The sequence below is a fragment of the Micromonospora sp. NPDC023869 genome (genome assembly GCF_055559695.1).
Genome location: NZ_JBVHKD010000010.1, coordinates 172288 through 227945 on the forward strand (window position 1 = coordinate 172288; position 55658 = coordinate 227945).

General features: G+C 72.6%; 47 protein-coding genes, 1 tRNA gene, 1 rRNA gene, 1 pseudogene and 1 riboswitch (1 of these 51 running past the window's edge). Of the genes and pseudogenes, 10 read left to right on the forward strand and 40 right to left on the reverse strand.

Going from position 1 to position 55658, the window contains the following annotated elements; translation table 11 throughout:
- The 7 genes in view from ACZ31C_RS25055 to ACZ31C_RS25085 are tightly spaced (each overlapping or abutting the next) and all read right to left on the reverse strand, a layout consistent with a single transcriptional unit that may run on beyond the window.
- On the reverse strand, nt 1-1065 hold the 5' portion of the coding sequence (locus tag ACZ31C_RS25055) for an O-antigen ligase family protein (RefSeq protein ID WP_465797343.1). 237 nt of this gene lie to the left of the window's left edge; only the first 1065 of its 1302 coding nucleotides appear in the window; the start codon lies at nt 1063-1065; its stop codon lies beyond the left edge, outside the window.
- Complete coding sequence (locus ACZ31C_RS25060) at nt 1062-2222, reverse strand: glycosyltransferase (RefSeq protein WP_465797344.1); 1161 nt, start codon at nt 2220-2222, stop codon at nt 1062-1064. The genes ACZ31C_RS25055 and ACZ31C_RS25060 overlap by 4 nt, the downstream gene beginning before the upstream one ends.
- Entirely contained in the window at nt 2215-3552 is a 1338-nt protein-coding gene (locus ACZ31C_RS25065) for a glycosyltransferase family 2 protein (protein WP_465797345.1), read from the reverse strand. Before ACZ31C_RS25065 ends, ACZ31C_RS25060 begins: the two co-directional genes overlap by 8 nt.
- Nucleotides 3549-4403: a class I SAM-dependent methyltransferase gene (locus ACZ31C_RS25070; RefSeq protein ID WP_396749977.1), complete on the reverse strand. Its 855-nt coding sequence runs from the start codon at nt 4401-4403 to the stop codon at nt 3549-3551. Before ACZ31C_RS25070 ends, ACZ31C_RS25065 begins: the two co-directional genes overlap by 4 nt.
- Complete coding sequence (locus tag ACZ31C_RS25075) at nt 4403-5251, reverse strand: class I SAM-dependent methyltransferase (RefSeq protein ID WP_465797346.1); 849 nt, start codon at nt 5249-5251, stop codon at nt 4403-4405. Before ACZ31C_RS25075 ends, ACZ31C_RS25070 begins: the two co-directional genes overlap by 1 nt.
- Nucleotides 5248-6807 (reverse strand): lipopolysaccharide biosynthesis protein, encoded by a 1560-nt coding sequence (locus ACZ31C_RS25080; RefSeq protein WP_465797347.1) that lies wholly within the window; start codon nt 6805-6807, stop codon nt 5248-5250. Before ACZ31C_RS25080 ends, ACZ31C_RS25075 begins: the two co-directional genes overlap by 4 nt.
- Nucleotides 6800-7837, reverse strand: a complete 1038-nt coding sequence (locus tag ACZ31C_RS25085) for a sugar transferase (protein WP_465797348.1) — start codon at nt 7835-7837, stop codon at nt 6800-6802. Before ACZ31C_RS25085 ends, ACZ31C_RS25080 begins: the two co-directional genes overlap by 8 nt.
- 300 nt (nt 7838-8137) lie before the next feature.
- Between ACZ31C_RS25085 and ACZ31C_RS25090 the strand changes: the two genes are divergently transcribed.
- The 7 genes from ACZ31C_RS25090 (at nt 8138) to ACZ31C_RS25120 (ending at nt 17553) form a co-directional block, all read left to right on the forward strand.
- Nucleotides 8138-9130, forward strand: a complete 993-nt coding sequence (locus ACZ31C_RS25090) for a GDP-mannose 4,6-dehydratase (RefSeq protein WP_465797349.1) — start codon at nt 8138-8140, stop codon at nt 9128-9130.
- A 428-nt stretch (nt 9131-9558) separates the two neighbouring features.
- On the forward strand, nt 9559-10113 hold the full coding sequence (locus ACZ31C_RS25095; RefSeq protein ID WP_396749967.1) for a hypothetical protein: 555 nt from the start codon (nt 9559-9561) through the stop codon (nt 10111-10113).
- Complete coding sequence (locus tag ACZ31C_RS25100) at nt 10103-11740, forward strand: glycosyltransferase (protein ID WP_465797350.1); 1638 nt, start codon at nt 10103-10105, stop codon at nt 11738-11740. Before ACZ31C_RS25095 ends, ACZ31C_RS25100 begins: the two co-directional genes overlap by 11 nt.
- A complete protein-coding gene (locus ACZ31C_RS25105; RefSeq protein WP_465797351.1) occupies nt 11728-12585 on the forward strand; it encodes a choice-of-anchor P family protein in 858 nt (285 codons plus the stop codon). The genes ACZ31C_RS25100 and ACZ31C_RS25105 overlap by 13 nt, the downstream gene beginning before the upstream one ends.
- Nucleotides 12586-12588: 3 nt before the next feature.
- A complete protein-coding gene (wecB, locus tag ACZ31C_RS25110; RefSeq protein ID WP_465797352.1) occupies nt 12589-13761 on the forward strand; it encodes a non-hydrolyzing UDP-N-acetylglucosamine 2-epimerase in 1173 nt (390 codons plus the stop codon).
- Nucleotides 13762-13926: 165 nt separating this feature from the next.
- Nucleotides 13927-15351: a type I glutamate--ammonia ligase gene (gene glnA, locus ACZ31C_RS25115; RefSeq protein WP_465797353.1), complete on the forward strand. Its 1425-nt coding sequence runs from the start codon at nt 13927-13929 to the stop codon at nt 15349-15351.
- A 417-nt stretch (nt 15352-15768) separates the two neighbouring features.
- Complete coding sequence (locus ACZ31C_RS25120) at nt 15769-17553, forward strand: N-acetylglutaminylglutamine amidotransferase (protein WP_465797354.1); 1785 nt, start codon at nt 15769-15771, stop codon at nt 17551-17553.
- Nucleotides 17554-17571: 18 nt separating this feature from the next.
- Here ACZ31C_RS25120 and ACZ31C_RS25125 read toward each other — a convergent pair whose 3' ends face one another.
- The 8 genes from ACZ31C_RS25125 to ACZ31C_RS25160 all read right to left on the reverse strand — a co-directional run bounded on the left by ACZ31C_RS25125 (nt 17572) and on the right by ACZ31C_RS25160 (nt 25412).
- Nucleotides 17572-18708: a carboxylate-amine ligase gene (locus ACZ31C_RS25125; RefSeq protein ID WP_465797355.1), complete on the reverse strand. Its 1137-nt coding sequence runs from the start codon at nt 18706-18708 to the stop codon at nt 17572-17574.
- 137 nt (nt 18709-18845) lie between these two features.
- Complete coding sequence (locus ACZ31C_RS25130; protein WP_465797356.1) at nt 18846-19868, reverse strand: lysostaphin resistance A-like protein; 1023 nt, start codon at nt 19866-19868, stop codon at nt 18846-18848.
- Between the two features lie 167 nt (nt 19869-20035).
- Nucleotides 20036-21136, reverse strand: a complete 1101-nt coding sequence (locus ACZ31C_RS25135; RefSeq protein WP_465797357.1) for a Gfo/Idh/MocA family protein — start codon at nt 21134-21136, stop codon at nt 20036-20038.
- Nucleotides 21076-21816, reverse strand: a complete 741-nt coding sequence (locus tag ACZ31C_RS25140; protein WP_465797358.1) for a ThuA domain-containing protein — start codon at nt 21814-21816, stop codon at nt 21076-21078. The genes ACZ31C_RS25135 and ACZ31C_RS25140 overlap by 61 nt, the downstream gene beginning before the upstream one ends.
- A gap of 95 nt (nt 21817-21911) precedes the next feature.
- The gene (locus tag ACZ31C_RS25145) at nt 21912-22610 is read right to left on the reverse strand and encodes a (2Fe-2S) ferredoxin domain-containing protein (RefSeq protein WP_465797359.1); all 699 of its coding nucleotides are present in this window, start codon (nt 22608-22610) and stop codon (nt 21912-21914) included.
- Nucleotides 22607-23368 (reverse strand): ABC transporter ATP-binding protein, encoded by a 762-nt coding sequence (locus tag ACZ31C_RS25150; protein ID WP_465797360.1) that lies wholly within the window; start codon nt 23366-23368, stop codon nt 22607-22609. Before ACZ31C_RS25150 ends, ACZ31C_RS25145 begins: the two co-directional genes overlap by 4 nt.
- Nucleotides 23368-24360, reverse strand: coding sequence for an iron chelate uptake ABC transporter family permease subunit (locus ACZ31C_RS25155; protein WP_465797361.1), 993 nt, complete (start codon nt 24358-24360; stop codon nt 23368-23370). Before ACZ31C_RS25155 ends, ACZ31C_RS25150 begins: the two co-directional genes overlap by 1 nt.
- Before the next feature lie 68 nt (nt 24361-24428).
- Nucleotides 24429-25412, reverse strand: coding sequence for an ABC transporter substrate-binding protein (locus ACZ31C_RS25160; RefSeq protein WP_465797362.1), 984 nt, complete (start codon nt 25410-25412; stop codon nt 24429-24431).
- Nucleotides 25413-25443: 31 nt separating this feature from the next.
- Nucleotides 25444-25616, reverse strand: a riboswitch (cobalamin riboswitch).
- Nucleotides 25617-26113: 497 nt separating this feature from the next.
- Between ACZ31C_RS25160 and ACZ31C_RS25165 the strand changes: the two genes are divergently transcribed.
- Entirely contained in the window at nt 26114-26401 is a 288-nt protein-coding gene (locus ACZ31C_RS25165; RefSeq protein ID WP_465797363.1) for a tyrosine-type recombinase/integrase, read from the forward strand.
- A 128-nt stretch (nt 26402-26529) separates the two neighbouring features.
- Here the strand turns inward: ACZ31C_RS25165 and ACZ31C_RS25170 are convergent.
- The 9 genes from ACZ31C_RS25170 to ald all read right to left on the reverse strand — a co-directional run bounded on the left by ACZ31C_RS25170 (nt 26530) and on the right by ald (nt 35100).
- Nucleotides 26530-26603: transfer RNA gene (locus ACZ31C_RS25170), tRNA-Pro, on the reverse strand.
- 134 nt (nt 26604-26737) lie between these two features.
- Complete coding sequence (gene der / locus ACZ31C_RS25175) at nt 26738-28141, reverse strand: ribosome biogenesis GTPase Der (RefSeq protein ID WP_465797364.1); 1404 nt, start codon at nt 28139-28141, stop codon at nt 26738-26740.
- 97 nt (nt 28142-28238) lie between these two features.
- Nucleotides 28239-28919: a (d)CMP kinase gene (gene cmk, locus ACZ31C_RS25180; RefSeq protein ID WP_465797365.1), complete on the reverse strand. Its 681-nt coding sequence runs from the start codon at nt 28917-28919 to the stop codon at nt 28239-28241.
- Between the two features lie 157 nt (nt 28920-29076).
- Nucleotides 29077-29847 carry a pseudouridine synthase gene (locus ACZ31C_RS25185; protein ID WP_465797366.1) on the reverse strand — a complete coding sequence of 257 codons (771 nt, stop codon included), beginning with the start codon at nt 29845-29847 and terminating at the stop codon, nt 29077-29079.
- Nucleotides 29834-30682 carry an SMC-Scp complex subunit ScpB gene (gene scpB, locus ACZ31C_RS25190; protein ID WP_465797367.1) on the reverse strand — a complete coding sequence of 283 codons (849 nt, stop codon included), beginning with the start codon at nt 30680-30682 and terminating at the stop codon, nt 29834-29836. The genes ACZ31C_RS25185 and scpB overlap by 14 nt, the downstream gene beginning before the upstream one ends.
- Nucleotides 30679-31770 carry a segregation and condensation protein A gene (locus ACZ31C_RS25195; RefSeq protein ID WP_465797368.1) on the reverse strand — a complete coding sequence of 364 codons (1092 nt, stop codon included), beginning with the start codon at nt 31768-31770 and terminating at the stop codon, nt 30679-30681. The genes scpB and ACZ31C_RS25195 overlap by 4 nt, the downstream gene beginning before the upstream one ends.
- Nucleotides 31771-31814: 44 nt before the next feature.
- Nucleotides 31815-32738 carry a ParA family protein gene (locus tag ACZ31C_RS25200; RefSeq protein WP_117230487.1) on the reverse strand — a complete coding sequence of 308 codons (924 nt, stop codon included), beginning with the start codon at nt 32736-32738 and terminating at the stop codon, nt 31815-31817.
- 251 nt (nt 32739-32989) lie between these two features.
- Nucleotides 32990-33979, reverse strand: a complete 990-nt coding sequence (locus ACZ31C_RS25205; protein WP_465797387.1) for a tyrosine recombinase — start codon at nt 33977-33979, stop codon at nt 32990-32992.
- Nucleotides 33980-33981: 2 nt separating this feature from the next.
- Entirely contained in the window at nt 33982-35100 is a 1119-nt protein-coding gene (ald, locus tag ACZ31C_RS25210) for an alanine dehydrogenase (RefSeq protein WP_465797369.1), read from the reverse strand.
- Between the two features lie 218 nt (nt 35101-35318).
- Here ald and ACZ31C_RS25215 point away from each other — a divergent pair, with 218 nt between their 5' ends.
- A complete protein-coding gene (locus ACZ31C_RS25215) occupies nt 35319-35648 on the forward strand; it encodes an NINE protein (protein ID WP_465797370.1) in 330 nt (109 codons plus the stop codon).
- A gap of 60 nt (nt 35649-35708) precedes the next feature.
- Here the strand turns inward: ACZ31C_RS25215 and ACZ31C_RS25220 are convergent, their stop codons facing one another.
- The 13 genes from ACZ31C_RS25220 to ACZ31C_RS25280 all read right to left on the reverse strand — a co-directional run bounded on the left by ACZ31C_RS25220 (nt 35709) and on the right by ACZ31C_RS25280 (nt 51165).
- The gene (locus tag ACZ31C_RS25220; RefSeq protein ID WP_449954893.1) at nt 35709-36326 is read right to left on the reverse strand and encodes an NUDIX domain-containing protein; all 618 of its coding nucleotides are present in this window, start codon (nt 36324-36326) and stop codon (nt 35709-35711) included.
- Nucleotides 36323-38056 (reverse strand): CTP synthase, encoded by a 1734-nt coding sequence (locus ACZ31C_RS25225; protein ID WP_465797371.1) that lies wholly within the window; start codon nt 38054-38056, stop codon nt 36323-36325. Before ACZ31C_RS25225 ends, ACZ31C_RS25220 begins: the two co-directional genes overlap by 4 nt.
- Nucleotides 38057-38194: 138 nt before the next feature.
- Nucleotides 38195-40504, reverse strand: coding sequence for a hypothetical protein (locus ACZ31C_RS25230; protein ID WP_465797372.1), 2310 nt, complete (start codon nt 40502-40504; stop codon nt 38195-38197).
- Nucleotides 40504-41667: a glycosyltransferase family 4 protein gene (locus ACZ31C_RS25235; protein WP_465797373.1), complete on the reverse strand. Its 1164-nt coding sequence runs from the start codon at nt 41665-41667 to the stop codon at nt 40504-40506. Before ACZ31C_RS25235 ends, ACZ31C_RS25230 begins: the two co-directional genes overlap by 1 nt.
- The gene (murJ, locus tag ACZ31C_RS25240; RefSeq protein WP_465797374.1) at nt 41664-43316 is read right to left on the reverse strand and encodes a murein biosynthesis integral membrane protein MurJ; all 1653 of its coding nucleotides are present in this window, start codon (nt 43314-43316) and stop codon (nt 41664-41666) included. The genes ACZ31C_RS25235 and murJ overlap by 4 nt, the downstream gene beginning before the upstream one ends.
- Before the next feature lies 1 nt (nt 43317).
- On the reverse strand, nt 43318-44184 hold the full coding sequence (locus ACZ31C_RS25245; RefSeq protein WP_465797388.1) for a hypothetical protein: 867 nt from the start codon (nt 44182-44184) through the stop codon (nt 43318-43320).
- Nucleotides 44185-44274: 90 nt separating this feature from the next.
- Nucleotides 44275-45216 (reverse strand): copper transporter, encoded by a 942-nt coding sequence (locus ACZ31C_RS25250; protein ID WP_396752516.1) that lies wholly within the window; start codon nt 45214-45216, stop codon nt 44275-44277.
- A 27-nt stretch (nt 45217-45243) separates the two neighbouring features.
- Nucleotides 45244-46422 carry a putative cytokinetic ring protein SteA gene (gene steA, locus ACZ31C_RS25255; protein ID WP_131054654.1) on the reverse strand — a complete coding sequence of 393 codons (1179 nt, stop codon included), beginning with the start codon at nt 46420-46422 and terminating at the stop codon, nt 45244-45246.
- 119 nt (nt 46423-46541) lie between these two features.
- Nucleotides 46542-48299, reverse strand: a complete 1758-nt coding sequence (recN, locus tag ACZ31C_RS25260; RefSeq protein WP_350700386.1) for a DNA repair protein RecN — start codon at nt 48297-48299, stop codon at nt 46542-46544.
- Nucleotides 48300-48356: 57 nt separating this feature from the next.
- Nucleotides 48357-49241 carry an NAD kinase gene (locus ACZ31C_RS25265; protein WP_350700385.1) on the reverse strand — a complete coding sequence of 295 codons (885 nt, stop codon included), beginning with the start codon at nt 49239-49241 and terminating at the stop codon, nt 48357-48359.
- A gap of 82 nt (nt 49242-49323) precedes the next feature.
- On the reverse strand, nt 49324-50184 hold the full coding sequence (locus tag ACZ31C_RS25270; protein ID WP_465797375.1) for a TlyA family RNA methyltransferase: 861 nt from the start codon (nt 50182-50184) through the stop codon (nt 49324-49326).
- 14 nt (nt 50185-50198) lie between these two features.
- Complete coding sequence (locus ACZ31C_RS25275; protein ID WP_465797376.1) at nt 50199-50423, reverse strand: hypothetical protein; 225 nt, start codon at nt 50421-50423, stop codon at nt 50199-50201.
- Between the two features lie 103 nt (nt 50424-50526).
- Nucleotides 50527-51165 (reverse strand): hypothetical protein, encoded by a 639-nt coding sequence (locus ACZ31C_RS25280; protein WP_465797377.1) that lies wholly within the window; start codon nt 51163-51165, stop codon nt 50527-50529.
- 113 nt (nt 51166-51278) lie between these two features.
- On the opposite strand from ACZ31C_RS25280, the gene ACZ31C_RS25285 reads away from it, so the two are divergent.
- Nucleotides 51279-51617 (forward strand): SCP2 sterol-binding domain-containing protein, encoded by a 339-nt coding sequence (locus tag ACZ31C_RS25285; protein ID WP_465797378.1) that lies wholly within the window; start codon nt 51279-51281, stop codon nt 51615-51617.
- A 54-nt stretch (nt 51618-51671) separates the two neighbouring features.
- Here ACZ31C_RS25285 and ACZ31C_RS25290 read toward each other — a convergent pair whose 3' ends face one another.
- From ACZ31C_RS25290 to rrf, 3 genes and pseudogenes are all read right to left on the reverse strand, one after another.
- Nucleotides 51672-52691, reverse strand: a complete 1020-nt coding sequence (locus ACZ31C_RS25290) for an HAD-IIA family hydrolase (protein ID WP_465797379.1) — start codon at nt 52689-52691, stop codon at nt 51672-51674.
- 185 nt (nt 52692-52876) lie between these two features.
- Nucleotides 52877-53782: pseudogene (locus ACZ31C_RS25295) on the reverse strand (tetratricopeptide repeat protein); the annotation flags it as partial.
- A gap of 1779 nt (nt 53783-55561) precedes the next feature.
- Nucleotides 55562-55658 (reverse strand): 5S ribosomal RNA (gene rrf, locus ACZ31C_RS25300); the annotation flags it as partial.

Genomic DNA, 55658 nt, shown 5'->3' on the forward strand with positions numbered 1-55658 from the left:
CACCAGGGCCAGCCCGAGCAGGCCGACGTTGGCCAGCAACGTGACATAGAAGGCGTGGTAGACCGGGCCGACGTCGGTGAGGGCGAAGTCGGCCAGGTAGACGTCGGTGGTGGACTGCCCGAGGCCGGCGCCGAGGACCGGCCGCTGGGCGAAGACGTCCAACCCGACGACGGACTCCGAGGCGCGGTAGCCGGCGGACTGTTCGAGCCCCGTGGCGATCTCCTGCGCGCGCTCGCGTACGCCGGGATCGAGGGCCAGCAGGGTGGCGACGACGCAGCCGGTGGCGGCGGTCGCGGCCAGTCCGGTGCGAACCGCCCGGCCGCCGAAGACCAGCATGATCAGCAGGGTCACCGCGGCGGCGAGCCAGATCCCCCGGTACGACGCGAGCACCACGTCGATGGCGAAGAAGCCGGCGAGCAGCACCGAGGCCACCCGACGCCAGCCCCGGGCCCGTCCGGCGTACCAGATCAGGGGCGGGACGGCGAGCAGGGTGAGCAGCCCGCCGTGCCGGCCGGGGACGGTCATCGAGATGGCGGCCAGGACCGCCACGACGCCGACGTAGAGCAGCCCGGCGGCGATCAGCCGGCGATCCGTGGTGAGGGTGTGCGTGGCCAGGAAGAAATAGAGCGGGAGGATGGCGATCTGGTATCCGGCGACGACGACCTCGGTGGGCAGGTTGCCGATGGCGAGGCCGTAGCAGGCGGCGGCGACGGTCAGCCCGATCACCACCAGCATCCCGGTGTCGGCGGGGGTCCGTCGGCCGCCCCGGCCGACGCCGAGGGCGTAGCGGATCAGCAGGGCGGTCGCGCCGACGGCCAGCAGCAGCAGGTGCGCGGCCACGTACGTGCGGACGTCTCCCCCGCCGACCAGTCCGCCAGCCACCGCACCGCCGACGATCCCGACCGGCAGCACGGTCCACGGCCAGAGCAGGAAGACGGCGAGGAACACCAGCGCGCCGGTGGCGGCCACCGCCATGATCCCGGGCAGCATGGTGGCCATCGAGACGGCGGTGCCGAGCGCGGCACCGGCGGTGGCGACGCCCGCCCCGACCACGACCCGGTTCACCGGGCCAGCCCCGCGAGCAGTCGGTGCAGGTGCTCTCCCCGGGCGGTCCAGCTGTTCGCGGTGGCCGCCGCGCGGCGGCGGGCGACCTGGTCCGGGACGGTTGCCTCGGTCAACGCGGCGGCGATCGCGGCGGCGAAGGCGTCGGGCCCGGCGGCGAGGCGGACCACCTCGGTCAGCGTGGTCAGCGCCGGCAGTGGTGTCGCGACCACCGGCTTGCCGAGCGCCAGGTACTCGTAGCACTTCTTCGGGTGCACGTAGTCCACCAGGCCGCCGATCCGGTACGGGATCACCGTCACGTCGCAGGTGCGCAGCGTCGCCGGCAGGTCGGCGTACGGGATGGGACCGGTGAGCAGCACGTTGGCCAGCTCGGCCAGGGGCGCCCTGCCAGCGGGGGTGCTCGGGCCGATCAGCAGGAACGTCCAGTCGGGGTGGGCCCGGGCGACGGTGGCGACCAGGTCGGCGTCGAAGGCCCGGGTGTCGACGGCTCCGCAGTACCCGATCAACGGTCGGGACGACGCGACCGGGCGGGGCACGGTCGGTCCCTGTGGGGCGAAGTGCTCCGGGTCGCAGGCGTTGGGCAGCACCACCGGCGCGTGCCGGCCGGTCGGCATCCGGGTCGGCAGCGCGGACGAGGAGGCCAGCACCAGGTCGGCGGCGGCGACCGCACGGTCGAGGCTGCGGCGCAGGTGGCGTCGGTTCCACCGGCGGGTGAAGGTCCAGTCCAGGTCGGTCGCGTCGTAGACCACGGCGTCGGCGTCGAGCCGGTCGGCGCAGGGCGCGGCCAGGTCCTCGTCCAGCCAGACCAGCCGTACGCCCGCCGGGTCGTGGCGCAGCCAGCGCCGCAGCGCGGCCACCGCCACCCGCCGGTTGACCGCGTTGGCCGCCGGCAGGTGCCGGCCGAACGGGGCCGGGGTGGGCGCCACGGCGTGCCAGACGGCGGGCTCGACCCGGCGCACGGTGGTGCCGGTGCGGACCCGGAGTCCCGGCGGGTCGACGAACAGCACCCGGTATCCGGTGGCGAGCTGCCGGGCCAGGGCGTGTTGCCGGTGTGCGCCGCCGTGCCAGGGGGTGGCGCTGAAGTAGACCACCCAGTCCGCCGCGGTCCCCGCCGCGTCGGGCGGGGCGGTCCGGGATTCCCGGCTGCCCAGGTCAGTCATGGCCGGCCCGCTGTCTGACCGGCACCCGGCGGACGGCCGGCAGCACCTCGTCCTCGCCGACGCGGCCGAGCACCGGTCGGGCGGTGTCGTCGTCGAGCCGGAGCAGCCGGGCACCGGCCTGGCGGTCCAGCCAGCGCCGGACGGCAGCGGCGGCGAAGCGCCGGTTGACCGTGTCGGCGGTCCGCAGCCGCGCGCCGAAGGGCAGCGGGGTGGGCGGGGTGAGGTGCCAGGCGGTGTCGTCGATGGGGGTGATCCGGCTGCGCCAGCGTGGGCGGGGTGCCGGCGGATCGACCAGCAGCAGGCGCCGGTCCGGGTCGTCGAGCAGCGACTCGGTGATCACCGCCTGGTCGGCCTCCGGCGTGGAGGGGGTCCGGGTGAACACGATCAGCCAGTCCCGGATGTCGCCGTCGGGTAGCGGGCCGACGTCGCCCCGCAGGGCGGCCCGCAGGTCGGCGAGGGTGAGCTGGACGTGGCGTCCGCAGATCCGCTTGACCGCGTGGTCGATCAGGACGACCAGCCGGAACAGCGCGATCCGGTGGCCGGGTTGGGTCAGCCGCAGGTAGCCGACCATGCTGCCGAGCAGGTGACGGAAGCGGATGGCCGGGCCGAGCAGCCGGCAGGAGGCGCCGCGGACGTGGGTCACCACGGCGTCCGGGATCATCCAGAGCTGCTGACCGGCCCGATCGAGTTGCCGGGCGAGGATGGCGTCGTTCCAGTAGACCGGGAACCGTTCGTCGAAGATGTGGTGCGCGGGCAGCGCCGCGCGGCGCAGCAGCATACAACTGCCCGAGGCCAGCCGTCGGGGCAGGCTGAAGTCCTGGCCGCGCATCTGGAAGGTGTGCAGCGCCTGCCGGAACCCGGGGACCCGACGCAGCGCGGTGACCAGGGCCAGTGCCGCGGCGAAGCTGGGCTGCTGCACGTAGTGCTGCTGGAAGGTGCCGTCGGGGTTGAGATAGAGCGGGCTGACGCCGGCCGCCTCGGGCCGGTCCCGCAGGAACGTCACCATTGTCGACAGTGCGCCGGGGTGGAAGGCGACGTCGCTGTTGAGCAGCAGGATCAGCTCACCGCGCGCCTCCCGGTACGCCTGGTTGACGGCGGCGGCGAAGCCGACGTTGCGGGCGTTGCGGATCAGGCGTACGCGAGGCGAGCGGGCGAGCAGGTCGGCCGAACCGTCACGGGAGGCGTTGTCCACCGCCACCACCTCGTAGTCGAGGTCGGGTGGCACGGTCGCGGCCAGCGACTCCAGACACTGCCGGGTCTGCTCCCGGGTGTTCCAACTGATCAACAGAATGGACAGCGACGGCGGCGCATCCTGGTGCTCGGGGCTCATCGGGTCACCCCCGTGGCGTCGCGGCGGGCGAAGACGCGCAGCAGGTCACCGAGGAGCGGGTGGCGCATCCGGGGTGAGCGGCTGGCGGCGACGTCGGCGACGAGCAGGTCCCGGGCCTGCCGCAGGCGCGCCATCGGTCGCCAGTAGAACCGGGAGAAGATGGTGTCGTACGAGACGACCTCGAAGCCGGTCTGGCGGAGCATCCGGGTCAGCGTGGCCGGGGTGAAGTGCCAACGGTGGTACTCGGGCGCCACCGCCGGCCACTGGTGACCGAGGCGGTTGGCGGCCGCCGAGGCGATGTTCGGCACCTCCAGCGCCAGCCACCCACCCGGCGTCAACACGTCCCGCGCCGCCCGCAGGAACCGACGCGGATCGTCCACGTGCTCCAACACATGCCACGCACACACCACATCCGCCCGCAACGACGGCGCGACCTGCTCGAAATACCCCTGCCGCACCGGCACACCCAGGTGATCCACGGCAAACGCCGCCGCCACCCGCGACACCTCCACCCCGGTCACCGTGAAACCGGCACCCCGCGCCGCCTCCAGGAAATAACCCCCCGCACACCCCGCCTCCACCAACACCGACGGCCGCACCACCGACGACAACCACCGCAACCGCCGCCCCGCCTCGAACCGGCGCTGCCGGCTGGATGCGAAGTAGTCCTGGTAGCCGTCGGTCAGGTAGTACGCCTCGTCGTACAGCTCGTCGGGGGGCACGGCGGGGCCGGCGGTCCACAGGAAGCCGCAGTCGGTGCAGCGGCGCAGGACGCCGTCCAGCGCCGGGGCGGCCCGGCCGTCCCGGCCGCACAGCGCGCAGGTGGTCAGTTCGTCGTCTCTGAGCTTCATCAGCCGTTCCGTCCGTCTCGCGGTCTGCGGGCGATCACCCGCAGGAGGTCTCCCCGCCACCGATGGGTCAGGCGGGGCGAGCGCAGGGTGATCAGGTCCGGCGGCAGCAGCCGCCGCGCGTGTCGCATCCGGTATGCGACGGGCATGTAGAACCGGAAGACCGTGGTGTCCTGCCGGACCACCTCGAAGCCGGTGGCGGTCAGCAGTCGGGTCAACGAGGTCGGGGTGAAGTGCCAGGGGTGGTACTCCGGTTGCAGGCCGGGCCAGCGGTGGCCGAGACGGGTCGCGGCGGGTGAGGCGATGTTCGGCACCTCCAGCGCCAGCCACCCACCCGGCGTCAACACGTCCCGCGCCGCCCGCAGGAACCGACGCGGATCGTCCACGTGCTCCAACACATGCCACGCACACACCACATCCGCCCGCAACGACGGCGCGACCTGCTCGAAATACCCCTGCCGCACCGGCACACCCAGGTGATCCACGGCAAACGCCGCCGCCACCCGCGACACCTCCACCCCGGTCACCGTGAAACCGGCACCCCGCGCCGCCTCCAGGAAATAACCCCCCGCACACCCCGCCTCCACCAACACCGACGGCCGCACCACCGACGACAACCACCGCAACCGCCGCCCCGCCTCGAACCGGCGGGGCGTGGCCAGGAAGTAGTCCTCGTAACCACCGCCGGTGAAGTAGTCCAGGTCGTAGCGGGCCGGGGCGGCGTGCGGGTCGGGCACGGTCCAGCCGAGCCCGCAGCCGGTGCAGCGGCGCAGGATGCCGCCGAGGTGGTCCCGGTGCGGTTGGCCGTCGCCGCAGTTGAGGCAGGTGGTGGGGCGGACGTCGAGGCTCATCGGCGTACTCCCGGGGTCAGCGTGCGGGCCCGCCGGGCCAGCGACCGCAGCCGGGCCCGCTCGTCGGCGCTGAGGTATCCGCAGCCGACGAGCAGCGTGGCGGCGAGCGTCAGCGTCAGCCCCGCGCGGGTGCTCACGGCGAGCGCCGCCCCGAGCCGTCCCGGGCCGTCCGGCAGGGGTCCGACCAGGGCGGCCGTGACGAGGCCCGCCACGACGGCGGCGGCGATCGGCGGCCAGAGCGTGCGCAGCACCGGCCGGATCGGACGCCCCGTGGCCCGGTGGAAGTGCGCCAGGAAGTACCCGGTGGCGAGCACCACCGCGAGCGCCGTCGCGGTCGGCACGCCGAGCGGGCCGGCGAGCATCAGCAGCGGTACGGTCAGCGCCACGTTGAGGGCGACCGACAGCAGCACGTAGCGGGTCTCGAGACCGGGCCGACCCTCGACCCGGGCGACGATGGTGGCCGCACCCATGATCAGGTTGAGGGCGTACGCCGGAGCCAGGATGGCGATGGTCGCCCCGGCCCAGGAGACCGGGTGTCCCAGCCAGAGCCGCACCAGCGGCTCGGCGCTGACCATCAGCGCCGCCGCCGCCGGGGCGAGGAACACGGCCAGGTGCCGCACGGTGGTCAGGTAGAAGGCGTCGAGCCAGGCCCGCCCGCCGGTGACCGAACGCCGCACCGCGGCGGGGAAGAGCACCAGCAACGCGAAGCCGGGCGGCAGGCGCAGCAGGTTGAGCAGGCGGGTGCCGAGGTCGGCGTCACCGGCGACCGCCGGGCCGAAGAACCCGCCGAGCACCAGCCGGTCGAGTTCCACGTTGACCGCAGCGGCACCGCTGGAGACCTGGACCCGCAGGCCGTACCCGCCGACCCGGCGCAGGTCGGGTCCGGGCAGGCGGCCCCAGCGGGGCGTCAGGTCGCGGTGCCGGTGGTACGCCGCGGCGGCGAGCAGGATCGTGCGGATCGCGCCGGTGGAGGCGGCGGCTGCGGCGAGCGCGACCAGTCCGCCGCCGAGCCGGACCACCGCGATCGTGAGCACCGCGCCGAGGACCGCTGTCACCGCGTTCACCAGGGCGAGTGCGCCGTACCGCTGGACTCCTTCGAGGACCGCCCGCCAGGGCAGTTCCACCCCGCCGGCCACCACGCCGAGCAGCAGCCACCCGGTGGCGTGCCACGCGTCGCGGGTCAGCTCGCCGAGTCGCAGCAGGTGGGCTATCCAGGGCCAGCCGGCGGCGAGGGCGGCGAAGGTGAGCCCGCCCAGGACGAGCCCCCAGGTCAGACCGAGACCGAGCAGTCGACGCAGGACATCGGCGCCACCGGCCTCGGTCTCCGCCGCCGCCACCTCCCGTACCAGCGCGGAGCCGAGCCCGAGGTCGAACAGGGCGGCGATGGCGAGCAGCCCGGTCAGCAGCACCCAGACGCCGAACGCCTCCGGCCCGAGGTGCTGATAGACGACGGGCAACGAGACCAGGCCGGCCAGCGCCATGACGATCCGGGCGCCCAGCATGCTCAGCGTGTTGCGGGTCAGGCGTGCGCCGACCGTGCCGGCCGCGCTAGCCACGAGGGAATCCCCGGACCAACTCCAGGGCGGTCAGCGCCAGCAGGGTCAGGTCCACCCGCAGCGATCGACAGTTGAGATAGAGCAGGTCGCAGCGCAGCTTCTCCTCGACCGTGGCGGCGTAGCCACCGGTGAGCTGGGCGAGCCCGGTGAGTCCGGGCCGGACCAGGTGGCGCAGGTCGTAGTGCGGCAACTGCCGGAACTCGGCGATGAACTCGGGCCGCTCCGGACGGGGACCGACCAGGCTCATGTCCCCGCGTACGACGTTCCACAGTTGCGGCAGTTCGTCCAGGCGGGTACGCCGCAGCAGGCGGCCGACGCGGGTGATCCGGGGGTCGTCCGGCTGGGCGAGCACCGGCCCGGTCTCGCGTTCCGCCCCGGGTCGCATGGTGCGGAACTTGACCATGGAGAAGAGTCGCCCGCCCGCACCGACGCGTTGCTGGCGATAGAACGGTGGCCCGGTGAACGAGACGACGACGGTGATGGCGAGGATCAGCGGGAGCACCAGGATCGCGCTGAGCGCGATGACGCCGAGGTCGAGGTAGCGCTTGACCCGTTCACCGGTGCGGCGGTGCGGTCTCGACCGGAGTCGGATCCAGGGCAGCCCGCCGAAACGCCGGAGGCTGGGCGTGGGCAGCAGTCCGTAGACCGGCCGCGCCAGCACCAGGATCTCCACGTCCAGTTGCTGGCAGGCGGCCACGATCGGCTCGTCGATGCTGTCCAGCGAGTTCTTGAGCAGCAACAGCTTGGGCCGCAGGCGTCGGAGCACCGCGGTGAGCTGATCGACGTCGGCGGGTACGGGTAGCCGGAGGACGATGTCGAACTCGTCGTTGAGTCGGTCCGGTCGCGCGGGGGTCTCCACCGGTTCGATCACCAACGCACGGACGCGACCGCGTGCCGGTACCGCCGTCTGCTGTCCCGAGCCGCGCCGGTGACCGTTGAGCAGGAACTCACGGCCGTGTCGGCGTACCGGCTCCGGGGCCACCGTTCGCAGATTCTCGTCGAACGGTACGGCGACCGACGGTTTCTCCATGTGGCTTGCCTCCTCGCCACGCGGCAGAGCGCTCCCCTGAATGCCCTCGACAGCACTATGAACGATTCAGCGGCATAAACAGTTCATTTGCCGCAAAACAAAGCTTTTTCGTTTATGGTATTCAGCATCCCTTTGAGGCTGATATGCCAGAATGTTCCTACTCGCCGCAGGGAATTGGCTGGTCACACCGCCGATGCCCGCAGAACTGACCACCCCGCCGCCAAGGAGTTCACGATGGAAGTTCCGCCGAACGGAGCCGAGCCATCCGCGCAAGGCAGCTCGGTTCCCAATCGCGTACTGGTGACCGGTGGAGCCGGATTCATCGGAAGTCACGTCGTCGCACGCCTGATGCTGATGGGCATCCACGTCAAAGTGCTCGACGACTTCTCGACCGGTCGGGTCGAGAACCTCGCCGACGCCGCATACGGCGGGCTGTCGCAGTCGGATGTCCTGCGGGGTGACATCCGCACCGCCGAGGCAGTCGACGTGATCCACGAATGGAAGCCCGAGGTGGTGGTGCACCTCGCCGGCCAGGGCAGCCTCCAGGCCGCCCGGGAGTCGCCACTGTTCGACGCCGACGTGAACACCTTCGGCACGATCAACGTGCTGGACGCCTGCGCCCAGAGCGGAGTCCGGCTGTTCGTGCACGCGGCGAGCAGCGCGATCTACGGCACCGTCTCCTCGGACGCGCTGCCGATCCGGGAGGACCGTCCGCTGGCGGCCACCAGCCCGTACGGCATCAGCAAGGCGGTCGGGGTCTGCTACCTGGACTGGTACCGGCGCGAGCACGGGATGGCGTACACCGCGCTGGCCTTCGGCAACGTCTACGGCCCACGCCCGTCCGGTGGCGGCACCAGCGTGGTGGCCCTGATGACCGAAGCGCTGCTGGACGGCCATCCGCCCACCATCTACGGCGACGGCGAGCAGACCCGCGACTACGTGCACATCGCGGACGTGGCCGACGCGGTGGCCCGCGCCTGCCACTATCCGGGCGCCGGGTTGCTGAACATCGCCACCGGCCGGGAGACCAGCGTCAATGACCTCTTCGAGCTGGTGTGTTCGGTGGTCGGGGTGGATTGCGACCCGCACTACGCGCCGCACCCGCACCCCCAGGAGGTACGCCGGATGGCGCTGGACAGCAGCAAGGCCCTCGCCCAACTGGGCTGGCGTCCGACCATCGGGCTGACCGAGGGGGTGCAGTTGACCGTGCGGGAGGCCCGACGGCGGCGCACCGGCGGCGCCCAGCGCACCTACCAGCCGCGTCAGGGCCAGCCGGTGGGCGTCGGCCACTGACCCACCGCACCACCCCACCGATCTCCGTCACCTCGTAGCGCCCGGCACCCGGCCGGGCCGGTCGGCTCGCGTTCGCGCAGCCCGACCGGCAGGCCGGTGGCCGGGCGCTTCGCGCTGCCTCGACGCAGCCGCCCCACACCGCGCGACGGGCCGCTTCGCGCACCCCGCCGGCCCGGCCCTGTCGCGAACTTCCGTCACGTTGGAGGAAAATCCGCTCCGTGGGCCTGTGTCCGATATGTTCGCTTTGGCCCGCTTAGGGGCAGCTTTCCAACGGAGAGGTGAGGGCGGATGTACCCGACGAAAGGTCCGGCGATCGGCGGAGGGCTCGCGACGACCGGAGTGGCGATTCAGTCCTGGCTGCTCGTGGGGATCGGACTGATCCTTCTCGGTGCCGCCCTGTGGCTCGCCACCTTCGTGAGCCGGCCCAGATGAGCGAGAAGCCGACCACCCGGTCCACCGTGGCGAGTTGGTTGCAGGCATCGCTCGGCGCGGTCTGCGGCGTGGCCCTGGGCGCCCTGCTGCTGAAGCGGTGGCACGACGTGGCGGTGGTCGAGGCGTGGCTGAACGCGCGGCTCGTCGCCGCGATCGGGCTGGCCGACACCGACTCCATCGGCGCGGCCGTCATCTTCCCGCTGGACCAGCGCTGGGTCGGCTTCCTGGTCTCCACCGGGTGCTCGGTGGCGCTGTTGTTGATCCCGCCGTTCGTGCTGGCCGCGTTGCTGGTCGGCTTCCGGCGGGTGACCCTGGTCCGGGGTCTGGTCGCGGTGGCGCTGGCCGTCGGGCTGCTCGTGGTGGTCAACCAGATGCGCCTCGCCGCCGTCGTCGCGTCGATGCGGCTGTGGGGATTCGAGGTCGGCTACCAGCGCAGCCACGTCCTGATCGGCTCGGCGATCAGCACCGTCGGGCTGATCGCCGTCGCCATCGTCTTCCTCTTCCTGGTGGGGCGCGGCGGCCGGGTACGGAGGTCCGCAGGTGCCCGTTGAGATCCAGTCCCTGGCCGTCCTGAACACGGCGGCGTTCCTGCTCTGCGTCTACTTCTGCGCGTACGTGCTGAGCATCCTGGTGCTGCACCTGCGGACCCAGCGCTCGCACGGCGGCGACCACACCGGCTTCGACTGGCACATCGTCATCCCGTGCCGCAACGAGGCCAGCGTCATCGCCGACACGCTGCACCGGTTGCTGCGTGACCTGCCGGACGTCACCGTCTGGTGCGTCGACGACGCGTCCGACGACGGCACCGACGCGGTCCTGCACACCTTCGCCGCCGATCCCCGGATCCGGGTCGTCTCCCGCCGGCTGCCCGACGCCGTCCAGGGCAAGGGAGCCGCACTGAACGCCGCCTGGCAGACGATCGAACGGCACCTGCCGCCGGACGCCGACCCGGAGCGGATCATCCTCGGGGTCCTCGACGCCGACAGCTACCTGGACCCCCGCTGTCGTTCCGCGCTCGCCGGCCCGCGCTACTTCGGCACCACCAGCGTCGCCGCCGTGCAGGTCGAGGTCCGCATGATCCAGTGCGCCCGGCCGACCACCGGACTGGGCCGGCTGGCCCGGCTGCTGGTCCGCCTGCAGGACATGGAGTTCCGGGCGCCGATCGCCGCGATGCAGTCGCTGCGCCGCTACACCGCGAGCGTGGCGATGGGCGGCAACGGCCAGTTCACCCGGGTGTCGCTGCTCAAGCAGCTCGCCGCCGAACACGGCACGCCCTGGCACGGTGCCCTGCTGGAGGACTTCGAACTCGGCCTGCACATCCTGCTCCAGGGCAGCCGCACCGAGTACTGCGCGGAGAGCTGGGTCGCCCAGGAGGCGCTGACCAGGATCCGGCCCCTGATCCGCCAACGGACCCGGTGGGCCCAGGGCTCGATGCAGTGCGGTCGCTATCTCGCCGCCATCCTCCAGTCCCGGCGGATCAGCAACTCGGCCACGCTGGAGATCGCCCACTTCCTCGCGGCACCGTGGTTCCAACTCCTCGGCACCCCGGTCTATCTCGGCTGCCTCGCCGTCCTCGGCTGGTACGTGTCGCACACGCCGGGCGGACTGACGGGCTGGTGGACGGCGGGTGGTTGGGGCGTACTGCCGCTGATCGTGGTCTTCGGGGTCCTGCCCTTCGCGATCTGGGGTCTGGTCTACCGCAACCGCTCCGAACCACACCTGTCCATCTCCGCCGCGATCGGCCTCGGGGTCAGCCACTGGGTCTACAGCTACGTCCAGTCGGTGGCCGTCTGGTTCGCCTTCGCCCGCATGCTCACCTCCCGCTCGGAGTGGCAGAAGACCGCCCGGAACGCCGATCGGACTCCGGCCCCCGACGACGTGCCCGCCCCACCGGCACCCGTCACCACCACCGGCACCGCCACGGCCACCGCCACCGCCACGGCCACCGGCAGGGCCACGGCCACCGGCAGGGCCACCGTGACGGGCAGGGCCACCGTGCCCGGCACCGCCACTGTTCCCGACACCGCCACTGTGAGCGGCATCGCCACCGTTGCGCGCCCGCACTACCGCCCGCGCGGCACGGTCTCCGTGCCGCAACCCCCGGTGCAGCCCACCCCGCTCGACCGCCCCGATGTCACCGTCAGGTACAGAAAGAGAGATCTCACATGCACAAGGTAAGGTCCGGCGTCGCCCGGGCTGCGACGGCGATCGCCGGCGGTCTGGTGATGGCCCTGGCCGTCGCCTCGCCAGCGATGGCCGACACCTCGCAGTCCAGCGCCTCCGCACTGCAGATCAGCCTCGTCGGAGGTGGTCTGGCGAGCTCCGGCACCGCGAGCGCCACCAACGACGGCACCACCGAGTCGATCTCGGGCAACACGAACCCGCCGCTGGCGGTGCTCGGCGGTCAGACGGTCATCACCGCCGGTGTGCTCGGACAGTCCGTGCGTGCCTACAACGACGGCACCTCCGCCGCCTGTGCCGGCGTGCTCGGCGCCGGTGGCGCCATCACCATCGGAGCCGGCGGCTCGTGCATCGTGACCCCCGGCTCCGAGGTGACCCTCAACCTGGGTGCCAACGGGCTCGCCACGATCAGCCTCGTAGCGGACGCCATCTACTCCGAGTGCACCGCGACCAGCAGCCCGTCGGCGACCGGCTCGGCGACCCTGGTCAACGCGCGCATCGTCTCGACCCTGCTGGGCATCCCGACGACGCTGCTCAGCCTGCCCGCCAACCCGGCGCCCAACACCGGGTTGAGCGTTCCGGGGCTGCTGAACCTGACCCTGAACGGGCAGACCAGCTCGGCGACCGGGCAACTGACGGTCACCGCCCTGGACCTGTCCGCCCTGGGCGGCGCGCTCGCCTCGGTGGTCATCGGCTCCTCCAGCTGCGGCGTCAACGCCGTGGCGCCGCCCATCCCGGTGATCCCGCTGGCCGGCGCTCCGGTCGCCCTCGGTCTCGGCGCGGTCGTCGCCGGCACCGGCGGCTTCTTCCTGCACCGCCGTCGCGCCGCGCGGCGGAGCTGACCGATGGGTCGTGACAGAGTGGGGCCCCGCCAGATCATGGTCCTGGCCGGTACCCGTCCCGAGGGTGTCAAGATCGCGCCAGTGGTGCGCCTGCTCTGTCACGACCCACGCCTGGCGGTGACGGTGGTCGACACCGGCCAGCAACCCGGCCGGGTGGACGAGGCGTTGGCGCCGTTCCGGCTCCACGCCGCCACCACCCTGAGCGTCGCCCGGGACACCGGCACGCTCGCCGAACTCGCTGCCGGGTTGAGCACCGCCGTGGAGGGCCTGTTCTCCCTCCACCGACCGGACGCGGTGGTGGTGCACGGGGACACCACCACCGCGCTGGTCGGCGGGCTCGTGGCCTTCTGGAACCGGATACCGGTGATCCATCTGGAAGCCGGCCTGCGCAGCCACGACCTCGCGCAGCCCTTCCCCGAGGAGGTCAACCGGGCCATGCTCGCCCGGTTCGCCGCGCTGCACCTGGCCCCGACCACCACCGCACGGGACAACCTGCTGGCCGAGGGCGTACCCGCCGACCGCGTCGTGGTCACCGGCAACACCGTGGTGGACGCGGTGCACACGCTGCTGCGGGAAGGCCTGGCCCGCGTACCGTCCTGGGTGGACCCGCGTCGCCGACTGATCGTGGCGACCGCGCACCGACGGGAGAACTGGGGCACCGGGATCAGCCGGGTGCTGCGCGCGCTAACCCGGGTCACCGCGACACACTCCGACGTCGAGCTGGCGCTCATCACGCATCCGAACCCACGCCTGGCCGCCCAGGTCCGGGCCGGGGTCGAGGGTGCGTCGAACGTCCGCCTGCTGCACCCGCTCCCCTACCCCGACATGATCGGTCTGCTCCGCGCCGCCCGGGTGGTCGTCACCGACTCCGGCGGCCTGCAGGAGGAGGCCGCCAGCCTCGGCGTACCCGTCGTGGTGACCCGGGCCGCGACCGAACGGCCGGAGATCGTCGCGCAGCGCCTGGGCGACCTGGTCGGCACCGACCCCGACCGGATCGTCCGCGCGGTGCGGGACCGGCTCGACCACCCGACGCCGAGTACGGAGAGCCTGGCCTTCGGCGACGGCCACGCGGCCCGGCGCTGCGGGCGGGCGATCACCGCCCTGCTGGGTCTGCCGGACGCCCCGTACCCACGCCGCCGGCCCCCGGCCGCCGTGCCGCGCGTGACCCCGGTCTGAGTCGTCCCGCCCGGACGACGGGCTCGGCGACGTCGTGATCGGCCGGAGCGAAGCCGGGCGGATGGCCGACGCGAAGCCGCGCGTCGTCGTACCGTCAGGTCATGGCTCGCCGACCGTGCAGGTCAGGCCGCCGCGCTGGCCGATGTCCGGACGAGGGAGGGCTCCGTGTTCACCGATCCTCAGGAGCTTCCGCGCTATCTGGCGACCGAGGATGTGACGTTCGTCGACGTACGTTTCTGTGACCTGCCCGGTGTGATGCAGCATTTCAATCTGCCGGTGGAGTCTGTCGACGACAACTTCTTCACTGATGGTCTCGCGTTCGACGGGTCGTCGATCCGGGGCTTCCAGGCGATCCACGAGTCGGACATGCTCCTGCTCCCGGACGTCGCCACCGCCTTCATCGACCCGTTCCGGGCCCAGAAGACCCTCGCGTTGAACTTCTTCATCCACGACCCGTTCACCCGCGAGGCCTACTCCCGCGACCCCCGCAACGTCGCGAAGAAGGCCGAGGCGTACCTCGCCGCGTCCGGGATCGCCGACACCGCCTACTTCGGCGCCGAGGCCGAGTTCTACATCTTCGACTCGATCCGTCACGAGACGTCCGCGCACCAGTCGTTCTACTACATCGACTCGATCGAGGGCGCCTGGAACACCGGCCGTGAGGAAGAGGGCGGCAACCGGGGTTACAAGACCCCCTACAAGGGCGGCTACTTCCCCGTCCCCCCGGTCGACCACTACGCCGACCTGCGCGACAGCATCGTCCGCCGGCTGATCGACACCGGCTTCACCGTGGAACGCTCCCACCACGAGGTCGGCACCGCCGGCCAAGCCGAGATCAACTACAAGTTCTCCACCCTGCTGCACGCCGGCGACCAGCTGCAACTGTTCAAGTACATCGTGAAGAACGAGGCCTGGGCCAACGGCAAAACCGCCACGTTCATGCCCAAGCCGCTGTTCGGCGACAACGGCTCCGGCATGCACACCCACCAGAGCCTCTGGCTCGGCGGCGAACCGCTGTTCTACGACGAGACCGGCTACGCCGGCCTGTCCGACACCGCCCGCTGGTACATCGGCGGTCTGCTGCACCACGCGCCGTCGCTGCTGGCGTTCACCAACCCCACCGTCAACTCCTACCGCCGCCTCGTGCCCGGCTACGAGGCGCCGGTGAACCTGGTCTACTCCCAGCGCAACCGCTCCGCCTGCACCCGCATCCCGGTCACCGGCAGCAACCCGAAGGCCAAGCGGGTGGAGTTCCGGGTGCCGGACCCGTCGGCGAACGTCTACCTCGCCTTCTCGGCGATGATGATGGCCGGCCTGGACGGCATCAAGAGCAAGATGGAACCCCCGGCGCCGATCGACAAGGACCTCTACGACCTCCCGCCCGAGGAGTGGGGCGACGTCAAGCAGGTCCCCGGTTCGCTGCCCGCCGTGCTCGACTCGCTTGAGGCCGACCACGACTACCTCCTCGAAGGCGGCGTCTTCACCCCCGACCTCATCTCCACCTGGATCGACTGGAAGCGCGCCAACGAAGTCGACCCGGTCCGCCTGCGGCCGACCCCACACGAATTCGCCATGTACTTCGACTGCTGACACCCACCAACACCACTCGGGCCGGCACCGCTACCGCGGAGCCGGCCCGAACGCGCACTGCGGGTCGATGCGTCGCCCAACGGGTGGGGGTGGGGAGATTTGTTGTCGCTCGAGCGACAACAAATCTCCCCACCTTCCCCAGCAAGCCGCAACGCTTCGCCGAGGCTCGGCAGCAGGTTACGTTGGCACGACTCCCGGTGGCGGGCACAGCCACACGACGCGGCCCCGGCCGCACACAACAGGCACGGCAGCACGTGGTGGCGGTGTCGCCTGGTGGCGGTTTCGGCCGCTGACCAGCGGGTATGCGGGCCGCCCACCCGACTCGGTGGTACCTCGCGGCGTACCGCCACGACCTGCCACCGAAGACAGGAGTCGTCCCGGTGCCGACCTCTCCCGCAGGAACCAGGACCCACTGACGTGTGCGGCATCGGCGGAGAGGCACGGTTCGACGGCGCGCCGCCGGACTCCGACGCGGTGGCCCGGATGAGTGCGGCGATGCGGTCCCGGGGGCCGGACGGCGACGGGCTGTGGAGCGACGACTGGGTGGCCCTCGGGCACCGACGGCTCACCATCATCGACCTCTCCGACGCCGGCGCCCAACCGATGGTCCGCGAGGACCTCGGGCTGGCCCTGGTCTTCAACGGCTGCATCTACAACTACCCCGAGCTGCGCGAGAAGCTCCGCGCCGCCGGGCACCACTTCCGCTCCACAAGCGACACCGAGGTCATCCTCGTCGCGTACGCGCACTGGGGTGAGGCGTTCGTCGACCACCTGGTCGGCATGTTCGCCATCGGGCTGGTCGACCGGACGCGGCGGAGGCTGGTCCTGGCCCGCGACCGCCTCGGCATCAAACCGCTCTATCTCAGCGAGACGCCGGGACGGCTACGGTTCGCCTCGACCCTGCCCGCGCTGCTGCGCGGCGGCGACGTCGACACCGCCATCGACCCGGTGGCCCTGCACCACTACCTCTCCTGGCACTCCATCGTCCCGGCACCCCGCACGGTGCTGCGCGGCGTCCGCAAACTGCCACCGGCGACACTGCGGGTCATCGAGGCGGACGGGCGCAGCCGCGAACGCGTCTACTGGCAGCCCGAGTACGCCCGCGACCCCGCCCACGTCGGCATGGACGCCCGGGACTGGCAGGCGGCCCTCGGCGGGGCGCTGCGCACCGCCGTACGTCGACGGCTGGTGGCCGACGTACCGGTCGGGGTGCTGCTCTCCGGCGGACTGGACTCCAGCCTCATCGTGGCGCTGCTCGCCGAGGCCGGGCAGGAGCAGTTGCGGACCTTCAGCATCGGGTTCGACAGCCGTGGCGGCGAGTCCGGCGACGAGTTCGGCTTCTCCGACCTGGTCGCCCGCACCTTCGACACCGACCACCAGCGGATCCGGCTCGCCGACGACGACCTGGTGCCGGCGGTACGCGCCACCGTCGCCGCGATGACCGAGCCGATGGGCAGCCACGACGTCGTCGCCTTCCACCTGCTGTCCGAGCAGGTGGCCCGGCATGTCAAGGTGGCCCAGTCGGGGCAGGGCGCCGACGAGGTGTTCGCCGGGTACGGCTACCACCAGCCGCTCGCCGAGGTGCCGCGCGACGGGGCCGTGGAGACGTTCGCGTCGGCGTTCTTCGACCGCGACCACGCCGAACTGTGTCGGGTGGTCTCCCCCGCGTACGCCTGCGACCACGACGCCAGTCGGGAGCTGCTCCTCGCCGAGCTGGCCGCGCCCGGTGCGCAGACCGCGCTGGACGCCGTCCTGCGGTTGGACACCCACCGGATGCTGCCCGACGACCCGGTCAAGCGGGTCGACAGCATGAGCATGGCGTGGGGACTGGAGGTCCGCACCCCGTTCCTGGACCAGGACCTGGTGGCGCTGGCGTCGGCGTGCCCGCCGGAGCACAAGGTGGCCCAGGGCGGCAAGGGGGTGCTCAAGGAGGTCGCCCGGGAGGTGCTGCCCGCCGACGTGATCGACCGGCCCAAGGGCTACTTCCCGGTCCCCGCGCTGCGCAACGTGGACGGCGCGGTGCGGGACATGGTCGTCGACGCCCTGCGGGACCCGGCCGCCCGGCAGCGGGGCCTGTTCCGTCCGGAGTACGTCGCGCACCTGCTCGACGACCCCGACGCGGCGCAGGCGGCGGCCGGCAGCAACAAACTCTGGCAGCTCGGTCTGCTCGAACTCTGGCTACAGACCCACGAACTCCGCTGACCTGCGCCCGGGAGCCCGTCAGCCGGTGGTGGTCTGGGCGGCGAGGTGGTGCAGCAGCGCGGGGATGTCGCCGTCGGTGTCGTCGAGCAGGTGTCGCTGCCGGGCGGCGCCCGTGCCGGTACGACGCAGACGGTCGAGCTGTCGGCGCACGTAGTCGAGGTCACCGTGGGCGGCCAACGCCGGGCTGACCGTGGTCAGCAGGTCGCCGACCAGGTCCCAGGCGGGCCGGGGCCGGGTGGTGCGCAGGTCGATGAGGTCACCGTCGAGACCGTGGTGGGCGGCCCGCCAGTGGGCGGCGGCGACCAGGCAGCTACGCAGGCGGGGTGCGGGGGTGCCGCGGCGGATGTCGTCGACCATGGTGGCGACCAGGGCACGGACCAGCGCCGCGTGCAGCACGGTGTCGTCCACGCTCGGACAGACGTCACCGACCCGGATCTCGATTGTCGGGTAGTTCGCCGACGGACGGGCGTACCAGTAGACCATCGCGGGGTCGAGCATGATCCCGGCTTCCACGAGGTCGGCGACGGTGGCGTCGTACTCGGCGGCGGAGGCGAAGTAGGGGGTGGGCCCGAGGCTCGGCCACCGTTCCAACTGCATGGAACGCCAGCTCGCGTGCCCGGTGTCGGACCCGTCGTGCAGGGGTGAATTGACCGTGGTGGCGTGGACGACCGGAAGCCACACCCGTAGGTGGTTGCCGACCTGGACGGCCAGTTCCCGATCGGGCAGACCCACATGTACGTGACAGCCGCAGACGGCGGGATCGTGCGCGACCGGGCCGAACCGGCGGGACATCGCGTGGTAGCGCGGTTCCTCCGGTACCGACCGGTGCTCCTCCCGCACCGGGGTGGCGCCCAGGGCGACCAGGCTGGCTCCGGCCGCACGGGCGGCGTCGGCGGCGGCGCGGCGCAGCGTCAGCAGGTGCTCCCGCAGCTCGGTCAGCTCGGTGCAGACCGGGGTGACCATCTCCACCATGCTGTGCCGGAACTCCTGCCGGCTCTGCCGACGGGCGTCAGCGGGCAACGCGGCCCGCACCTGCTCGGCCACCGGCAGGCTCTCCCCGGTCGCCGGGTCCAGCAGCAGGAACTCCTCCTCGACCCCCACCGTCAGGGGCGGGGCCACCTCGAACTCCGGCGCCGACACCCCGTGGTCACCCATCCTCGACGCCCCATCCGCCAGTGGCGGCGATGCTCGCCGCCGGAGACCCCGCTTTCCCGGGCACGACACCGGCAAACGACGTCCCGCCACCCTGCGCCACCCCGACACCCCGGGCACAGCCCTCGTCCGGACGCGGGTCAGGCCGCACAACACGGCACCGGCGCGACACTCGGCGCGACCGCGACCACCGCGAGGCAGGAACCGAAGATCCAGAGCGGGATGCTGACGAGGTCGAGCGCGTCGTCGTTGCCGACCGTAGCGCCGCCGGTGCCGTTCTCCACGCGCCGGCGACGGGCCAGCCACAGCACCACGCCGCCGTACAGCCCGGTCACACACATGCTGATCATCGCGGCCCTTGCGGACACGTCGACCTGCTGCGCCTCCAGCGTGCCGGTGACGACCGCCGACCCGATCCCCGCCACGTTGTTCACCACGTGCAACGCGATGGCGGCCTCCAGCCCACCGGTCCGGATCGTCACGACCGCCGTCACCGCGCCGAAGAACACCAGGTCGACCATGCCCCAGCCGGTCCCCCACCCGTGTGCCAGCCCGAACAGCACCGACGACACCCCGATCCCCGGCCAGGGCGACCGGATCCAGGACCCGAACGCCTGGATCAGCCAGCCCCGGAACAGGTACTCCTCACCGGCCGCCTGCAACGGCACCAGCAGCACCACCACGGCCAGGCCGGCCGCGACCCGCTCCCACCCGACCCCATTGCTCTGCGGGCCGTCACCGGGCAGCAGACTCAACACCCCGAGGTGAAGCGCCAACGCCGGTACGGCGACCAGGAGACACGTTCCCAGCCACCGCCACCGCAACCGGCCCACCACCGACGACACCGTCCCGGCCGGGCGACGCTGCACCCAGCGGGCGGCCAGCAACGTCAGCGGAATCAGCAGCCCCAGCGTGACCATGGTCAGGGCCAACTCGACCTCCGGACCGCCGTCCAGGAAGTCCTCCGGCCCGCCCAGCAGCCACACCACGGCGCTCGCGGCCCCGAACCCGCCCATCAGCACCACCGGCAACCCCACCAGGATCAGCACGGTGCCGAGCAGGGGCCGCCACCAGCGGTGCCGGTCGGTACGGGCGAGCCGGTGATACGGGACCGGAGCGAACGCCGGAGTGGGACTCTCCGACTCGGGAAGCGTGATCGTCATGCGCTACAGCCTGTCCGGACGCGCCCTCCGGATCGTCTGTCGTCTGCATGAACCCCGACTGCGACTTTCGTAGGAATTCGCGGCCGTGCCGGGTCCGTCGTGCCACCGACACGGGCTACGGGTACGGCCCCGCTCAGGCGGTCAGCACGTGCTCCACACGGTCCAGGCTATCGAGACCACTCCTGCGCCGGGGTCAACGGGACGGGTGCGGGGCGTGCCACCGTCGTCGTCAGCTCGACTCGCCGACCCTCGGCGGCCGACCGGAGCAGGGCCGTCATGACGTCCAGGACGTGCAGCGCCATCGCACCGCTGGCCCGGGGCGGACGCGCCTCGTCGGCCCCGACGAGGTCGATCAGGCCGACCCCTCGGGAGGCGGCGACGTAACCGGCCCCCGGTTCGAGAACCCGCCACCCGGGGCCGCCGAGCGCGAGATGCCGGACCTCGCCGTCGAAGTTGTTCGGATCGGGCACGGCGAGGGTGCCGCTCTCCCCCTGCACCTCGATCGGCGCGGCCGTCGTCGCGACACCGTCGAAACTGGTGGTGAGGGTGGACAGGGCACCGTCCGCGTGTTCCAGCACCCCGCTCACGTGGGTCGACACCTCGACCGGGATCCGCTGCCCGAGTCGGGGGCCCGAGCCGATGGTCCGGGCATCCCGCAGCCGGCTCGCCGCCCCGATCACCGCACGCACCGGCCCGAGCAGGTGGACCAGCGCCGAGACGTAGTACGGCCCCATGTCCAGCAACGGGCCGCCGCCCGGGGCGTAGTAGAAGTCGGGGTCGGGGTGCCACCGCTCGTGGCCCGGGGTGACCATGACGGCCGACGCGGAGAGCGGGCGGCCGATCAAGCCACTGTCGATCGCCGCGCGGGCGGTCTGCGTACCGGTGCCCAGCACGGTGTCCGGCGCGCAACCCACGCGGACGCCGGCCGCCGCCGACCGGTCCATGAGCGACCGGGCCTCCGGAAACGTGACGGTGAGCGGCTTCTCGACGTAGACGTTCCTGCCGGCGTCGATCGCCGCGCCCGAGATCTCGGCGTGCGCCGCCGGGATCGTCAGGTTCAGCACCGTCGCCACCTCGGGGTGGTGGAGCAGCCGCTCGACACTCACCGCCTCGACACCGGGAACCGTCGCGGCGGCAGCGGCGGCCCGGGCCGCGTCCAGGTCGGCCACCGCGACGACGCGAACCCGGGGATGCTGGGCGAGCGTGTTCAGGTACGCGCGGGAGATGACCCCGAGACCGACGATGCCGACGCCGTGCGGGTCGCCCACAGCATTCCCCTCTCGATGACGGTACGAACGGCCGTGTGTTCCAGCACGTCGAGGCTGTGTCCCGGAGTCGTCACGACGATCCGCCCGGCTCCCCAGGCGCGGGTCCAGATCGCCGGCGAGGTGACCGGCCGGTGCCACGGGTGCCACGCCCGAGTCGGGTGGGTGGTGGTGGCCAGGACGTCGATCAGGTCGTCGTGCAACACCCAGTACTGCTCGGTGACCAGGTCGAAGTCCTCGATCCCGGCGGTGATCGGATGCTCCCGGCCGAGGTCGGTGATCGTGACCGAGTGCGGCAGGAAGCTGTCCTGCTCTCCGCCGCTACGGGCACACGGTTCGATGCCGGGGTGGACGGCGAACTGGCCGCCCACCAGGTGCAGGTAGTCCGAGGAAGCCCGGAACGAGTCGACGATGCCGCCGTGCCAGCCGGTGAAACCCGTCCCGGCGACGACCGCCGCCGCCAGACCCGCCACCTGCTCCCCGGTGATCTGCGACATCGTCATGCACTGCACGATCAGGTCGGTGGCGGCCAGTTCGGCGGCGTCGGCGTAGACCTCCGTCGACTCCTCCACGCGTACCTCGTATCCGCTGCGTTCGAGGAACGGGATGAACAACTCCGTCGCCTCGACCGGCCGGTGACCCGCCCACCCGCCCCGGACCACGAGGGCTCTGCGCCGCACCACACCCGCTCCTTCCCCGACCCGTCGCCCCGGACCACGTCGCCCGGCCGACGCCCGCACCATGACGACCATCGATAACCGTACCCGGGGTTACGCGGTCACGAGTCGCGTGGGCGTCTGCCGTCGACCGGTGTGCCGTCGCGCAGGTGGGCGTCGGCGATGAGGACGGCGAGGTCCGCGTCGACGTGTTCGTACCAGGTGTCGTCGGGATACACGACGACCAGCGGGCCGAGGTTGCACGGGAACAGGCAGCCGGTCGAGGTGACCAGGACGTCGTCGTCGCCGAGGCCGTTCGCCTTCAGGCGGTCGCCGAGGGCGGCGGCGACCTGATTGGCGCCGTACGCGGTGCAGCGCGGCCCACGGCACACCAGTACGTGTCGACGGTGTCGGCTGATCTGTGACCAGGCCGGGCTGCGGAACGGTCCGGGGTTGCCGTCGAGCGTGGTGTGGTCACCGGTGATGGCGTCGCTGACTGCCGTCACCAGCGCGGGCTGTGTCGCCAGCGGCGGGGCGAGCAGGACGCGGACCTGCCGGTCCCGGGTGGTACGCCAGTGGGCCACCGCGCGGCGCAGCCAGGTGTCGAGGTACCGGTCGGGCGGTAGGTGCACGGCCACGAGCAGGACTTCGCCATGCTCCGGGACGGCGTCGAGTGCGGCGTGCAGGGAGGGCTCGGCGCCGTCGAGGAAACAGGCCCGTACCGGTACGCCCACGGCCTCGGCGACCGCCGCAGCGAGGCGGTGGATCGCGTCGTGGCCGCCGTGGTGGGTCGCCCCGCGCGAGACGAGCAGGACGTTCATACCGCCGGTGCCCGGTAGGTGATGACCGGGCGTCCATCGTGCACGGTGACGTCGGCGTCCACGGCGTACACGTCGGCGAGCAGCGCGGGCGTCAGCACGTCGGCAGGCGTTCCGGAGGCGACGACCCGGCCGTGGTGCAGCACCACCACGAGGTCACAGAACATGGCGGCCAGGTTGAGGTCGTGCAGTGCGGCGAGAGTGGTGACGGCGCTGCGCCGGACCAGGCCCAGCAGTTGGAGCTGGTGGCCGATGTCGAGGTGGTTGGTGGGCTCGTCGAGCAGCAGCAGTTGCGGTTCCTGGGCCAGTGCCCGGGCGAGTTGGACCCGTTGGCGTTCCCCGCCGGAAAGCGTCTGCCAGCGGCGGTGGGCGTACCCGGTCATGTCGACGCGGTCCAGCGCGTCGGCGGCGGCGGCCCGGTCGGTGTCGGTGTCCGACCAGCGGGAGCGACGGTGCGGGGTACGGCCGAGCAACACCACGTCGAGCGCGGTCAGGTCGAGATCGGTCTCGGCGTACTGGGCGAGCAGGGCCATCCGCCGTGCCGCGGTGGCACGCGGCAGCCCGGCCACGTCGTCGCCCGCGACCGTGACGGTCCCGGACCGGGGGGCGATCAACCCGGCGACGACCCGCAGCAGGGTGGTCTTGCCGGACCCGTTGGGGCCGAGCAGTCCGACCAGGGTGCCGCGCGGCGCCGAGCAGGTCACGCCGTCGAGGAGCCGAGCAGCCGGCACCGACCACGAGACGTCGCGGATCTCCAGCATCAGGTGTTCCGGTCCCCTCGGCGCAGCAGGAGCACGAACGCGGGCACCCCGAGCAGGGCGGTCAGCACGCCCACCGGTAGCTCACGGGGGTCGAACAGGGTCCTGGCCGCGGTGTCCACCCAGATCAGGAAGATCGCTCCGGCGAGGACGACGACCGGCAGCAGCCTGCGGTGGTCGGGGCCGGTGAACCGCCGCACGGCGTGCGGCAGGATCAGGCCGACGAACCCGATCGCGCCGCTTATCGAGACCAGCACGGCGGTCAGCAGCGCCGTGGTGACCAGCAGCAGCCACCGGACCCGCCGGACGTCCACGCCGAGGGCGGCGGCGGCCTCCTCGCCGAACGCGAACGCGTTGAGCGCGCGGGCAAACCGGAGGATCACGGCGAACCCCACCGCGAGCAGCGGCGTCGCCCACGCCAGTGCGGTCCAGCCGACGCGGGCGAGCGAGCCGGACAGCCAGAAGGTGATGGTCTGGGTCGCGTGCGGGTGGGCCGCCCAGATGATCACGAACGTCGTCAACGCGGCACACAGTTGCGCGACGGCGACCCCGGCCAGCACCACCCGGGTCGGTCGCAGCACCGCGCGCTGGCCGGCGGCGGCGACCACGACGGCGAACGCGGCGAGCGCCCCCACGAACGCGCCCCCGGTGAGCGCCGCCGCACCCGCGCCGAGGCCCAGGACCAGGACGGCGACGGCACCCAGCGACGCCCCCGAGGAGACACCCAACAGGTACGGGTCGGCGAGCGGATTGCGGGTGACGGTCTGCATGACCGCCCCGCAGGCGGCGAGGCCGGCCCCGACCACGGCAGCGCCCAGCACCCTCGGCAGCCGCAGTTCCCACACGATGTGGTCGCGCAGCAGCGGCACGTCGGCGCTCGTCAGGCCGAGATGATTGGTGATCACCAGCCACACGGTGCCCAACGACAAGTCTGCCGGCCCCACCGTCACGGCCGCCGCCACCGACAACACCAGGCCACCCGCGAGTACGACCACCACGGCCACCATGCGCACCGCTCGGACCGGCTTCGCCGGGATCTGCGCCGGCCGGGTGGTGACGGTGGTCAGCTGCTCACCCCGCCGACGCCCCGGGCCAGTGCCTCCACGGCGAGCACGTTCCGCACACCGGCGGAGGTGGAGGAGAAGGCCAGGGTGACGTACCGCTTGCCCTTGACGGCGGGCAGGTCCTTGAGCGCCGGGTGCTTCTCGAGGAACGCCTGCTTGGCGGCGGCGGTGTCCCAGCTCGCGTCGACGAGCACGATGACGTCCGGGTTGCGCTCGATGACGGCCTCCCAGTTGGTGTCGGCCCAACTGCCGGTCAGGTCGTCGAAGATGTTGGTGACCCCGGCCGCAGACATGATCATCGCCGGACCGCCACAGCAGGCGCCGGCACTGGGCGCGTCGTTGCCGCCGTCCCACCACAGCACCCGGGTGCCCTTCGCACCCGCCGACACGTCCGCGATGCGCTGCTTCTGGTCGGCGATCAGCGTCTCGGCCCGCTCCGCGACGCCGAAGATCGCGGCGATCTCCCGGATCTCGGCGAACACGTCGTCCATAGCCAGCTTCGCCGGCCGCGTCTCCTTCGGACATCCGGCGGCAGAGACGTACGTGCCCACGCCGAGTTTCTGCCAGTCGGCGCGGTCACCGGCCCCCTCGTCGCCGAACGCGCTCGAGAAGGAGCCGTAGACGAAGTCGGGCTCCAGTTCGAGCAACTTCTCCTTCGACGGGTACTCCTTGGCCAGTACCGGCACCTTCGCGTACGCGGCGGCGTACTCGGGCAGCACCTGGTCGTCGAGGTAGGCGGTGCCGGCCATCCGGTCCTCCAGACCGAGCGCCAGCATGATCTCGGTGGCGGGCTGGTTCATCGTGACCGCCCGCGCCGGAGGGCTCGGGACAGTTACCGGTATGCCGCAGTTGGTGACCGAGACAGGCCCGGCGGCGGACGCCGTGGCAGCCGGATCACTGTCGCCGGTCGTGGCGCAGCCACCGACCAGGGCGAGCAGAACGGAGAGCGGCGCGGCAACGCGCCAGGACGCAGGGAACCGCATAGCGGGACCACCTTCCAGCACCTCGTGGACGGGTCGTACAGGTGCCGTGGCCGGTCTCCTGGCTGACGGGTGGTGCGCTGGCGACCGGCCTTCCCAGGCATACGCCCAGTGACCTTGCGGTGGCCTCCAGCATCCCGATCACAGTGGCGAGGGCCGCACCGGTCTCACACCGGCTTCCCGAGCACCACGGCGAGGCCACCCTAACCAAAGCAGGCAGCACCGTCAGTGGCCTAGATCATGGCGGGAGCCCATATCGGCCCAGCGTGCCCCGGCAGAGCTGGTCAGGTGACGGCCAAGGGCGTACGTCGATTTCGGCGCTGCCGCACAGTCGGCCTGGCGTGTGCATCGAGATTCTCTCCGCAGTCCGACCTCGACGAGGAACACGGCCGCCGGGGGCCTACCCGTACGCGGCAAAGGCGGCGAGGTCGTCCTCGTCCCACTGCCACCAGCGGTGGCCCGAGCCGTCGACGAGCACACGCCGGGCCGATCCTGCGCAACGTCCATGATGGGTGGATGGACCGACACCCCGTCCTCGCCGCCTACATGGCCTCCGGAACATGACCAGCCGCTCACGGCTTTGCCGCGAAGCGGGCGCGCTCTTCCGAGCACAGCATCGCTCGATCCGGGATCGAGTGGCTATCGCGGCGCTTGGATACCACTCGATCCCGGATGGAGCACAATCTTGCGGCCAAGGTGCGAACATGCGCCGAAGCATGCTGGCCTCCGTGGTGGGATTCGAGCACGTGCCCCGACACGACCTGCGGCACACCGGCCTGACGTGGATGGCCGATGCAGGCGTGCCGGTGCACGTCCAGCGGAAGATCGCCGGGCACGGGTCGCTGACCACCACCCAGCGGTACCTACACTCTGGGCTCGCGATGTCACCTACGACGAGGATCGCAGCCAGATCCGCACCGGCACCGGACGAGGACCTACACCCCGACCGGCAGTCGTACATCAACGCGGGAACGGCGCTCAGTGCCATCTGAAAACCGGCCGGTCCCCAGATCGTCCCCCGCTACGCGCCGTCGAGATCAGCAATGCCCTACCGGCGCAGAATGCATTAAAACCCGTTGACCAGGGCTTACGTCCCGGCCAACGGGTTTCTTAGCAAGTGTCGGGACGGCCGGATTCGAACCGACGACCCCTTGACCCCCAGTCAAGTGCGCTACCAAACTGCGCCACGTCCCGATGCTCCCGCGTCGTCCTGCCCGCGACAGCCGCTACAGCTTAGCGCAGCTTCCCCTCTCCGCCGCACAGCCCCCTCCCCACTGCCATGACCACCCCCACCACCCCTAGAGCGTCCTAGGAGGGTGGGGTGTGGGTCAGCCGTGGGCCTTGCCTCGGCCGCCCGGGCCGAGCTTCTTGCGGGGGCGTACCGAGATCTCGATGGGGCTGCCCTCGAAGCCGAACTCCTCGCGGAGCTTGCGTTCCACGAAGCGCTGGTAACCGGCGTCCAGCGGGCCGGTGGTGAACAGCACGAAGCGCGGCGGGGCGACCCCGGCCTGGGTGGCGAACAGGATGCGGGGGGCCCGTCCCCCGCGTACCGGGTGCGGGGTGGCCTGCACCAGGGCGGTGAGCCACGCGTTGAGCTGCGCGGTGGGGATCCGGGTCTCCCAGCTCGCCAGCGCCCGGTGCAGGGATGCGGCGAGCTTGTCGACGGCCCGTCCGGTCATCGCGGACAGGTTCAACCGGATCGCCCACGGGATGCGGCGCAGTTCCCGGTCGATCTCCTTGTCCAGGTAGTACCGACGGTCGGCGTCGACCAGGTCCCACTTGTTGAAGGCGATCACGAGTGCCCGACCGGCCTCGGTGACCATGGTCAGGATGCGCTGGTCCTGCTCACTGATCGGCTCGCTGGAGTCGAGCAGCACCACCGCCACCTCGGCCGCCTCGATCGCCGAGGCGGTCCGCAGGCTGGCGTAGTACTCGGTGCCGCTGGCCTTGCCGACCCGCTTGCGCAGGCCGGCGGTGTCCACCAGGTGCCAGGTGTCGCCACCGATGGTGACCAGGCTGTCGACCGGGTCGACGGTGGTGCCGGCGACGGCGTCGACCACCGCGCGTTCCTCGCCGGAGAAGCGGTTCAGCAGGCTGGACTTGCCGACGTTGGGCCGACCGACCAGGGCGACCCGACGCGGGCCGCGCGGGCGGTTCTCCACGATCTTCGGCGCTTCGGGCAGTGCGTCCATGATGGCGTCGAGCAGGTCACCGGAGCCTCGGCCGTGCAGGGCCGAGACCGGGTGCGGCTCGCCGAGGCCGAGCGACCACAGCGAGGTGGCCTCCAGCTCGATGTTGCTGTTGTCGGCCTTGTTGGCCACCAGGATGACCGGCTTGGCGCTGCGCCGCAGCATCTTCACCGCCGCCTCGTCGACGTCGGTGGAGCCCACCGTCGCGTCGACCACGAAGACCACCACGTCGGCGGTGAACACGGCCGTCTCGGCCTGCGCGGCGATGGCCGCCGCCCGGTCCTTCGCATCCGGTTCCCAGCCGCCGGTGTCCACCACGGTAAAGGTTCGACCGGACCACTGCGCGTCGTACGGGACCCGGTCGCGGGTCACGCCGGGTACGTCCTCGACGACCGCCTGGCGGCGACCGATGATCCGGTTGACCAGGGTGGACTTGCCGACGTTGGGGCGGCCCACCACGGCCACCACCGGCTGCGGTCCGGTCGGCTCCTCAAGGTCGAGGTCCGGCTCCCGCAGCTCCACCCAACCGTCGTTGTCAGTCACGCCCATGCCTCGTTTCGTTGGCCGGTGGCGGGAAACGCCCACACCACCGTGCCGGATGGTCCGGTCGCCGGCAGAGCCGGCAGGTTGTCGCGCCCGGTCACGCCACGTTCCGCTCGGCGAGCAGCGCCCGCAGCTTCGCCACGACCTCGTCGATGCCCAGCTCGGTGGTGTCCAGCACCACGGCGTCGGGGGCCTGGGCGAGCGGGTCGGCCTTGCGGGTCGAGTCGATTTTGTCCCGCCGGGCCAGGTCGGCGGCGGTCGCCGCCACGTCGGAGGCGTCCTCGGCACTGCGACGCGCGGCACGGGCCGCCGCCGAGGCGGTGAGGTAGACCTTGAGATCGGCGTCGGGGACGACCACGGAACCGATGTCACGGCCCTCGACCACGATCCGGCCCGCCTTGGCGATCATCTCGCGCTGCCGGGCCACCAGCAGCGCCCGGACCGCCGGCACCGAGGCCACGGCGGACACGGCGGCGGTCACCTCGGGACCCCGGATCTCGGCCTCGACGCCGACGCCGTCGGCCGTCACGCCGTAGCCGGTGGGGTCGGTGCCGATCCGCAGGTCGACCTCGGCGGCGACCTTGCCGACCGCCTCGGCGTCGGTCAGGTCGACGCCGGAGCGCAGCACGGCCCAGGTGATCGCCCGGTACATCGCGCCGGTGTCGAGGTAGCGGGCGGTGAGGCTCGCCGCCAGCCGCCGGGAGACGGTGGACTTGCCCGAACCGGACGGCCCGTCCACAGCGACCACACAGCGCCCGGTCGGTACGTTTTCCTCCACCGTCGTCCTCCTCAGCCCGTACCCCGCGATCCGCCGCATCGGCGGACGCGAGCGGTTGCCCACACAGCTTCCATCATGCCCGGCGCCGTGGCGCACGGCCCGCCGGCCCTGCCGGGCCGCCAGGAGCCTACCGTCAGCGGTACCCGCGAGCGCGGGGTCAGTCACCCACACCCTTGAACAGGGCGGCGACCTCCGCGTTGGTCAGCCGCCGCGTGCGCCCGGGACGCAGGTCGCCGAGCCGGATCGGCCCGATGGAGGTACGCACCAGCCGGCTCACCGGGTGTCCGACCTCGTCGAGCAGGCGCCGGACGATGTGTTTGCGGCCTTCGTGCAGGGTCAGCTCCACCTGGGCGGTACGTCCCAGACTGCCCACCACCCGGAACGAGTCCACGGTGACCGGCCCGTCCTCCAGCTCGATACCGGCGGCCAGGCGCTTGCCGAGGTTGCGCGGGATCGGCCCGGCCACCTCGCACAGGTACGTCTTGGCCACCCCGTAGGAGGGGTGCATCAGCCGGTGCGCCAGGGTCCCGTCGTTGGTGAGCAGCAGCAGGCCCTCGCTGTCCGCATCGAGCCGCCCGACGTGATAGACGCGCTGTTCGACCCGGTTACCGACGAAGTCGGCGAGCGCGGTGCGCCCCTTCTCGTCGGCCATCGTGGAGACCACGCCGCGGGGCTTGTTCAACGCCAGGTACACCAGCCGGGTGTCGGCCACCAGCCGCTCACCGTCGACGTGGATGACGGCCTTGGTCGGGTCGACCTTGTCGCCGAGCTGGGCCACCCGCCCGTCGACCGTCACCCGCCGACGGAAGATCAGGTCTTCGCAGGCGCGCCGGGAACCGACCCCCGCCGCGGCGAGCACCTTCTGCAGGCGTTCCGGACCGGTGTAGACGGGGGCGTCGGGGCGGGGGGTGCGGTTATCGCGCGGCATCAGCAAGCTCTTCTACGTCGTCGGGGAGGAACGGGGCCAGGGGCGGCAGGTCGTCGAGGCTGTTCAGGCCGAGCTTCTCCAGGAACATCGTGCTCGTCCGGTACAGATAGGCCCCGCTGTCCGACTCGATGCCGCACTCCTCGATCAGCCCACGGGTCACCAGGGTACGGATCACCCCGTCGCAGTTGACGCCCCGGATGGCCGATATCCGTGACCGGGTCACCGGCTGCCGGTACGCCACCACCGCGAGGGTCTCCAGCGCGGCCTGGGTCAGCCGGACCGACTGCCCGTCGAGCACGAACCGTTCCACGTAGGTGGCGTATTCCGGCCGGGTGTAGAGCCGCCACCCGCCGGCCGCCCGGCGCAGCTCGAACCCGTGCCCGGCGGCGGTGTAGCTCGCGGCGATCTCGTCCAGCATCGGCCCGACCCGCTCGGCGGGCTGTTCGAGGATCTGGGCCAGCGTCAGCTCGCTGACCGGTTCGTCCACCACCAGCAGGATCGCCTCCAGCGCCCCGCGCAGTTCGGCGTCGTCGAGCACCGGCGGCGGCTCCGGCACCACCCGCGTCCGCCCGCCCCGCGGCCTCCGTCCCGCCTCCGCCTCCGCGACCTTGGTACGCGACGGCCCCTCCCGGGACACTTCCGCACCAAGATCCGGAGCTACCCCGGGATCGGCGGTGAGTTCGGCGACAGCGGGTTCCGCGCGATCGGGTTCGGACTCGACGGGATCGGCAGTGGCCGGATCCGGGGCCATGGGTTCGGGGGCAGGGCGCTGCCAGGGCGGGATCCAGGAAGCGGCCTGGTCGGCCAGCGAGTCCCGGCGTTCCTCGTTGCTCATCCGGCGCGCTCCTCCGTCGTTACCGCCTCGTCCGTCGACACACCGGACCCCGCCGTCGGCGCACCTGACGCGGTCGTCGGCGTACCAGAACCGGCCACGGTCGGTGTCCCGTCGGGGGCCGTCTCATCCGGGTTGCCGGCGTACTCGTCAATGGTCAGGGTCGGGCTGCCGTCGTCGGGGCCGGTCCAGCGTACGGTCAGCTCCTCCAGCGCCTGTTCCTGCACGAAGGCCACCACGCCCTGCCGGTACAGTTCCAGCAGCGCCAGGAACCGGGCGACCACCTCGAGGGTGGCCTCGCAGTCGGCGCAGAGCAGCGAGAAGGTGGCGGTGCCGACGCGGCGCAGCCGCTCGCTGATGATCGCGGCGTGTTCCCGGACGCTGACCCGCACCATGTGCACGTGGGCGATGGAGACTTCGGGTATCGGCTTCGGGGTCATCGCCTTGACGGCGAGCCTGAGCAGTCGCTGCGGGCCGATGCCGAGCACCAGGTCGGGCAGGGCCTCGGCGTACCGGGCCTCCAGGGTGACCGCGCGCGGGTAGCGGCGTCCGCCGACCTCTTCCAGCACCGCGATGTGCGCCGCCGCCTCCTTGTACGCCTTGTACTGCAACAGTCTGGCGAAGAGCAGGTCCCGCGCCTCCAGCAGGGCGAGGTCCTCCTCGTTCTCCACCTCGGCCGAGGGCAGCAGCCGGGCCGCCTTGAGGTCGAGCAGGGTGGCGGCGATCAGCAGGAACTCGCTCGCCTCGTCCAGGTCCCAGTCGTCGCCCATGGCCCGGATGTAGGCGATGAACTCGTCGGTCACCTGGTGCAGCGCGACCTCGGTGACGTCGAGCTTGTGCTTGCCGATCAGTTGCAGCAGCAGGTCGAACGGGCCGGTGAAGTTGTCCAGCCGGACCGTGAACTTGCCGGTGTCCGCAGCGTCGTCCGGCACGACAGCCAAGTCCGACGCGACCGACCCCGGCACCGCCGACTCCGACACGACCGGCTCCGACACGAGCGTGTCCGGGACAGGGGACGCTTCCGGCGCGCCGAGGTCAGCCGCAGGCGGATGCTCCGGTGCGGCGGTCGGGTCGGCGGGCGGCGCGCTCACGCCGACGACCGTAGTCCACGGCCTGGACACCGATGGTTACCGGCCTACCGCTCCGCCTGCGCGGCGATCACCTCGCGGGCCAACTGACGGTAGTTGCGGGCCCCCGAGGAGGCCGGGTCGAGCGTGGTGATCGGCGCACCCGCGACCGTCGACTCGGGGAACTTCACCGTCTTGGTGATGACCGTCTGGTAGACCTTGTCGCCGAACGCCTCCACCACGCGCTGGAGCACCTGGCGGCAGTGCGTGGTGCGGCTGTCGTACATGGTGGCGAGGATGCCTTCGAGTTCCAGGTCGAAGTTGAGCCGCTCGCGCACCTTGTCGATGGTGTCCAGCAGCAGGGCGACACCGCGCAGGCTGAAGAACTCGCATTCCAGCGGGATGAGCACGCCGTGCGCCACGGTCAGCGCGTTGATCGCCAGCAGGCCGAGTGACGGCTGGCAGTCGATCAGGATGTAGTCGTACTCCTTGCGGACGCTCCTGAGCACCCGGGCCAGGGCCATCTCACGGGCGACCTCGTTGACGAGCTGTATCTCGGCGGCGGAGAGGTCGATGTTGGCGGGCAGCAGGTGCAGCCCGGCCACGTCGGTCTTGATCAGGACGTCCTCGGCGGTGACGTCGTCCTGCATGAGCAGGTTGTAGACCGACAGGTCGAGGTTGTGCGGGTTGACGCCCAGCCCGACCGAGAGGGCGCCCTGCGGGTCGAAGTCGACCAGGAGCACCTTGCGGCCGTACTCGGCGAGCGCGGCGCCGAGGTTGATGGTGGTCGTGGTCTTGCCGACGCCACCCTTCTGGTTCGCCATCGCGATGATCCGCGCCGGGCCGTGCCGGTCGGTGGGCATCGGCTCGGGGATGGGCTTGCGCATCGTGTAGGCGGCCGGGTCGGCCGGACCCAGGTCCGAGCCGAGCGCGTTCTGCTGTTCGCGGAGCTCCGACGTCCAGGTCTCGGCACGGTCACCGTTGCCAGCCATGTCCTCGTTGCCCCCTCCCGACGACCATCTGGCGTCGGAGCCGCCCGACGTCCTTCGCGGCGCCGCTGCGCACCCCGGTCATCCCGCCGCCAGGCCGCGCCGATCCCGACTGTACGCCACCGACCAGCAGGGCGTTCACTACCCGCTCGGCGTGTCGGACGGTGGTACCGACCAGCGCCGTCCCGGCCCACGTCGACCAGCCAGGCCAGTGCCGTCCCGGCCCACGTCGACCAGCGTTGCGCGCCTCGACGTCAGTGCCGGGCGCGCGGGTGTGCGGTGGCGTAGACCTCGCGCAGCCGGTCCACGGTCACCAGCGTGTAGACCTGGGTGGTGGTGACCGAGGCGTGACCGAGCAGTTCCTGCACCACGCGCACGTCGGCGCCGCCGTCGAGCAGGTGGGTCGCGTACGAGTGTCGCAGGGTGTGCGGGGAGACCGCCTCCGGCCCGTCCACTGGCAGCCCGGCCCGGGCGGCGGCCCGGCGCAGCACGGTCCAGGCGCCCTGCCGGGTCAGCGGGCCGCCCCGGGCGTTCAGGAACACCTTCGGGGTGCCCCGGCCGGAAGTGACCAGTCCGGGCCGGGCGCGGACCAGGTAGGCGCCGAGCGCCCGTAGCGCGTGCCCGCCGACCGGCACCAGTCGGCTGCGTCCGCCCTTGCCGTGCAGCAGCACCACCCCGTCGTCGAGGTCCACGTCGTCCACGGCCGCGCCGATCGCCTCGGAGATGCGTGCGCCGGTGCCGTACAGGAACTCCAGCAGCGCCCGGTCGCGCAGCGCCAGCGGCGCCTGCTCCCCCGCCGCGTCCACCGGACCGGCGGTCTCCAGCAGCCGGACCACCGCGTCGACCGGCAGGGCGCGGGGCAGTCGACGCGGTGGGGTGGGTGGGCGTACGTCACGGCTCGGGTCGGCCCCGGCCAGGCCCTCGCGCAGCGCGAAGCGGTGCAGGCCGCGCACGGCGCTGGCGGCGCGGGCGGCCGACGAGACCGCCAGTGGCGGACGGCCGTCGTCGCCGGTGCGCAGCCGGGCCAGGTGCCGTTCGATCTCGGCGGCCGAGACCCCGGCGAGGTCGTCCACCCCGGCGGCGGCCAGCGAGTCCAGGTAGCGGTCCAGGTCGCGGCGGTACGAGGCGAGGGTGTTCGCGGCCAGTCCCCGTTCGACGGTGAGGTGGTCGAGGTAGCCGCGCAGCGCACGACGCAGGGCCGGCGGCGGCTCGGGGCCGGCCCGTTCGTCGGTCGCCGTGCTCAGCGTTAGCCCCCTAGTGCCTCGGTGAGCGCGAGGGTGGGCAGGCCGTGCGCCTCGGCCACCGGGCCGTAGACGACCTGACCGGCGTGGGTGTTCAGGCCCAGGGCCAGCGCCGGGTCGCGACGCGACGCCTCCCGCCAGCCGTGGTTGGCCAGTTCGAGGGCGTACGGCAGGGTGACGTTGGTCAGCGCGTAGGTGCTGGTGTTCGGCACCGCGCCGGGCATGTTCGCCACGCAGTAGAAGATCGATTCGTGCACCCGGTAGACCGGTTCGGCGTGCGTGGTCGGCCGCGAGTCCTCGAAGCAGCCGCCCTGGTCGATGGCGATGTCCACCAGCACGCTGCCGGGCTTCATCCGGGAGACCAGCTCGTTGGAGATCAGCTTCGGCGCCTTGGCGCCGGGCACCAGCACCGCGCCGATGACCAGGTCCGCGTCGAGCACGGCCCGTTCGATCTCGTACGCGTTGGAGGCGACGGTCTGCAGGTGTCCACGGTAGATGGCGTCGGCCTGCCGCAACCGGCCGACGTTCTTGTCCAGCAGCAGCACCTCGGACTGCAGGCCCAGCGCGATCGCGGCGGCGTTCATGCCGGAGACCCCGGCACCGATGACCACGGTCTTCGCCGCGTACACGCCAGAGACGCCGCCGGGCAGCACACCCCGCCCCCCACCGGTCCGCATCAGATAGAACGCGCCGACCTGCGGGGCGAGCCGGCCGGCCACCTCGGACATCGGGGCGAGCAGCGGCAGGGAGCGGTCCGGCAGCTCGACCGTCTCGTACGCGATCCCGGTGACCTTGCGGTCGAGCAGCGCCTGGGTGCAGTCCCGCGAGGCAGCCAGGTGCAGGTAGGTGAAGAGGACCTGCCCCTCGCGCATCCGGTGGTACTCCTCGGCGACCGGCTCCTTCACCTTGAGCACCAGGTCCGCGGCGTCCCACACCTCGTCGGCGGTGTCCAGGATCTTGGCGCCGGCGGCGGTGAACTCCTCGTCGGTGATGCTGGACCCGACCCCGGCACCGGCCTCGACGAAGACCTGGTGGCCGCCGCGAGTGAACTCGTTGACGCCCGCGGGCGTGATCGCCACCCGGTACTCGTGGTTCTTGACCTCGCGTGGGATGCCGACCTTCACGATGCAGACCCTCTCTCCGGGGACCGCTCTCCCCCGACTGGGCGGTGCCGCGGCGGCCCCTTTGCCGCTACGGTCGACCGGTCCCGTGGGCGGCAGTTTAGGCGTACCCGTCCGTCGAGGGAGCCTGCACCATGACATCCGGTGGCCGCGAACCCTGACGATGTGTCAGGTGTACGGGCAGCCCACCGGCTGGTCCCTCCTCAGCCGACAGGACAGTATTGGTCGTCATCGTCCCACGGGGTGCCTACCGGTGCGGACAGCGTCGGTGTGGATCACTATCGTGTCGCCTCATGACTACTCCCCCCTATCAGCCCGGGTACCCCCAGGGCGTTTCCGACAAGAGCAAGGTCGTCGCGGGGCTCCTCGGTATCCTGCTCGGCGGCCTCGGCGCTGGCCGGTTCTACACGGGCCACATCAAGATCGCGGTGCTGCAGCTCGTCGTGAGCCTCTGCACCCTCGGTATCGGCAGCCTGTGGGGCCTGATCGACGGCATCCTGATCCTGGTCAACGGTGGCGTCGACGGACAGGGTCGCCCGCTGCGCGACTGATCCGGCATGCGAACAGGGGCCGCGCGGTGATCCGCGCGGCCCCTGTCGTCGTGGTCCCGGTCAGCCGGGCAGCGGGGTGTCCGCCCGGCGCAACACCGACCAGCCGGCGTCGCGGGCGCGGGCGGCGGCCAGCAGCCCGGCCACGCACGGCCCGTTGGTGATCTCTCCGGCCAGCACCATGCCGACCGCCTCGTCCAGGTCGATCCGGACGATCTGCAGGTCGGCCTCCTCGTCGTGCCGGTCGTGCCGCTGCTCCACCGGCACCTCGCCGAGGTCCCGGGCCAGGAAGACCCGGACCAGTTCGTCGGTGAACCCGGGCGAGCTGTGCACGTCGACCAGCACGTCGAGCCGACCGGCGGTCAGGTCGACCTCCTCGGCCAGCTCCCGCGCCGCGGTCACCGCCGGGTCCTCGCCGGTGACGTCGGTCAGCCCGGCCGGCAGCTCCCACAGCCGCCGACCGACCGGCTGACGGTACTGCCGGATCAGCACCACCTGGCCGGCGTCGTCCAACGCCACCACGGCCACCGCACCGACGTGCCGGACCAGGTCCCGCGGGGCCGTCCCGCCGCCGGGCATGCTCACCTGCTCGGTGACCACGTCGAAGATCCGACCGCGGTACTGCACCTCGCGGGAGAGCACCTCGTAACGGTGCTCGACCGCCCTGCCGGCGTCGCTCACGACGCCGAGGGGACCGTCGAGGCGGCGCCGTTGCGCGCGGCCCGCTCGGCACCGTCCAGGTCGACCGGAAGCTGGTCGGCCTGCGAGTACGCCACCGCCGCCTGGACGAACGCGGCGAACAGCGGATGCGGCCGGGTGGGGCGGCTCTTCAGCTCCGGGTGGGCCTGGGTGGCCACGAAGAACGGGTGCAGCTCGCGGTCCAGCTCGACGAACTCGACCAGCCGCCCGTCCGGCGAGGTGCCCGAGATCCGCAGTCCGGCCTTGGCGAGCTGGTCCCGGTAGGCGTTGTTCACCTCGTACCGGTGCCGGTGCCGCTCGCTGACCTCGGTGCTGCCGTACGCCTCGGCGACGATCGAGCCCTCGGCGAGCGCCGCCGGGTACGCGCCCAGCCGCATGGTGCCGCCCAGGTCGCCCTTGCCGGCCACGATGTCCTCCTGGTCGGCCATGGTGGCGATGACCGGGTGCACGGCCTCGGAGTCGAACTCCACAGAGTTGGCGCCGTCCAGCCCGGCCAGGTGCCGGGCCACCTCGATGGTCATGCACTGCAGGCCGAGGCAGAGCCCGAGCAGCGGGACGCCGTTCTCCCGCGCGTACCGGGCGGTGCCGATCTTGCCCTCGATCCCCCGGACGCCGAACCCGCCGGGGATGACGATGCCGTCGACGCCGGCCAGGGCCGCCGCCGCGCCCGCCGGGGTGACGCAGTCGTCGCTGGGCACCCAGCGCAACTGCACCCGGGCCCGGTTGCCGAAGCCCGCCGCCCGGATCGCCTCGCTGACCGACAGGTACGCGTCCGGCAGGTCGACGTACTTGCCGACGAGCGCCACGGTGACTGTGCGTCGGGGCTGGTGCACCCGCTCCAGCAGGTCGTCCCAGCCCTCCCAGTCCACGTCCCGGAAGGAGAGCCCGAGCCGGCGCACCACGTACGCGTCGAGTCCCTCCCGGTGCAGCACCTTGGGGATGTCGTAGATGCTGGGCGCGTCCGGTGCGGCGATGACCGCCTCGGCGTCGACGTCGCAGTAGAGCGACAGCTTGTGCTTGAGCTTGTCCGGGATCTCCCGGTCCGAGCGGCAGACGATGGCGTCGGGCTGGATACCGATGTTGCGCAGTTGCGCCACCGAGTGCTGGGTCGGCTTGGTCTTCAGCTCGCCCGAGGGCGCCAGGTACGGCACCAGCGAGACGTGCAGATAGAAGCAGTTGTCCCGGCCCAGGTCGTGACGGACCTGCCGGATCGCCTCCAGGAACGGCAGCGACTCGATGTCGCCGACCGTGCCGCCCACCTCGGTGATCACCACGTCCGGGGTACGGCCGTCGTCGTCCGGGTCGGCCATCGCCAGGATCCGCGCCTTGATCTCGTTGGTGATGTGCGGGATCACCTGGACGGTGTCGCCCAGGTATTCCCCGCGCCGCTCCTTGGCGATCACGTCCGAGTAGATCTGGCCGGTGGTGACGTTCGCCTTGCCGGACAGGGCCCGGTCCAGGAAGCGCTCGTAGTGACCGACGTCCAGGTCGGTCTCGGCGCCGTCCTCGGTCACGAACACCTCGCCGTGCTGGAACGGGTTCATGGTGCCGGGGTCGACGTTCAGGTACGGGTCGAGCTTCTGCATCACCACGCGCAGTCCCCGCGCGGTGAGCAGATTGCCGAGGCTGGAGGCGGTCAGCCCCTTACCCAGCGAGGAGGCGACGCCCCCGGTGACGAAAATGTGCCTGGTCGTCCGTGCTGAAGGGGCCAAGGCCTGCTCCCGTGTCGTCCGTCGCGGTCGTGCAGACCGCCGAGCCGATCAGCGAAGTGATCACGCGATCCACGGGATTCCACGGTAACACCTCGCCTGAGGCGCTCCCGGGCCGCACCCGAGGTACGGCCCCCGGGGTCACCCGGTCGCGACCTCGGTCGACGACCGTACCGCCCGACCACGCCCGCGTTCACCCTCGGTACCGGCCCCGGCGGTGTCCTCGTCGGGAGCGCGCGTGGCGCCCGCATCGCCCGAGGCCGCCGCATCGCCCGGGGTGACCGCGTCGCCTGCGGTGCCCGCGTCGCCCACGCGGTCGTCGGACCGGATGACGTCGGACGGCCGGTCGGTGGCCGGCCGCGTACGGTCCGCCGCGTGGTCGAGCACCCGCAGCGCGGACAGCGCCGCCATCGGCACCACCACGGCCGCCGCGGCCCCGGCCACGTCCAGCGCCGCCGCGCTCAGCACCCCGCCGATGCCAACCGCCACGCCGGTGCCCGCCATCGCCGCCCGGATCGCCGGATAGATGCCGAACAGGCGCATCAGCCCGCCCCACGGCTGGAGCAGCGCAAACCAGACCAGCAACGCGCCGGCCAGTGCCAGCACGGTCAGCGGGCTGTTCAGCAGGGTGTCGATGTTCGAGGCGCTGGACCGCTGCACGGTCAGCCCGCCGGTGCCGTCGCCGAGCGCCGCGAGGAACCGGCCCAGGCTGCCGCGATCGGCCGGTGGACGGCCCAGGTCCACCACCGCGAACCCGACCATCACCGCCAGCCCGGCCATCGTCGCCCAGGCCAACCGGGTCAGCGTCAGCCAGCCGCCCGCGCTGATCGCCGCCGCGACGCTCACCCCGGCGGTCAACGCGATCGCACCGATCGAGTCGGCACCCAGGTACGCGCTGCCGACCACCACCACGGCGGCGCCGCCCACCACCACCATCACCATTGGGCGCCACGCCCGGCGTACCTGCTGGGCGAGCCAGCCGCCGGTCAGCAGCGCGCCGGCCACGAACACCCCGAGTCCCACGGTGCCCAGCCCGGCGTACCGGCCGCCCTCCAGCGCGGAGTACCCGATCACGCCGTTGAGCTGGAGCCGGGCCCCGGTGACCACGTCCAGGCCGACGGCCAGCGTGGTGAGCCCGGCCACCGCGCCGAGCGGCCCCAACGTGGTGCCGTACCCCGGCGTCAGCCGCACCAACAACGTCGCCGCCGCCAGCAGCACCACGGTCAGCCCGGCGAACGAGGCCGCCGGGTACACGTTGCGCCACCACGGCACCGCCTCGGCGAGCAGCGCCGCCGGGATGGCCAACGCCGCCGCCACCAGCAACAGCTCCACCACCGCCACCACCCGCCGGGACACCGGCTTCGGCCCGTACGGCCCGGCGTGCCGACGGGCCCGACGCAGCAGCGGCAGCACCGCCAGGGCGAGCGCCACCTGCACGGCGGCCAGCACCGTGAAGAACCCACCCGCCACCTGCCGCTGCGCGGCGGCCTCCCGGTCCGCGTCGGAGGGCTCGGCGATCGCCGCCGCCAGATCGGCCGGACGGCCACCGACCGACTCGGCGGGCCGACCGAGGAACGGCCGGTCCGGCATCGGTCGGCCCAGGGCCGCCAGCGCGGTCGGCGCCAGGTCGATCAGTTGCAGGTAGCCCTGCCGCCCGGTGCTGGGCGAGGTCAGCCAGCCCTCCTCCCAGCCGGGACCGTCGGCGACGGCCACGTGCAGCCGGGAGGGCCGCTCGGTGTCGGAGACCCCGGCCACGATCACCAGGGACCGCGGCGGCCGGCCGGCCAGCACCCGGGCCAACTGCGCGTCGGCCGCACGGGCCGCCGCCGACCGGGACGCCTCGTCCTCGCCCTCGACGGTGCCGAGGTCGACGATGCTGAGCACGCAGGAACCGAGCAGTTCGGCCGGATCCTCCGGCAGCGTCGGCGCGTACCGGTCGACCCGGCCGAACGGCCGCGCGGCGGCCACCGCCGCACCCGGGCCGACCGCCACCGAGCAGCGCACCGACTCCGACAGCGCGCCGGGCACCGTGCCCCACGGCAGCCGCTCCTGGTTACGCAGCACCACGCTCTCCTGCTGCGGCAGGTTCGCGCCGATGCCGTCGGGCTGGTCCACCGTCACGTCCACGGGCGGACACAGGCCGTCGGTCGGGCCCCCGCCCCAGGCGGCGAAGCCGCCCGCGCCGAGCGTCAGCCACCCGTCCACCGGGCAGGTGGGCCGGTACACCGACCGCACCGACAACGAACCGATCGAGCCGTCCTGCGCCATCCGCCACAGCGTCGGCGTGCGCTGCGCGTCCACGTCCTCCCACCGCAGCCCGGCCACCCCGACCAGCACCACGTAGTCGGCGCTCTGCGGGGGCGGCGGACTCTCCGGACGGGCCGCCAGCACGGTCACGCCGAGCGCCACCACGACCAGGGTCAGCAGGATCGGTGCGATTCGGCGCAGCATCACCGGCGTCCCGTCGACGGCGTGTCGGCGTCGGGCGTCGTCGGCCCGGCCCGGCCCGGCCTCAGCTCGGCGTAGAGCGCTACCAACTGGGCCACGGTCTGCGCCTCGGTGGGCCACGTCTCGGCCCGCACGGTGCCCTGGCGGCCCAGCTCGGCCCGGCGCGGCGCATCGTCGAGCAGGTCACCGACCGCCGCGTCGACCGCGTCGACGTCGCCCGGCGGCACCAGCACCGCAGCGTCCCCGACCAGATCCGGCAGGCCACCCACCGCGGTCGCCACCAGCGGTACGCCGGCCCGCAGCGCCTCCTGCGCGAACAGTTGACGGGCCTCCCAGTCGCTGGTGACCACCGCCAGGTCCGCCCCGGCCAGCAGGTCGCTCACGTCGGTGCGGTGCCCGAGCAGCGTCACCGGCGCCCGCGCGGCACTGATCCGGGCGGCCAACGGCAGGTACGCCGGACCACTCCCGGCGATCACCACGACCGGCGGCGGAACCCGCTCCCGCCACCGGGCGGCGGCGTCCACCAGCACGTCGTACCGCTTCTGCGGGTGCAACCGACCGACCGAGAGGATCAACGGTTGGTCGGCCGACACGCCGAACTCGGCCCGGACGGCGGCCCGGCCCCGGCGCGGAGCGGGCAGCTCGGGAGCGGCCACCGGGGCGAGCCGGGCATCCCCGGCGCCGAGCCCGACGGCCCGGGCCACCAGGTCGGCGGAGGCCCCGAGCGTCACCCGGGCCCCCCGGGCCACCATCTTCTCGGCCCACCGGGACAGACTGCCCCGCAGCCCACCGGCGAGCACCGCGTTGTGCCAGGTGACCACCAGCGGGGCGGCCGGGCGGGCGATCACCGCGACCAACCCGGCGCGCAGCCCGTGCGCGTGCACCACGGCGACCTGCTCGCCGGCCAGCGCCCGACGCAACGCGGTGATCGCGCGGACGTCACCCGGCGTCGGGCTGGCCGGGATCTCCACCGGCGCGAACCGGGCCCCGGCCCCGACGAAGTCGAACTGGTCCTGGGTCGCCGCCGGCCCGCAGACCAGCACCGACTCACCGGCCGCCGTCAGCCCACGGGCCACGGCCCGGACATGCTGCCCGACCCCACCGGTGCTGGAGGCGAGCACCAGCACCACCGTGCCCCACCGGGCATCCGCACCCCTCGCGCTCACCGGTCCTGACCTCCGTTCGCGCCGCTTGCCTTTCCGTCCGCTCGCCCGCCGCTGCTCCGGGTCCGGCGGAGGCGTCGACGCAATCCGGTCAGCAGTGGCCGCAGGTCCCGCCGGTCGACCAACCAGACCACGCCGAGGAAGACGACGACGACCAGGACTCCGGACAGCATGCCCTGCACGAGTGCCGCCGACCGCGTCGGGGTCCCGCCCAGCCAGCCGAGCAGCACCAGCGCCGCGAGGGCCGCCGTCACACCCGCCGACACCCCGGCGGCACCGGCGCGTACGGTGCCGGCCAGCGCCGCCGGACCGGCCGCGCGCCGCACGGCCACCAGCAGCAGCCCACCCAGCAGCAACATGCCGGCCGAGTTGGCCAGGGCGACGGCGAGCACCCGGTCGGCCGTCGGGAGCAGTGCCGCCAACGGCAGCGTACCGAGCGTGACCGCCAGCCAACCGGCACTGATGGCGACGGTGGCCTCCCGGGTCGCGCCGCGTGCGTACAGGGCCCGGGACAGGACCGCGAACAGCCCGTACCCGAGCAGTCCCGGCGCGAACCCGGCCACCGCCGTGGCGGTGGCGGAGGCGTCCAACGGGAAGAACCGGCCGATCGGACCGGCCACCCCGACCAGCGCCGCCGCGCCAAGGCAACTGGAGAGCAGCACCGCGCGCACCGTCCCGGACAGGGTGTCGCGGTAACCGTCCTCGTCGCCGCCGGCCGCCGTCTCGGCCAACGTCGGGTACGCGGCCGTGGCCAGCGGCACCGCCAACACCGCCCAGGGCAGCAGGTAGAACGTCTGCGCCAGGTTGAACACCTGCGGAGCCTCGGTCCGGCCGCCGGAGATCTGATAGAGGATCACCAGCGTGGCCACCTGCTGGGCGGTGACGGTGACCACGCCGGCGGTGACCAGACCACCCACCCGCGCCCGCGCGTCGGCCGGGAAGCCGTACCCGGGACGCAGCCGCAGGCGCAGCCGCCGCAACGGGATCAGCAGCGACAGCGACAGCACCACCACACCGAGCGTGGTGCCGCCGGACAGGATCAGCTCGGCGCCCCGGCCCGCCTGCGCCACGCTCGCCCCGGTACCGGCCACGGCGGCGAAGACGAGGTACGCCACGATCACCGTCAGGCTGGACAGCAGCGGCGCGATCACCGGCCAGGCGAAGCGGCGGTGCGCCTGGAGCACACCGGTCAGCACGATGCCGATGCCGTACAGCGGCACCTGCGGCGCGAAGACCCGCAACATCCGGGCCCCGGCCGCCAACTCCTCCGGGCTGCGGCTGTGGAACACCGACACGATCTGCTCGGCGCCCAGGGCCACCAGCACCGCCAACGGCACCAGCAGCGTCACCGTCCAGGTGAGCAACGCGCTCGTGGTCGCCGCCACGGCCCGCCGGTCCCCCGCCGCGACCGCACCGGCCAGCAGCGGTACGACCAGGCTGGCCAGCGCCCCACCGGCCACGATCTCGAAGATGATGTTGGGGACGGTGTTCGCGATCACGTACATCGCGCCCAGGTCGCTGTCCTGCACCACCCAGGTGAAGACGGCGGTACGGCCGAACCCGGCCAACCGACTGACCACGGTCAGTACGGCGATCAGCGCGGCTGCCCCGGCCACCCGGCCGGCGCCGGCGAGGGGTGCCGGTCTGGTCACGTCAGTCGTCGCGACGGCCCAGCGCGTCGAGTTCACGCAGGCCCGGGGTACGCGCGATGACGGCGGTGAAGCTGACCTTCTCGCTGGCCGCCGTCAGTCCGGCCAGCACCGCCAGGATCCCGGCCCGGCCGATTGGGCCGGTGCGGGCGGCCAGCGCCACGCCGAGCACGGCGCCGAGGGCGTTCGCGCCACTGTCGCCGACCATCACGTCCTCGTCGAGGTCGGCGGGGAGCAGTCCGGCGGCGGCACCCACCGCACCGGCGGCGATCCCACCGGTCGCGCCACCGACCAGCGGCGTGCCGAGCAGCAGGCCCGACTTCAGTGCCCGCCCGGGGCGCAGGTCGAGCAGGTTGAGCAGGTTGGCGGTGCCGGCCACCACACCGGCGCCGAGCAGCACGTCCACGGTCCGGCCCAGCCCGCCCTGGCGGCGCCGGCCACGGTGTCCGGCCACCCGGGGGTCGGCGGCGAGCAGCGCGGCGGCGCCCAGACCGGCCGCACCCACCCCGACGACCTTGACCAGGCCGGCGCTGACCCGCCCCTGCCGCAGGGCGGCGAGGTGTCCCGCGAAACCCTTGTCCGCCTTCTGCTCGGGCCGGGCACCGACCACGTCGTCGTAGAGCCCGACGGCACCGGCCCCAAGCCCGGCCACCAGCGCCGCCGCGCCCGCCGGCACGCTGGGCGCACCGCAGGCCGCCGCGCCGGAGGCACCCGCCGCGAGGGCCGGCCCGGCCGCCAGCGTCACCGTACGGCCGCGGAAGTTGGTCCTCGCCAGGGTCGGCCCGGCCGGGGAGGTACGGATCTCACGCAGCGCGTACCGGGTGGCAGCCACACCGACCCCCGCCGCCAACAGTCGACCGAGCACGCCCACGCCCCAGCTCACCTCGCTCGTTCACGCCGTCTGCGCCGCCGGGCGGCGGGCGGACATCGTCGAATCGGACACCCGGGGTGTTCCGTCGACTCACTGGGGCAGTTTAGGCAGCAGCCCGTCGACGTTGTCGCCCACGCCGTACTGGCCGGCCTTGCGCTCGGTGAGCTGCTGCACGACGGCCAGCGAGGTGACCAGCTGTCCCTGGACGGTGTTGGCGTTGTCAACGGTGGAGATGGTCTGCGCCAGCACCGCGTCACCCCGGACGAAGGAGACCAGGTTGCCGCCGGTGAAGCCGTTGCCGGCGACCACGATGCCGCCGGTGCGGTCGAACTGCTCGGCGATCTTCACCACCGACTCGTCCTTCTTGGCGGAGTCCTTGTCCACGTACGGCTGGCCGCTGACCACCACGACCGCCTCGGCGGAGTTGGTGATCCGGTCGGCGGCGGTCAGGTAGTTCGCGTTGCCGTACGCGGTCACCACCGCCCGCCGGTCGGCCTCGGTGACCGGCTCGGCGCCGGCCGGCTGGTCCAGCAGCACGGTGGCCAGCAGGGCGCTGGAGGTCTCCACGCCGTGCCCGTTGCCGGGCAGTCCACTGGTCGGCGCGCTGGTGGGCCGGGCCGCGGTGACCGCCAGCTCCAGCAGGTTGTTGTTGTTCTCCGGGTTGATGAACTTGTCCTGCAGGTCAATCCGCCCGATGACGTCGGCGTTCGCCAGCTCCAGCATGTTCACCACGCCCTCGGTGTGGTCCCGGCCGGTGGGCAGGCTGAGCACCAGCACCCGCTTGCCAGTCAGCTTGCCCGGCAGCATCACCTGGGCCATCTCGGCCGCGAACTCCTCCTCCAGCTCCAGCTCCCGCTGCATGTTCTGGACCGTCTGGCGCATCTGCTGGTTGTCCTTGCGCAGCGAGTTGACGGTCTCCTTGAGCGAATCCGCGACCGGGCCGTTGAGGGCGGCTGTGCCGACGACCAGGCCGATCGCCAACGCGAGGAAGACCGCGGTCAGGGACACCACGTGGTACCGGAAGTTGATCACGCTTACAGCCTCTTGATCGGTCGGGAGCTAGAAGAGCTGGCCGAGCTGGAACACAAAATTGTCCCACCATTCGGAGACCACGCCCAAATACGCCTTGCCGACGGTGGACACCGCCACCGCCGAGGCCATCGCCGCCACCGCCGACAGCACCAGCAGCAGCAGCGAGGAACCCGAGATGCTCTGCCGGTAGAGCCGGCTCACACCCTTGGCGTCGACCAGCTTGCCACCGACCTTGAGCCGGGTGAGGAACGTCGACGCCATGCCGCCGCGCCCCTTGTCCAGGAACTCGACCAGGGTGGCGTGGGTGCCCACCGCGACGATCAGCGAGGCGCCCTTCTCGTCGGCCAGCAGCATGGCGAGGTCCTCGCTGGTGGCGGCGGCGGGGAAGGTCACCGCTGGCACTCCCAGGCCGTTGACCCGGGGCAGACCGGGAGCCCGGCCGTCCGGGTACGCGTGCACGATCACCTCGGCGCCACAGCGCAGCACGTCGTCGGTGACCGAGTCCATGTCGCCGATGATCATGTCCGGCGTGTAGCCCGCCTCGACCAGCGCGTCCGCTCCGCCGTCGACGCCGATCAGCACCGGCTTGAACTCCCGGATGTACGGGCGCAGCACGTCCAGGTCGGCCTTGTAGTCGTAGCCCCGCACCACGATCAGGCAGTGCCGGCCCTGGATCTCGGTGGCGATGTCCGGTACGCCGACACCGTCGAGCAGCAGGTCACGTTCCTGCTTGAGGTAGTCCATGGTGTTGGCGGCGAACGCCTCCAACTGCACCGACAGGCCCTCTCGGGCGTCGCTCATCGCCTTGGCCACGCTCTCGGCGTCCTGCAGGCTGCCGTGCGCCAGCGGCTCGTCGCCGAGATAGACGGTGTTGCCCTCGATCCGCACGGTGTCGCCCTCGCGGATCCGTTCGAAGACGCCCTCACCGAGATCGTCCAGGAGCGGGATGCCCGCCGCGACGAGCACCTCGGGACCGAGGTTGGGATAGCGGCCGGAGACCGACGGCTTGGCGTTGAGGACCGCGCCGACGCCCACGGCGACCAGCGAGTCGGCGGCGACCCGGTCCAGATCGACATGGTCGATCACCGCGATGTCACCGGGGCGGAGCCGACCGACCAGGCGTTTCGTCCGGCGATCGAGGCGAGCGGTGCCGAGGATTCGTCCCGGTTCCGCGTTCCGGGTCCGGCGCAACGTGGGTAGACGCATCGTGACCATCCTGGCATGTGAGGCAGGCGAATCTGTCGCGACATGCCTGAGCAGGGCCGCCTACCCAGGGAAGCACAGATGAGCGAAGGCCGGTGTGCCTCCGCTCACAATGTCGGTCGTCACGACCGCCGTTCCCGAGCCGCGACGGCCAACAACTCCTCCGCGTGGGCGATACCCAGATCCGAGTCCGGCAAACCCGCCAGCATCCGGGCCAGCTCCCGGGCCCGCTCGGTGTCCTCCACCACGCGCACCCCGCTGGTGGTCACCGCGCCGCCGGTGTCCTTCGCCACCACCAGATGCCGGTCGGCGAACGCGGCCACCTGCGGCAGGTGCGTCACCACCAGCACCTGGTGGCTGCGGGCCAGCCGGGCCAGCCGACGCCCGATCTCCACCGCCGCCTGACCGCCGACCCCCGCGTCGACCTCGTCGAAGACCAGTGTGGGCGGGCCACCCGAGCCGGCGAAGACGACCTCGATGGCGAGCATCACCCGGGACAACTCACCGCCGGACGCGCCCCGCTGCAACGGCAACGACGGCGCACCGGGATGGGCCAGCAGCCGCAGCTCGACCTCGTCACCGCCGTCGGGCCCGACACCGACCTCCACCCCGTTGACCGGCAACGTGGGCTCGGCCCGTCCGGCCGGTCGGGGCAGCACCGCCACCTCGACGCGGGCGTGCGGCATGGCCAGCCCGGCCAGCTCGACGGTCACCTGCTCGGCGAAGCGCACCGCCGCCTCCTGGCGGGACGCCGACAACCGGCCGGCCAACTCGGCCACCTCACCCGCCAGCCGGGACGCCTCCCGATCCAGTTCCTCGAGGACCTCGTCGGAGATGTCCAGGTCGGACAGTCGGGTCCGGGCCCGCTCCGCCCAGGCGATCACCCCGTCGACGTCGTCGGCGTACTTGCGGGTCAGCGCCCGCAGCGCGGCCCGGCGCTCATAGATGCTCTGCAACCGGGCCGGGTCGGCGTCCAGCCCGGTGAGGTACGTCGACAACTCCACCGACACGTCGGCGACCAGGGTCGCCGCCTCCTCCAACCGGGCCGCCAACTCGCCCAGGGCCGGATCGGTGCCGGCCTGCGCCTCCAACGTCCGCCGGGCGGTGCCGAGCAACGCCGAGGCGTCCGTGGTGTCGTCGGTGGCCTCCAACCCGCCGGCCACGCACTGGTGGGCCACCTGCGCCGCGGTCCGCAGCCCCTCGGCGTGCTCCAGCCGCTGCGCCTCGGTCTTGAGCTCGTCGTCCTCGCCGGCCTGCGGGTCGACCCGGGTGATCTCGTCGAGCCCGAGGCGCAGCAGATCCGCCTCCTGGTGGCGTTCCCGCGCGTTGCGCCGCCGGTCCGCCAGGTCGTCAACCACCCGACGCCACTGCGTGTACGCCTCGCGCGTGGCCTCCAGCAGCTTCTCGTGCTCCGGCCCGGCGAAGCGGTCCAACGCGGCCCGCTGCTCGGCCGGGCGCAGCAGGCGCAACTGGTCGGACTGGCCGTGCACGGCCACCACCTGCTCGCCCACCTCGCCGAGCGTCGACACCGGCATGCTCCGCCCGCCCAGGTGCGCCCGGGAGCGACCCTCCACGGTGACCGTACGGCTCAGCAGCATCGCGCCGTCGTCGTCAGGCTCGCCACCGGCGTCGGTGATCCGGGCGTGCACCGATTCGGCGACCCGACCGGTGAGACGCAGGCGCCCCTCGACGACGGCCCGACCGGGCTGGGCACGCACCCGCCCGGCGTCGGCCCGGCCCCCGAAGAGCAGGCCCAAGCCGGTGACCACCATCGTCTTGCCGGCACCGGTCTCGCCGGTGATGACGTTCATGCCACCGGCAAGCGGCAGCGTGGTGTCCTCGATGACGCCCAGTCCGGTGATGCGTAGCTCCTCCAGCACAGCACCCGACAGTAGACGCGTGGCCCGACACTTGACCAGCCGGCGCGGCGACCCGGGTCAGCGGCGATTGCCTCGCCAACCGTGCACCGGCAGGTCGAACTTGGCCACCAGACGGTCGGTGAACGACCGGTCCCGCAGCCGTACGATCCGCACCGGCAGGGCACCGCGACGCACCGTGACCCGGGCGCCCGGCGGCAGGTCGTAGACCCGCCGCCCGTCGCAGCAGAGCACCGCCAGCGTGGTGAACGGGTCCACGGTGATCGAGAAGGTGGAGGTGGGCGCGGTCACCAACGGGCGGCTGAACAGGGCGTGCGCGCTGATCGGCACCAGCAGCAGCGCCTCCACCTCGGGCCAGACCACCGGCCCACCGCCGGAGAAGGCGTACGCCGTCGAGCCGGTCGGCGTGGCGCAGACCACCCCGTCGCACCCGTACCGGGACAGTGGCCGACCGTCCACGTCGACCAGCAGCTCCAGCATCTGGGCCCGCTCGCCCTTCTCGACGCTGATCTCGTTGAGCGCCCACGACTCGATCGTCGGCCCACCGTCGAACTCGGCGGTGACGTCCAGGGTCAACCGTTCGTCGACGCTGTAGTTACGGCCCACCACGTCGCGTACCGCGAGGTCCAGGTCGTCGATCTCCGCCTCCGCCAGGAAACCGACCTTGCCCAGGTTGATGCCGAGCAGCGGCACCTTCGCCGGCCGGGCCAGCTCGGCGGCGCGCAGGAACGTGCCGTCCCCACCGAGTGCAAAGACGATCTCGGCGCCCTCGGCCGCCTCCGGCCCGGTCACCGGCACCGCGCCCGGCAGGTCGAGGTCTTCGGCCTCCTCGGCCACCACCCGCACCTCGAAGCCGGCGGCGATCAGGTCGGCGGCGACCGTACGCGCGTGTTCCGTGCTGCGCCGGCGACCCGTGTGGGTCACCAACAGTGCGGTACGGGTCACCGGGAGTCCCGCCCACCGTGGGTCGGCCGTCGCGTCGAACCACCCGGCGGACGCACCCCCGCCGTGGCGGAGTTGCCCTCGTTCACCCGGCCACCTCCTTCGTCACCTCGTCACGCGCGTCACCAGCGGCGGCCGGAGCACCGGGCCCGGCCGCCACCACGGCCCGTACCCGTTCCGGATCGGCCGGTGGCGCGTCCCGGCGTAACCATACGAAGAACTCGACGTTGCCGCTCGGCCCGGGCAGCGGGCTGGCCGCCAGCTCCGCCAGCCCCAGTCCCAGGGTCGCGGCGGACGCGGCGACATCGAGCACCGCCTCGGCGCGCAGCGCCGGGTCCCGCACCACACCACCGGCGCCCACCCGCTCCCGGCCGACCTCGAACTGCGGCTTGACCATCAACGCCAGGTCGCCGTCGGCGGCCGTGCAGGCGGTCAGCGCCGGCAGCACCAACCGCAGCGAGATGAACGACAGGTCGGCCACGGTCAGGTCGACCTGCCCACCGATCGCCTCGGCGGTCAGCGTCCGGACGTTCGTCCGTTCCAGGACCCGCACCCGCTCGTCGGTCCGCAGTGACCAGGCGAGCTGGCCGTAGCCGACGTCGACCGCGACCACCTCGGCCGCCCCCGCCCGCAACAGCACGTCGGTGAAGCCGCCGGTGGACGCCCCGGCGTCCAGGCACCGCCGGCCGGTCACGGTCAGCCCACCGGCGGCGAACGCGGCGAGCGCACCGGCCAGTTTGTGTCCGCCCCGGGACACGTACTCGGAGGCGGGATCGGTGCCGGTGACCAGAAGCGGGTCGGCGGGGTCGACCATCGCGGCGGCCTTGCGGGCCACCACCCCGCGAAGCTGTACCCGACCGGCCTCCACCAGATCGGCGGCCTGCTCCCGCGAGCGGGCCAGACCACGGCGGACGAGTTCGGCGTCCAACCGGTTACGACGTGCCATGGGGGACGGCCTCCTCAGGCCTGGTCGATGGTGGCGAGCGTTTCCCGCAACGTCTGGTACGCGGCCTCGAACTGGGCGATCTGGTCGGCCGGGGCGAGGTTCGCGGCGTTCGCCATCGCCTGCACGACGGCGTCCACCGCCGGGTGTCCCACGGCGTCGGCGTCGTCACCGGACCACGACTGCGGCGGCGGACCCGGACGGGGCCCCGGCGGCGGCCCGGGCCGCGGCGAGACGCTCACCGCCGCGCTCCGGCCCTCGTCGCGCGGGTCACCGCAGCCGACCCGACGTCTCGCCGCCCTCCGGACGCCTGAGGCGGCCCGGGGCGACGCGAGCGAACCCCGGTCACGGCGCAGTGTCCGGGCGAGGGCGGGTGGCCTTCGCCGGTCGGGCCGGCGCGTCGCTGTCGGCGGGACGCGCCACCGCGCCCGGCGTCTTCTTCGCCACCGCCTTCTTCGCGACCTTCGCCACCGCCTTCTTCGCCGCCGGCTGATCCTCCGGGAACGGCAGCGCACCGGCCTTCTTCGCCACGGCCTTCTTGGCGACCGTCTTCTTCGCCGCAGCCGGCCCGGCCGCCGCGCCGGTCGGTGGGGCCGCCGCCGCGGTCTCGGCGGCCTCGGCTGCCACGTCGGCGGGCGTGCCGGCCTCCGGGCCGCCGGAGACCGGGGAGCGTACGGCGGTGTCGGCCATCGCCCGCAGCCGGCGTTCCAGCTCGCGGACCCGCCGCTCCAACTCCTCGACCTCGTCGGCGGTGGCCAGCCCCACCGCGCCGAGCGCGCGTTCGACCTCGAACCGCACCAGCTTGGTCAGCGCCTCCCGATTCTCCGCGCCGGTCGAGCGCAACTCCTCGGCCAGCGTCTGGAGCTGCGCGGCGGTCGCACCGGTCGAGCCGGCCAACCGGCGTACCGCGTCCTGCGCCTTCTTCCGGGGCGCCTCCGTCAGGCCCATGGCCAGTTCGAGGTAGGCGCGCCACGCGTCCTGCATGCCTGAGTCCTTTCACCCGCGGTTCCGGCAGGTGTCACGCTACCGGGCCGCGGTCGGCGTCCCGTGCGGTACGGTGCCCGGAGTATGACGTGGTGTGAGACGAGGAGGCGACGGTGGCCACCGTGGACGAGTGTCGGCAGGCGTTGCAGGATCTGGCCGCGCGGCTGGACCGCAACGCGGAGACCGTCCGCGAGCACGTCGACCTGGACCGCACCCTGGCCTGCCGGATCAGTGACCTGGAGACCGCCTTCCACGGTCGGCTCACCGGTGGACGGCTGGTCGGGCTGACCGACGGCGACGATCCCAAGGCGAAGATCGCCATGACCACCACCAGCGACGACCTGATCGCCCTGGTACGCGGCGACCTCGACGTCACCCGCGCGGTGGCCAGCCGACGCGTCTCGATCAAGGCCAACCCGTTCGACCTGATGAAACTACGCAAGCTGCTCTGAGTGCCGGCACGCCCACCGCGCCGGACAGGTGCGGCGGCACTCCCGGTACGTGGCTCAGCCGGTCAGGCCGAGTGCCTCCAGCGCCGTCGCCGCCTCCGGCGAACCCGCGCGCGGCACACCGTCCGGCCGACGCTCCCACGCCACGGCGCAGAGCGCCGCGAGCGCGTCCAGCGGTCGACCGCTGCCGGTCAACTCCCACCCGTCCGGCCCGGTCGTGACGCGCCAACCACCATGCTCCGCACCGGCCGCCGGCACCCGCACCACCGCGGTCGGCTCAAAGAGCCCCGCCAGGTCCCAGGCCACCGCCGTGGGCCGGCGGTCCGGCGGTGCGGCGAGCAACTCGGGTACGTCGCTGACGCCGGTGAGCACCAGCAGGCTGTCCAGCCCCGCCCGGTTGGCGCCCTCGATGTCGGTGTCCAGCCGGTCACCGACCACCAGGGAGCGGCCCTCGCCCGCCCGCCGCGCGGCAGTGGCGAACAACTCCGGCGACGGTTTGCCCACCACCTCGTCGGGCTGTCGGTTCAACGCGGTCGCCAGCGCGGCGACCAACGAACCGTTGCCCGGCAGCGGTCCCCGTCCGCTGGGCAGCGTCCGGTCGGTGTTGGTGGCGATCCACGCGGCCCCGCCGCGTACCGCCACCGCCGCCTCGGCCAGGTCGGTCCAGCCGACCTGCGGGCCGTACCCCTGAATCACCGCGACCGGCGCGTCGTCGGCACCGGAGACCGGGGTCAGACCCACCTCGCGGATCTCCGCCCGCAGCGCCTCGGCACCCACCACCAGCACCGGCGCGCCGGCCGGCAACCGCTCCCCCAACAACTGGGCGGCGGCGGCCGCGCTGGTCAGCACCTCCTCCGGCCGAGCCGGTACGCCCATCCCGGTGAGCAGGTCGGCCACGTCGGCCGGTCGGCGCGAGGCGTTGTTCGTCGCGTACGCCACCGCCCGGCCCTCGCCGTGCAGCCGGGCGACCGCCTCGACCGCGCCGGGGATCGGCCGGTCGATCAGATAGATCACCCCGTCCAGGTCGAAGACGACCAGGGTGTACCCGTCGACCAGCCGCTCCCCGTCACCGCTCATCGCCGCTCGGTCTCCTCGGACCGCTCGCCGTCCGTCACAGACGACTCACCGACACCGCTCGCCGCCGGAGCACCGGACGCCTCCACGACGTCCGCGTCGACGACCTCGTCACCACGCGACTTCGCCTCGACGGCCGCGACGCGGTCGTCCCCGACCTCGTCGTCCGCCGTCCGGTCCGTCCCGCCCCGGTCCGCCGCGGCCTCGTCTCCCACCGCCTGGTCGGCGACTCGATCCGCCGGCCCCTCGGCCGAGGTCTCGTCTCCGGTCAGGGCCTCGGCGGCACCAGAGGCGTCCCCGGCGCCGACGCCACCGGTGATCTCGGCACCGTCGTCGTCCGCGTCCTCGTCCTCGATCGCGTAGTCCTCGGCACGATCGCCGCTGACCTCGCCCTCGGCAGCCTCGACCTCTTCGGGGCTCTCGTCCTCAGTCAGCTCGCTGTCCGGCCGGGCCGGTACCGCACCCGGAGCACCGGGACCGGCGACCAGTTCCTCGGTGGCCTCGTCCTCGTCGTCGCCCTCGATGACCACGCCGTCGAGTTCGAGCAGCCGCTCCGCGGCGTCGGTCTCCGCCTCGGCGTCGACCTCGGCCGCACGGGAGAACCACTCCCGGGCCTCGGCCCGACGGTCCACCGCCAGCAGCGCGTCCGCGTACGCGTACCGCAGCCGGGCCGTCCACGGCTGGGCCGTGTCGGTGGTGAGTTCGGGCACCTGGAGCATGGCCACTGCCGCGTCCCGCTGCCCGAGGTCGCCGCGCGCACCGGCGGCCACGATCAGCAGCTCGATGGCGACACTGGCCTCCAGCTTCTCCTGCTCGGCACCACGGAACAGGTCGATGGCCCGTTCGGGCCGGCCCAGCGCCCGCTCACAGTCCGCGAGGACCGCGAGGTGACTCTGCACACCACTCATCCGGTGGTACGTCCGCAGTTCCGCGATCGCCGTCTGCCATTCGCCCGAGTGGTACGCGGCCAGACCGACCGCCTCGCGAACAGCCGCGATCCGGGACGCCAGCCGACGGGCGGCCATCGCGTGGGCCAGCGCCTCGGCGGGGTCCTCGTCGATCAGTTGCCCGGTCGCCACGAGGTGCCGGGCCACGGTGTCCGCGACCCCCTTCGACAGCGACAGCAGCTCGGCGCGTACGTCCTTGTCCAGGTCGGTCGCGACGATCTCGTCCGGCAGCACCGGCGCCGGCGTACGCCCCTCGGACTGGTCGGACCCGTCACGCCGATCCCGGTCGTCACGGAAGCCACGGTCCCGGCGCTCGTCGCCGCGCTCGTCCGGCCCACGGCGGAACCCGCCGTCGCGGCGCTCGCCGTCCCGGAAGCCCGAGCCGCCTTCACGGCGATCGTTGCCCCGGAAACCACCTTCGCGACGGTCACCGGAGCGGAAGCCGCCCTCACGACGGTCACCGCCACGGAAACCACCTTCCGAACGGTCGCCGCCCCGGAAGCCGCCCTCACGACGGTCACCGTCCCGGCGGTCCGGCCGGAAGCCGCCTTCACGGCGATCGTTGCCACGGAAACCGCCCTCGCGACGGTCACCGTCGCGTGCGCTGCCCTCCCGGCGTGCACCGCCACCGAAGCCGCCCTCGGTACGCCGATAGCCACCGCCGTCGCCCTGACGGCGGTCGTCGCCGCCCCGGCGAGAGCCCTCGTCCCGTCGATCCGCCCGGTACCCGCCCTCACGACGGTCACCGGAGCCGTGGTCACGGGCCGGACCGCGCGAGGCGCCGTCCCGGTCCCGCGAACCGCCGTCCCGGAAGCCACCCTCGCGACGCTCACCACGGAACCCGCCCTCGCGACGGTCACCGTCGCGACGGTCGTTGCGGAAACCACCCCGGTCCTCGGAACCCCGGCTGAAACCGCCCTCGCGGCGCTCACCCCGGAATCCGCTGTCCCGGCGGTCACCACGGAACCCGCCCTCACGGCTGTCGCCGTCCCGGCGGTCGCTGCGGAAACCACCCTCACGACGGTCACCACCGTCGCGACGCTCCGGCCGGAAACCGCCCTCGCGACGGTCACCGTCACGGAAGCCACCCTCACGACGGTCACCACCGTCACGACGCTCCGGCCGGAAACCGCCCTCACGACGGTCACCGCCACGGAAGCCACCCTCACGACGGTCGTTGCCGCGGAAGCCACCCTCACGACGGTCACCACCACCGTCACGACGGCCGCCGCGGAAGCCGCTGTCCCGGCTGTCGCCGCGGAAGCCACCCTCACGACGGTCACCACCGTCACGACGCTCCGGCCGGAAACCGCCCTCACGACGGTCACCGCCACGGAACCCGCCTTCACGACGGTCCCCCCGGTAGCCGCCGGAGCTACGGTCGCTGTCGCGGAAGCCACCGGTGGGCCGATCACCTCGGGCGCCCGTGCCACGCTGGTCGTTGTCGCGGCGGTAGCCCGGCCGGTCGTCGCCCTGGCGACGCTCGCCGAACCCGCCCTCACGCCGCTCCCCACGGAAGCCGCCGGAGCCGCGTTCGCCACGGAAGCCGTCCCGGTCGCCACCGGAGCCACGCCGGTCGCCACCGAAACCGCCGCCGGTACCCCGGTCGCCGCCTCGGTAACCGCCCTCACGACGGTCGCCGTCCCGACGGAAGCCACCGGACCGGGAACGGTCAGCACCGTAACCGCCGGCGCCACGTCCACCGTCGCGGGAGTCACGCTCCCGACCGCGCTCGTCGCGGTGCGACGGACGGTCGCCACGGCGGTTGTCGCCGTCACGGTCGCCGGGCCGGCCCTCGTAGCCCCGGGGACGGTCTCCGCCCTGAGGTCCAGAACTCACTGGTACATCCTTCCTGAATACGTCGTTCCACGACGCAACGCAGTCGAGGGCCGTCCCGATTCCGGGAGGCCCTCGACTGTAACGTGTGCCCGGCGGTGTCCTACTCTCCCACACCCTCCCGGGTGCAGTACCATCGGCGCTGGAGGGCTTAGCTTCCGGGTTCGGAATGTGACCGGGCGTTTCC

Excerpts from the sequence above, each read along its gene's own strand:
- ACZ31C_RS25280 (WP_465797377.1), bottom strand. The coding sequence starts at position 51,165 with ATGCAGGACGCGTGGCGCGCCTACCTCGAACTGGCCATGGGCCTGACG.
- ACZ31C_RS25075 (WP_465797346.1), bottom strand. The coding sequence starts at position 5,251 with ATGAGCCTCGACGTCCGCCCCACCACCTGCCTCAACTGCGGCGACGGC.
- ACZ31C_RS25130 (WP_465797356.1), bottom strand. The coding sequence starts at position 19,868 with ATGACGATCACGCTTCCCGAGTCGGAGAGTCCCACTCCGGCGTTCGCT.
- ACZ31C_RS25185 (WP_465797366.1), bottom strand. The coding sequence starts at position 29,847 with ATGCCGCGCGATAACCGCACCCCCCGCCCCGACGCCCCCGTCTACACC.
- ACZ31C_RS25200 (WP_117230487.1), bottom strand. The coding sequence starts at position 32,738 with ATGGCTGGCAACGGTGACCGTGCCGAGACCTGGACGTCGGAGCTCCGC.
- ACZ31C_RS25160 (WP_465797362.1), bottom strand. The coding sequence starts at position 25,412 with ATGCGGTTCCCTGCGTCCTGGCGCGTTGCCGCGCCGCTCTCCGTTCTG.
- scpB (WP_465797367.1), bottom strand. The coding sequence starts at position 30,682 with ATGAGCAACGAGGAACGCCGGGACTCGCTGGCCGACCAGGCCGCTTCC.
- ACZ31C_RS25105 (WP_465797351.1), top strand. The coding sequence starts at position 11,728 with ATGCACAAGGTAAGGTCCGGCGTCGCCCGGGCTGCGACGGCGATCGCC.
- ACZ31C_RS25065 (WP_465797345.1), bottom strand. The coding sequence starts at position 3,552 with ATGAGCCCCGAGCACCAGGATGCGCCGCCGTCGCTGTCCATTCTGTTG.
- ACZ31C_RS25095 (WP_396749967.1), top strand. The coding sequence starts at position 9,559 with ATGAGCGAGAAGCCGACCACCCGGTCCACCGTGGCGAGTTGGTTGCAG.
- ACZ31C_RS25230 (WP_465797372.1), bottom strand. The coding sequence starts at position 40,504 with ATGCTGCGCCGAATCGCACCGATCCTGCTGACCCTGGTCGTGGTGGCG.
- ACZ31C_RS25270 (WP_465797375.1), bottom strand. The coding sequence starts at position 50,184 with ATGGCACGTCGTAACCGGTTGGACGCCGAACTCGTCCGCCGTGGTCTG.
- ACZ31C_RS25085 (WP_465797348.1), bottom strand. The coding sequence starts at position 7,837 with ATGGAGAAACCGTCGGTCGCCGTACCGTTCGACGAGAATCTGCGAACG.
- ACZ31C_RS25070 (WP_396749977.1), bottom strand. The coding sequence starts at position 4,403 with ATGAAGCTCAGAGACGACGAACTGACCACCTGCGCGCTGTGCGGCCGG.
- ACZ31C_RS25290 (WP_465797379.1), bottom strand. The coding sequence starts at position 52,691 with ATGAGCGGTGACGGGGAGCGGCTGGTCGACGGGTACACCCTGGTCGTC.
- ACZ31C_RS25060 (WP_465797344.1), bottom strand. The coding sequence starts at position 2,222 with ATGACTGACCTGGGCAGCCGGGAATCCCGGACCGCCCCGCCCGACGCG.
- ACZ31C_RS25165 (WP_465797363.1), top strand. The coding sequence starts at position 26,114 with ATGCGCCGAAGCATGCTGGCCTCCGTGGTGGGATTCGAGCACGTGCCC.
- ACZ31C_RS25125 (WP_465797355.1), bottom strand. The coding sequence starts at position 18,708 with ATGGGTGACCACGGGGTGTCGGCGCCGGAGTTCGAGGTGGCCCCGCCC.
- wecB (WP_465797352.1), top strand. The coding sequence starts at position 12,589 with ATGGGTCGTGACAGAGTGGGGCCCCGCCAGATCATGGTCCTGGCCGGT.
- ACZ31C_RS25145 (WP_465797359.1), bottom strand. The coding sequence starts at position 22,610 with ATGAACGTCCTGCTCGTCTCGCGCGGGGCGACCCACCACGGCGGCCAC.
- steA (WP_131054654.1), bottom strand. The coding sequence starts at position 46,422 with ATGCGTCTACCCACGTTGCGCCGGACCCGGAACGCGGAACCGGGACGA.
- ACZ31C_RS25150 (WP_465797360.1), bottom strand. The coding sequence starts at position 23,368 with ATGCTGGAGATCCGCGACGTCTCGTGGTCGGTGCCGGCTGCTCGGCTC.